The organism is Kitasatospora sp. NPDC002965, assembly GCF_040611255.1.
GTDB lineage: Bacteria > Actinomycetota > Actinomycetes > Streptomycetales > Streptomycetaceae > Kitasatospora.
Genome location: NZ_JBEXNT010000017.1, coordinates 55,077 through 99,944 on the forward strand (window position 1 = coordinate 55,077; position 44,868 = coordinate 99,944).

Consider the following 44,868-nt stretch of genomic DNA (forward strand, 5'->3'; position numbering starts at 1 on the left):
CGCCGGGGCGGTGGTGACCACGACGGAGGTCGCCGAGCCGGTCGAGCCGGGCGCGGAGTCGGGCTCCGCCACACCGGTCCCGCTCGTGACGGAAGGTCGGGGCCACGCACCAAGGCCCCGACCCTCCGGCGTAGTCATCGGCGCGTCGCCCGGAGGCGGCGCATTCCCAGGAGGCATGTGATGACAGTCTCTCGGCGTTCCCTGGCCCGGACCGCTGCGGTGGCGGCGGCCGCCACCAGTGTCCTCACCCTCGCGGTGACCCCGGCCAGTGCCTTCAGCCAGTCGTGGGGCAGCGGCTCCTACCACGCCAGCGGGGACTTCGTCCCGCCCTCCGGCACCATCACGATCGGTGGCCAGGGCTGCACCGACCCCCGTGGTATCGGCGTGAGCACCAACACCTCCTACTACTTGCGGTGGTACGGCAAGGACAACGGCGGGAACGACGCCTCCGCGCCCTGCGCCACCGCGCACACCGCCTGACACCCCTCGCACCGGTGGCCGGTCCCGGCACCGCACGGCCCGGGGCCGGCCACCGACACACCCGCCCGGAGGGAATCCCCGTGATCTCGAACCGCTACCTTGCCGCTCTGGCCTTCGCGGTGGCGCTCCTGGCCGCATGTGCTCCGACCAGTCCTGCGACGACGCCGGAGGCCGCACCGCGTCCGGCCGGTTCAGCGGCTCAGATCGCAGTGATCGGTGAAGGCACCCTGGGAGGTGTTCCCTGGCGCGTGGAACTCCTGTCCGCACAGGGGCAACTGTGTACGCAGGCCACCATCGACGGACACCGGGCGGGCGGCGGGTGCGAGCCGCCCGTGTCCGCGGAACTCCCGCTCAACGTGGCCCTCGACCACCTGGACCCACGGGTCCTACTGATCTACGGAGCGGCCGACCCGCGCGTGGCCCGCCTCACGGCCGGCTCGGTGTCCGGCCCGCCCCGACCCGTCGACCTCACCCCCGCACACGGCGGCAAGGTGTACTTCGCCTACGCGGTGAACCCCGGAACCGCCTCGGACCTCACAGCCTTCGACGGGGCCGACCAGCAGATCTACTCCGCAGCCGGCAAGATCCGGGACTTCGAGACACCCTGACCCCCGGTCAGGAGAGAAGCCCCACCGCGACGGACTGCGACGCACCGGCGCGCCCGGCGTGCCCGGCGTCCTCAAGGCCGCCACCGTCGACCGCCGACCGCTCGCAGCGCCTGCTGCGCCCCGGCGGTCTCGGGGTTGCCGGCGCGTTGACGTCGTGCCTCGCCGGAGAGCCGGCCGAGGGCTGACACCTACCGGAGGTCACCCGAGCCCAGCACAATCGCCCGTATGACGATTACCACGGGCGCCGCGCCGCCGCCCGCACAGAACAGGCCTGTCATGCTCGCTCGGGGGTTCCTCACGGGCGGTGTGACGGGGGTGTCCCTGGCGGCCGTCGTTGTCGGGATCGTCCTGGGGAGCGTGCCGCTGATCGTCGGGGGAGCGTGCCTGCTCGCGGTCTACGTCCTGATCCGCTACCTCGCCGGCATGCCGAGGCGGGCCAGGGACGCGGCGGTCCCGCCGTGCCTGGCCCTCGCGATGATCGAGAGCCGGGAGGCCGTCAGAGGTGAGGCGAGCGACATGCCGGTGAGGTTCGACCTCACCGTCGCACCGGACGACGCACCCGCGTACCGCGTCGAGTTCACCCAGGACATCAACGTCGCCTACCTGCCCGACTACCGGCCGCGCGGCATCCTGGTCGTCCAGTACCCGCCGGACCGGCCGCTGAAGGTGAGGATCGTCAAACGCCCGACCCCGGAGTGGGAGGAGCGGGTGGCCGCGGCCCGTCTCGATTCCGCGCCCGGACCGGCCCGGGCGAGCGACCCCGCAGAAGGCGCCGGCGCCACCGCGGTCGGATTCCTCGGTCTGCTGCTCGGCGCGGCCCTGGTCGTCCTGCTGTTCCGCGCGGACCTGTTCCGCGCGGACCTGTTCGGTGAGGACGGCACCGGCACCGCGCGGCCGCCGGTCGCGACCTCCGGCACCTCCTCGGCGTTCACGATCACCGTGTCGTCGGTGACCGGCACGGTGGCCCTCGGCTCCGGTCAGTCCTTCCTCGACGAGGGCAGGTTGGGCGGTTCCGTCGCCACGCTCGCCAGAGGCGAGGACCGGCAGCGGGCGCTCACCGTCACCGTCCAGGAGCGCCTGCTGACGGTCGTCTTCGCCCCGACCGGCACCCCGGCGGCCTCCCGAATCGACCTGGAGTCCCTGCCGTACGATCGTGTCCCCGCCCTGGTGCAGGAGGCCATGACCACGCTGGGCGTCGGCACCCTGAGCACCTGGCAGCTCACCGCCGACCGTCTGACCGGCACGGTCGTCCTCAGGGTCTCCGTGACCGGCTCCGAGGGCGCCGCCTACCTGGAGGCGGACGGGCAGGGCAAGGTTGTTCGGCGCGTCTCGGCGGGAGGCTGACCCATGGGCTGGCATGCGTATGCGGCGCTGTGGTGCGGGGTGTTCGGCGCGTTGGCGCTGGTCGGGTACGGGAGGTCGCTGGCCGGGATGACCCGGGCGCAGCGGACGGTCCGGGCGAAGGGGCGGATCGAGCGGGTGGGGGAGCCGCGGCACGGGAGTTCCCCGAACGACGGGATATCCGTGGTCGTCTCGTTCCAGGACCCGTCCACCGGGCAGGAGTTCACCGTCACCAACGACGGTGAGCGGGGCGAGAGGATCAGTGTGGCGTGGACGGGCCGGGAGATCGGCGTGTCCTACCCGCGCGGCAGACCCCACGCCGTCCGGTTCTCCCATCGGTTCTCCGAGGGCGGGCGCGGCCTCGGCCGGCCGAACTTCTCGCTCTTCCTCGTCTACGCCGGCCTGGTCGCCGTCGCCGTTGTCGACCGGGGATGGCCGTGGGCTCTGGTCGGCTTCTGCGGGCCCTGGGCCCTCTCAGGCCTGTTCCACCTGCCCGGGAACGTCCGTGACCGGAACCGTCGCATCGACGGACTCGCCGCGATGGCCGTCGTCCCCGGCCGGGTCGTGGCCGTCCTCAGGAGTGTCACCGTCGACTCCGACGACGGCCACACCTCGACCACCCTGATGCCGGTCGTCACCTTCACCACCCTGGACGGCAGGGAGGTCACGGCCTACTGCGGGTCCGGAATCCCCGACCCCGCCGGATCGCGGGGATCGGACCTCACGATCCACTACGCCCCCGCAGACCCGGCCGACTTCGTCCTGGACGTCGAGGCCGAACGCCGCTCCTGGAAGCGGGACATGGCCGTCAATGTGGTGGGTGTGCTGGTCGTGGCGGCGGCGGCCGCGGTGGGGGTGGTCGCGATGTGACCCGGGAGCCGGTTATCGTCCCGCCATGGAGCCGCTGACGTTCGACCACGAGAGCCTGCACCTGCGCGTGGACCGGGGAGTGTTCGAACTGTTCAGCAGGGGCAGATCCGAGCTTCGGGTGCCACTGCGGTGGCTCGGAGCGCTGGTGTACTACAAGAAGCCCGACCGGCCCGGCCAGTTGTTCATCGGCACCGTACGCGACCCGGACGCCGCACTCTACGGCACCGACCGGGCCGCCTTCTGGTACAGCACCTCGCCCGAGTTCCGGGTACCGCCCGGCGAGGAGCCTTTGTTTCGTGGGTACTTCACCGAGGTGGCCGCGCTCGTCGACCGGAGAGTGGTCTGACGCGGAAGCGGCGGAGCCGCGGGGTTCCGGCCCGGGCGTCTGCCCATCCAGGTCGACCGGGGGATCGTCGAGGTGTTCCGGCGCGGCAACGTCACCGGGCCGCACCGCTACCCGCCGGCCCGGGTGACGGTGCACGCCGAGGAGCCCCGAGGCGCGCTGCGCGGCGAGCAGCCGTGCCCGGGGTATCACCAACAGCGTTGCGCTCGCGTGGTGGGCGGGACGTCGAGACTTGCCGAACAGCACGGCGAGACCACCTGGTAGATCAGGGAAGATTAGGTCCGCCTGCCTCGGAGAGTTCGGCGAGGACGCTGATCGGCCTGTCATCGGAGTCCACGCCGTCCTCGTCGGTGTCGAGGAACGAACCGGTCGCCTCCTCGTCGCCGAGGTGCGGGTACTTCTCGATGAGGAAGCGGCGCCGGTAGGCCATGTCAGCGGTGTCGACGATCCGCTCCAGCATGGACCAGTTGAGGGTGCTGCCCACGAGGATCCCGACTCCGGGAACGACCTTGCCGAGGCCCTTCTTGGTGAGGCGTATGCCGAATGCTCTGGCGAACTGCACCGAGACCCTCGTGACCACAGACTCGCTCAGGACGTCCCACGCCTTGCCTCGCACGAGCGCCTGGGTGAGCCGGGATATGTCGCCCATCGCGGCGACTTTGGCGGAGGACGACACCGCCGTGCCGGCGTTGACCACGGACATCACGAACAGCTTCTCGGCGGGAGATTCGGGGTCGTAGCCGTAGAACAGCGACACATGGCCGACCACCCGGGACGCCAGTCCGAGGACGATCGCGGCGTCGCCGGCGAGGGCGCCCACGATCATGCCTCCCGAAGGAGCTGCCGCGGCCCCTGCGGAGGCGGCGACGACCAGCTCCCCGCCCGAGATCACCAACCCCGCCGTCGCTCCCGACAGCGCCGCGGCGGCCGGGTAGTACCAACTGGCCGCGCGCCCCCGCACCGCGTCGATCTGCTCCAGGTCGAGCCGGCGAAGGTCGGCCAGCGACGACACGTCGTGACCGCGCTTCTGATGGCGCTTCACCACCCGAGCGGGGGTCAGTCCCGCTCGCGACAGCCGCCCCACCGTCTGCCGGGTGGACTGGACGACCACGCCGCTCCAGTCGGGCATCGCGTCGGCGGCACTGCGCGCGGCGGTACCCGCCTTCCGGGCTCCCCCGGCGACGATCTCCTGCCCACGCGTCACTGCGGAGAGGGCCCGTGGGTGGCTCTCCAACCGCTTGGCCGCGCGCCTGCCGAGCTTCGCTGCACCGACGGCCAGCTGTTCGCCGGCCTCGCCCATTCTCCGGGACAGCGGGCGGCCTGTGAAACGCTGGATGTCGCGCCATGCTTCGAACTCGTAGTCCGAGGGTTCAGTCACACCGGGATCGTAGGCTCTGGCGCAGGAACCGCGCGGGGGGTTGGGAAGTTGTCCCGGGAATTCGCGGCGGCCGGGGATACCGCGCACGCCGCCCGGCTCGATCTGAACGGACTGACGGTGTCGGGGCCATCCCGGCGCCTGCTGGGATTGCGACGGGAGAGCCCTCACTCGTTCGGGCCGATGCGCTCCGGGACAGCAGGCGGGGACACGAGACCGTGGCCCGGCACACCACGTTCGCCGAGCAGTGTGCTGAGCGAGGAAGCGGGATTCGGGGCCGTGATCACGGAGCCGACCTCCGTATCGTTGATCCTGATGGTCGGCAGCCAGCCATGCTCGGCCGGCAGAAGATCCGCCGGCGTGTCCCGGAGGCGCGCTGGCGATGGCGGCCGCCGTCGCCGGGGAACTGCGGCGGCCTGGGCTTGGCGTACCCGCCGCCGGGTTCGCGCCCGGTCAGGCCCCGCGATCGGGCCGGCCACCGCGCGGCATCGAAGCCGAGCTCCACGGTCGACGGGTAGTGCTCCGAGGTCAGGGCGCGAGCGCTGGTGAAGTGCTGCTTCTCATCGACCTCCAGGATCTGCTGCTGGCCGTCCTCGTAGGTCAGCACAAGGTCCAGACGCCGTCACTCCCGAGCGGGAGCCTGTTTTGGTAGAACCAGTCCCGTCAGCGCCCTGTAGATGGTCGAGACTGCCTCCCATGCCCCGGCGCATTCAACGCGGCCGGGCCGCCACAGCCACGCCGGGCAGCTCTCGGGTCGGATCCCCGCCGCCACCACGGCAGGCAGCAGACCGGCTATGGCGTCTTGCAGTTCCTTCACACCGACCCCCTCGTAGTCCTCGGCTCATGACCATGAGCCGATCATCCGTTCTCTCGATCGAACGGGAGTCCCGATCGGGTGATCGCGGGTACTGCCCGGCAGGAGAGCAGGGCCTGGCGGTGTACGGGGAAAATCCAGAGGAGCGGACGGCCGCGCGCTGCTACGGTCGGGCGCTATGAGCTGGCTCCCCGATAACTTCGTCCATCCTGCCCTGGTACCGCTGCCGGGAGGGGGGCATCACCTGCGGCCGATCCGGGAGGCGGACACCCCGCTCGACTATCCGGCTGTGATGGGTTCGCGCGAGCGGCTGTGGACCATCTTCGGCCCAGCCTGGGGCTGGCCCGCAGCCACCATGACCTACGAGGCCGACCAGGCCGACCTGTTGCGGCACGAGAAGGAGATCGCCGCACACCAGTCCTTCAACTACGCGCTGTTCGACACAGCGGAGACAGCTCTCCTCGGCTGCGTCTACATCGACCCACCGGAGAGGGCCGGCGCGGACGGCGAGATCTCCTGGTGGGTGGTGGACGACCTGGTGTATAGCAAGGTCGAGCAGACCCTCGACACGCTCGTGCCGCAGTGGATCGCCGCCGACTGGCCCTTCGAACAGCCGCGGTTCCTCGGCCGAGAGATCTCCTGGTCGGACTGGCTCGCCCTGCCCGAGCACCCGACGCGTAAGTAGCTGTTGTCGTAGTGCTCTGGGGGTTTGGTGGTCGAACGGCCGTCTCGACCGGGTGGTCGTCGGGTGCTCGGCGCATGCGAGGAGGGGCTCCTGAGCAGCTCACTGGTGTCGAATCACCGGGCATCAGGAGAAAGGGCGGCCGGCGGGGTCGACCTCGCCCCGGGCAACTCGAAGGCCTGCTCGGTCCGCGTTCACAACAGGGGATACCAAGAGGCGCTGGAAACCTCGTCGATCGCGGCTTGATCCTCTGTCACGTCCCTTGCGATGAAAGCCGGGTTCCTGGTCTGAGGATCCGGACCGTGAAGGTACCAGGCGCGGTGAAACCTGCTGATCTCGCCAAGATGGTTGGCGGATACACTTCCGAGGTCCTTGTTCGGGACGTTGAGCCCCGGCTCCATGAAGATGTTCATGGAAACCTGCCCATGGGGAGTGAACCCAGTCCCCGTGAGGGTGAAGTCCGTGCTCTGCTGGGTCCGTTCCTTGGCGTGGGACAGGGTGAGGTCCAGCGGGTTCTTCGCTCGGACTTCGGGATGCACGTCGAACCCGCGCTGCGAGTCCCACACCACCTCGTACTCGCGCCCGGCATCGTCGAGAAAGACACCGCGTATCCTCGCCCCTTGGTCTGTCGGGGCGCCGGTCACCACCTGAATCTCCGGAGGGAGCTCAACACCTTGTTGCTCGAAGAACGAGCGGCCGATTTCACGTGATTTGCGTGCCAGGACTTCGTCGTCGCGCAGCTGATCGAGCAAGTTCAGAAGCTTCTTGTCTCGCCCGAGCGACAATAGAACATTGTGGATTCTCAGCTCGTTATTGAGGTTTCGGATCTCTTCATTGATGCGGTCAGCGCGATGTTCATGCTGGCGGAGATCCCTCTCCAGCTTTCGACGCTGTTCCTCTGGAGATGACATTGCCCAGCGACCCTTCTCTGTCGATGACCTCTGTGACGCGCCCCCATTTGGTGCGATTCGAGTGGTACTTATCGTCCTGTTGCAGCGATTGCAACAGGACGAGAGTCAGCGGCTTCGGCACTCGACCAGTTCCACGCTATGCCCGGTACGAGACGAGTGCCACTCGGTGATCCCTCTGTCGTGGAGCCCCAGTGACGGGGTATCGGAGATGAAGGCCCTGTTGGAAAGCTGTGCCGAGCGTTCACGTTCCGATGCATGTTAATTCACTGCGGAGCTTCGCCGCTGCCCAATTCGCGACGGGTTGGGATATGGACGACTGTCCGGCCATGATCTCTCGGAGGCGCCGGGCCTGTACCCTTCTGCGATGTCGGGTCGGGCGTCCTCGGCAGCCTCTGCGCGGATTCATCCCGACTCCTAGTATTCCAGCCGTAGATCGTGATTTTGCTGGCTGTGACTCGCAAGGTGGAGCGAGGGCTGGACAGTCGCTCCGGCTCCCTATCGCACCGGCGATCCTCCATCGGGACGCGCCAGACGGGCCACTGCGAACTGCAGCGCCTCCTCCAGCGAGGGCATCTCGCGCTTCGGCTCGATCAGCTCGGCGGACTCGACTCGGTAGACGCCGCCGGAAAGCGGGACGATCCGAATCCACGCGGAAGTGCCGTCACGGGGATCCCTGACGAGCATCAGCGACCCCATGCTGATGGCGGGAAACAGGGCGCACAACCCCGGTTCTGAGTGGGCAGCCCGCAGCATCGGGCGCTCACGCACGTACAGCTCATGCGAAAGGAGAAGGTCCCACTGGGCCGCGACAGGGTCGCCGTCCTCGAACGCCCGGGCCATTGCGGAGTGCCTCATGAAAGGAAATCGCTCCGCGAGGACCCGGAGTGTGGCGCCCCGGCGCCAGGCATCTGCCGCCTTGACGACCTGACGAAGGTCATCGGTTGCGCCTTCCGTCCATACTCGCGGCTGACCCCCGCGATTCCAGATGCTGACGAAAAACACCCTGCTGGCTGCTCCGAGCCCGACCGAGATCACTCCCCTGTCCGACTCCACCTCGGCCGACAGGAAGCGCCCATCCCCCCGCAGGCCGGGCTCGGCACGGATCTCGCCCAGGTCGATTTCCTCGGTCCGCGCGGCCTGACTCATCGCCGAAGCGAGTCCGCCCAACCGAACGAGGTCCGGATACAGAACAGCGTTGAGCACATCCTCAGGCTGACACACCGTTTCCTGACCATGTGCCGGCATGGAACACACCCTTCCTTGGGACGACTGAGGACATGGTTGCGGCCACCGCTGATCATCGGTGTGTGAAGACAGAAGATCATGCGGTGGCCGCACGTCACAGCGTAGACTCTGCCCGCTGGCAGGAGACGTTCGAGGGCCTGATGGGCCGGATCGCAGGACGGTTCACGCGGGTCGAGCCCCGCCGTCGGGTACGGCAATTGGTGCTCGGGCTGCTGTCGGACCTGCCGCGCAAGAACTGCTGGACAATCGCCGAGTGTGCCGGCGAGGCGGCTCCGGACGGGATGCAGCACCTGCTCGGGCGGGCCAAGTGGGATGCCGATCAGGTCCGTGACGATGTGCGTGGCTACGTGGTGGAACATCTGCACGACGAACAGGCGGTGCTGGTGGTCGACGAGACCGGGGACGTGAAGAAGGGCACCCACACGGTTGGCGTCCAGCGGCAGTACACCGGAACAGCGGGCAGGATCGAGAACTCACAGGTCGCCGTCTACCTCGTCTACGCGGGCCGGCGCGGTCACGCGGCGGTGGACCGGGAGTTGTACGTCCCGCACTCGTGGACCGACCTGCCCGACCGCTGCCGGGCCGCCGGGCTCGATGATCAGACCGCGTTCGCCACCAAGCCGGAGCTGGCCGCCCGTATGATCGGCCGGTTCCTGGACGCGGGCCACCGGGCCCCGTGGGTCGCCGGTGACGAGGTCTACGGCGGCAACCCGAAGCTGCGGGCCGCATTGGAGGAACGTGGCTGCGGCTACGTGCTCGCCGTCGCCCGCACTCACGAAGTCCCCACCCCGGCCGGGAAGTTCCGAGCTGACATCCTGGTCAAGAAGCTGCCGAAGCGGGCCTGGCAGAAGCTGTCAGCCGGGGCCGGCACGAAGGGGCACCGCTTCTACGACTGGGCTGTCATCGACCTCGCTCGCCCTGCCCCCGGCAGCCACCGGCTGCTTATCCGCCGCAATCGCAGCACGGGCGAACTCGCCTTCTACCGCTGCTACTCGTCCCGTCCGGTGCCGCTGACCACGCTGGTGAGAGTCGCGGGATCAAGGTGGCGGGTGGAGGAGTTCTTCCAGTCCGGCAAGGGCCTGGCCGGACTGGACGAGCACCAGGTCCGCCGGTTCGTGTCCTGGTCCCGCTGGGTCACCCTCGCTATGCTCGCGCACGCATTCCTCGCCGTCGTCCGAGCCGGCGAGCATGCCCGGCAACCCGGACCAACCGACCTGATCCCGCTCACCTGCAACGAGATCCAGCGCCTGTTCACCACACTCGTCATCCGGCCGGTCCACGACGCGACCCACCGGCTCGGCTGGTCCCACTGGTGCCGCCACCACCAAGCCCGCGCCCAGGCCAGTTATTACCGCAGACAAGCCGCGAATCAGGCATGATGATCACGATCTACGACTGGAGTACTAGCCGACTGTTCTATCGAGTTCTACCGGGAGATGGGCGAGGCAGGACCTCCTCGCCCATCCCGCGACGCCCGCCAGCGTGTTCTCCGCCGCCGTGGCCTTCCTCGTCGACCTGCGCGACAAACCCTTCCCCCACCTCAGCCTGCCCGTCCCGGGCCGACCCGGCATGCACTCGGCGCCGCGCTGCGCCGGGATGTGGGGCTGGTGGAGTACGCGGCGGATGAGGAAGCGGACCCTAGTCGGCCCGGGCGTGCGTAACGTCTGGGAGTCCGCGTTCCCGGCTGATCTACCGTTTCCGTATCCACCGGGGGCACAAGGGCAAGCCCAAGGGCTTCACGTGGCAGCACTACCGGGACCTGATCATCCGAGCCCGCACCCAGCTCGGCGGCCCCGTCGCGCTCCGCTGGGACAACCTGTCCACCTACCTGATGTCGCCGATGAAGGCGTTCATCGCCGCGAACGAGGACTGGCTGACGGTCTTCCAGCTCCTCTCCTATGCGCCCGACCTCAATCCCCAGCAGGGGATCTGGTCGCCGAGCGCGCGCACGGCGGCCTCGGCCTGGTTCCGTTCCCGCGGCCGGCGCCGCCCGGGATCGCCCCACCTCACACAGACGCTGGGGTGGTTCGCCGGTTGCGGTGCCGGTTCGGCCTCAGTGCCTTTTTCTGAACCCTCGGACTTTGCGGGGTCGGTAGCCGTGCAAGCTGGCCGGGATTGGACTATGCCTCCCTAAGCGAAGCCCCCGAGGATGGCCGGAAGTCTTCGAGCGGGGGGAACTGATGGGGCGTCCGACAACTGCTGTGGCCGCGGTCGGTCTGTTGCTGGCTCTGACGGCCTGCCAGTCGGGGGCGGCGTTCGGCAAGGTCCAGGGCACCGACGCCGAGTTGGCCTGTGCGGTGGTGAGTCGACTGCCGGAACGGATGCCGGGCACTGACGGTGGGCAGGCCTTCGACATCGAGGTGGCGCGCCTCGTCGGCGCCGAGGAACTGGCCAGGGCGGCTGCCCTGGCGGACGCCAAGTTCCAGCCGCTCGCCGACGCCCTGAAGGAGGCGCAGCAGCTGCTCAACGTGACCGCCGACCCCCAGCAGGTTGAACCCGCAGTCAAGAAGGCCCGGACGTACTGCTGAGTGCCTATTTCTGAGCCCTCGGACTCTGCGGGGTCGGTAGCCTGGGACCAGGTGAGTCGCGAGCCAAGTTGCTGCTGGTCAACTTGAGAACGATCAAGGCTGAGTCGGTCCACCGAGCGCGTTCGCCGACCTCCGGGTGAAGGCCTACCTGAAGACCGCCCCGCGCATCCCACACCCCAGCAGTTCCGTTCGCCGAACGGTCACGGTGACCGTTCGGCGAACGCTTCCGCAGACTTCGCATTCCGATCAATGGCTCGTTGACCTGCTGCTTTGGGGTTCGGAAACAGGCACTCGCCTTATCGTTTAACGTCCGGACTCGAACCGGCGAGCCTGGTGATCATCGATCCGGCGCTCCTGGGGTGCTGGCACGGCCATTGCGTTCAACTGACACCAGATCGTTGCCACGATCTGGCCCTCACCAGCAAAAACGCACTCGGGTTCTGCATACGATCACCTCCGTGAATGAAACGCACGGCATAGTTCAGTGGATGATCAACCTGCTCTGGGAAGACACGGTCAAGCAACTTGGGGTCGTTGCTCTCGCCGTCGTTGGCATCGGTTCCCTCGCTCGAATCGAGCGGTCACGACGGGCGGCAGGACGTTGATCGGCTGAGGTCCCGCCAGGCCTATCGTCCGGCTTCGAACACGTGGGCTCAGTGATCACTCTTCTGAGTGTTCCTGGGACACCATCACGGCCTTCGCGCGATCCTGAACTCGACCAAGAGGGAGAGGACTTGACGCGAAGGCCGTGATGGTGAGTCTAGTGGACAGGGCGGGCAGTGCGAGCCGTTCGCGGAACTGTCACGCTTCCGGGGAACCGAACAAGCTCACCCCCACCCGGGTCCGCCGCGGGATTGGACACCTACACGCCCGAACCTCAACGCCAGCCGCAGTGCCGAAACCCGCTCGGCCCGGCCCCGGTCACCCACCCGGCTCGAGGAACCGCCGCCCCGCGACCTGCTACGACGTGGGCCTGCTCCTGGCCGCCGGCGAGCCCTACCGTCGACCGACCCACCACAAGATCGGCACCAAACCACGCCGAGCGGGATGACCAGCCGCAACTCTTGTCGGAACCGCTGCGTATGCTGCCGCCCCATGACCATGAACGGCGAGTACCTGCGCGTCACACCCGGAGAGCTGGCCCGAGCACTGGAGGACCCCGAGTGGGCCCTGGACTTCGCCTCCGACGTTCAGGACCAGGAGGACGAGGAGACGGCACCAGCTGAAGCGCGGCACTTCACCACGCACCAGACCTGGAGTCTGCTGGGGTTCCTGCTGAAGCGGTCGGCCTTCCCGGTCGACATCGTCTTTGGCGAGGAACTCATCCCCGAGGCCGATGACTGGGGCTACGAACCGCCGCGGTACCTGACTGTCGACCGGGTACGGCTGGCCGCCGACAAGCTGAGCCGGATGACCTACGACGAGCTGATCCACGGCGTTGACCACAAGGAACTCGCCGCAGCCGAGGTCTATCCCCAGATCTGGGACTCGCCGACCTCCCTGGAATGGGCCCGCGACCTGTTTATCCCTCTGACCGAGTTCTTCCGGGCCGCAGCCTCCGCCGATCACGCCATGGTGATCTGGCTCGACTGAGTCCCAACGGCCAGGACGATAAATCACAAGCTCACGTGCGAGTTTGGCGTCCGGTTCGGGGGCGGGGAGCGTCGAGGCCAAGGCCCGGCTGGCCGAGCAGGCGGAGCGGGCCCGCGTCGAAGCACGCCGGACGGCGCCGCGGTACCCCCGCTCCGGCCCCGCCCGATCCCGGCCCGGTCGCTCCGGCGAGCTCCGCGCCGTCGCCGGGCGGCGGCGCGGTGCCTCAACACCGGATGCGCGAAGAAGGGGTGCACACACCTCGCAACCAGAACCAGAATATGAGTATCCGTCAACTCAAGTCGCCCAAAGGTGTCTTCGCTGTTAGATTCGTGAACATGTCGTGGCGTGGAGCCGCGGTAGGCTCCGGGAGGGGACGTTCAACGAGGCTTCGCATGCTCACGGCCGGAGTCGGCGCGGCTGTTGTGCTCCTGGGCTGGGCCGTGCCCGCCCAGGCGGCCGGACAGCCCAGTCCTGGAATCACCAGCGGGGTTGTGACGCCCGAGGAAGAAGCACGCAACAACGAGAACCTGGCCAGGTCCGAAGGAGAGGTCACCGTTCTCCACCGCGGCCAGAAGGTGAAGATCAGCACCGCCTGGGCACAGGGCGCCCAGACGTGCGTCGAGCTCGCCGCAGGCGACAACCGCTGTTTCGACTCCGACAAGGAGGCCGACTTGGCCACGGCCACGTTCGACTCCGCCCGACCGGCGTCCCAGGACGGCCAGGCGGTAGACGCGGCAGGCCAGGTGCCGGCCGTCGTGACCGGGACCGCGTCGTGCGCGTCTGGCTGGGTCTGCCTGTGGAACCACATCAACTACGACGGCCGCAAGCTGCAGTGGTCCGATGCCGGTTAGAAGAACCTTGCCGACTGGTCCTTCCGTGACCAGGCCAGCTCTGCCTGTAACGGCAAGAGCCAGGGCGGCTTCACGCTCGTCGACGCCCGCGACTTCGTACTCGACCAGGAGCTGATTCTCGGGGCCGGAGGCTGCAACAGCAACTTCACGAACATCGGTTACCCGTACGGCGGTTGCTGGAACGACTAGGCCGACTACATTCAGGACTGACCGTGACAGGGCCCCCGTGCCGCCCGGCGGCGTGGGGGCCACACCCTTTTCCAGGAGACTCGTTGAATCGCACGACCGCCACCATCGCCACGGCAACAGCCGCCGCTGCCCTGCTTCTCACCTCCTGCGGACCAGCCACCGAGGCCACAGCCACACATCAGCCGGTCTTCGCGCCTACAGTGATGCCTTCCGCGAGCGGCGCCGAGGTCGGGGCTGCGGAGTTCACCCGGTTCGTACAGGAAAGCGGGACCCCGGAACAGCGAGCGGCGGTGGTCGGGCACATCTCCAAGGTCGCCCGGTCCATCCCCCAAGGGGATCACCGGAACAGCTACATCGCCACCGACTTCCCGCAGTCCGACGACGCGACAACGCGCGCCATCATCAACGCGTACCTGACGTGGACCGGACCGGCCGACGACGCCGCCATGCTCGTTCTCTACACTGCGGCCGGCACGGTCATGGGCGCGGTGGAACTCGGCTCATGGCGCAGCCCCTCACCGGTACCGCCGGGCTAGTAGCGCGACAGACCCTCGGCTTTTCAGACCATAGAGAACCTCGACGGAATCCTGATCGACGGCCGTGTGGAGCAGATGAGCACACGAGCCGCCCCTCTCAAGGGATTGTCAGGTCCCGTATGTCCTGGCGGAATGTCATGGCCGAGGCGGTGGCCGGAGTTCTTCAGCGCCCCGCCCGGTCGGCCCTGACGGCGGGTGGCGCCGTTTTGGGAGTCGGCTCGCTGACCGCCACCCTCCCGGCGTTCACTCGGCCTCGCCAACGCTCTCGGTCGGGACCGCTTCACCCCGGGGCGATTCAGCGCGTCCTCGCTGAGGTCTTCGTCGACGGCAGCGACCTCGCCGTTTACAAGGCTGTGCTCCGACGGCGGCGGAACACCGACTGACCGGGGTGAGCGGAGACCGTCCGTTGCGTGGACGGGCTGCGGTCAGCGAGTGTGGATCAGGGTGGCGAGGGCGGTGATTGGGGGCCAGATCCACAGGCCGGTGCGGGCGATCAGGAAGTTGCGGCGGATGCCGGCGAGCGGGTCGAGGCGGCGGAAGGCGATGTCCGAGCGGTCGCGCTCGATGCCGGACTCGGCCAGCAACGTCATCCTCAGGCCTGCGCCGACCAGGCTGTTCACGAGGTGCAGGCTGTCCATCCGGTGCGGAACCCGGGAGGACGAATCCGGCCATCTCGCACACCCGGTGGACCAGCGGCCCTGGCAGCGGACCGTCCCGGACCCGGCGGGCCGACCGTGCCGTCAGGAGAGCGCGGCCGGACGGAGGCGGAGCCGGGCCGGTGATGCCAGGCCGATCGCGGTCCAGGCGGTGAGCACCGCCGCGCCGCCCAGCTTCGTCAGCTGGAAGGCGGCCCCACGCGCCGCGATCCGCCCGGCGGAGGCCATCGCGGTCGCGGCGAGCAGCAGGGCGCCGCCAGCCCAGCCGCCGCCGCGACCGCCGCTGAGAGCACCCTCACCGCTCCCCGTCCACCAGCGCGTGCGCGCGGACCGGGAAGGTGCCCATGCCCTCGACGGCCGGCGGCGCGGCGAAGAACCGGAAGCCGGACGGCGGCAGCTGCTCCAGGCCGCGCAGGTGCTCCACCACCGGGATGCCGGCCGCCAGCAGCGCGGTGTGCGCGGGGCGGGTGCCGTCGGCGGTGTCGTCGATGTTCACCGAGTCGATGCCGACCAGCGCCGGGCCCTGCTCGGCGAGCCAGGCGGCGGCGTCCGCCGTCACGAAGGGGTGCCCGCTGCCGTAGGCGTCCGTCCCCCAGTGCCGGTCCCAGCCGGTGTGGATCAGGACGGCCCGGCCGGTGACCTCGTGCGGGAGAAGCAGGCTGCGGTCGATCGCGCGCCCCGGCGCGCCGTCGAGCCGGACCACCAGGCCGGGCAGGTCGGTCAGCCGCTCCAGCGGCACAGCGGAGAGGTCCGGGCCCTCGCTGAAGCGGTGGAACGGGGTGTCCACGTAGGTGCCGGTGTTGGCCACCATCGAGATCCTGGCGATGTTGAACTCGGTGCCGGGGGAGTAGAGTTCGCGCGAGGCGTGCCGGGAGAGGTGGTCGCTGATCTCCGGGCCGGGCAGGCCGGGGTAGGTCACCATGCCCGGGCGGATCGGGTGGCTGAGGTCCACGATTCGGCGTTCGGTGGCGGCCCCGCCAGCGGCCGTGCCACGCGAGCCCTTGTGCGGCTCGCGCAGGACCTCCCGGTTCGTGATCCGTACCACCTCGACCATCAGCAGGCCGAGGTGGCGCACCAGCAGTTCGCCGAGCTCGCCGTCCTCGATCTCCGGCCCGGGGATGTCCAGCCGGAACCCCTGGGTCTGCAGGCCGCCGCCGTTGGCGAAGCCCACCTCGGCGTCGAACCGCACCCGCCACTGCTCACTCGTATCGGTCATGCCTCGATGGTCAGTGAAGGACAGCCTGCGGGCAAGCAAGAATTTCTGAAGTACCGCTACAGCTCTGCAGCATGATATTCGGCCCCTGGCGTCTGCGCGCCCTGCGCGCCCTGCGCGCCGTGGCCCTGCGCGGCGGCGTCGTGGACGCCGCACGGCTGCCGCACCTCACCACCTCCGCTGTCTCCCCGCAACTCGCCCAACTGGAGGGGGAGATCGACCAGCCGGTGGTGGACCGCTCGTGCTGGCGGGCCCCGCTCCCTCGTTCGAAGGAGCGGGGCCGGTGTCACGGCTACCGCGCGCCGGCCGCGCGGGCGGTGTGGACGGTGACGGCGGTGAGGTAGAAGGCGTCCGGGCGGGTCAGGATGCCGGTGGGGGCCTCGGGGTCGAGCAGGGCGTCGAGGACCGCCCGGTCGTCGGCGTCCAGCTGCTCGGCCGGCTGGTCCCGGCGGCGGGTGAGACTGACGTGCAGGTACTCGCGGGCCGGCCCGTCCAGCGGGGCCGGACGGTCGGCCAGGAACGTCGGCGTCCCGCTCGGGACGAGGCCCGCCGCGGCCAGCATGGCCGGCCAGTCCTCCACCGTGGCGACCGAGCCGGGCAGTTCGGCCCGCATGCCGCTGAAGGTGTCCTCGTGGGCGGCGTCCAGCCGGGCCTGGAGTCCCGGCGGCCGAGCCCGAGGTCGCGGGGGAGGAAGCGCGCGGGCAGACCGCGCCCTGCCGGTCAGCGCTGTGTGTCGCTGAACGGTGGTGTCGTGTCTGTACTGAAGGGCAGTGTCGCAGCCTGGCGAGGTTCCGAACCGTTGTGACCGCCACGGGCCTGCCGACCCGGGAGTCGTAGGCCTCCCACACGACACCGAATCCGCCCCGGCCGAGCTCGCGGACCAACCGGTACCGCCCGTCGAGCACATCCCCCGCTCGCACCCAACCCCCCGCCGGTCCACCCTGGCCCAGGGCCCGCGGCATACGGGCCGGCGGCGCCCCTCCGGGAGGGATTCGGGCGACCCGCGGCCGCCGACCTGTGTGAGACGGGCGGAGAGCTCGCGTCGCCGGGCACGAGTGGACTACCGCACGGCAGAACGACGACTTCCGACCGGGCGAGCGGCGGTGGAGTTCCAGGACATGGTGCCGGTTCGGTTCAGGCCGGGGGAGTCGGGGCGCTGGTTGCCACCTGGCGCAGAAGTTCGGTGTTGGTGGTGGTCTGCTTGAGGCGGTTCAGGAGCAGTTCCGCGGCCGGCTGGAGGTCGAGGTTTCCCAGGACACGGCGCAGGGTCCGGGCGGCGGGGGTGCGGGTGTGGCCGAGGAGGAGTTCCTCGCGGCGGGTGCCGGAGGCCCGGACGTCGACGGCGGGGAAGAGGCGCTTGTCGGCGAGGCGGCGGTCGAGGCGCAGCTCCATGTTGCCGGTGCTCTTGAACTCCTCGAAGATCAGGTCGTCCATGCGGGAGCCGGTGTCGACGAGGGCGGTGGCCAGGATGGTCAGCGAGCCGCCGTTCTCGACGTTGCGGGCCGCGCCGAAGAGTTTCTTCGGGCGCTGGATGGCGGTGGCGTCCAGGCCGCCGCTGAGGGTTCGTCCGTGGGCGGGTGCGGCGGCGTTGTGGGCGCGGGTGAGGCGGGTGACGGAGTCGAGCAGGACCACCACGTCGTGGCCGAGTTCGACGAGTCGCTTGGCGCGCTCGACGGCGAGTTCGGCGACGGCGATGTGCTCGCGGGCGGGCCGGTCGAAGGTGGAGGCGATGACTTCGCCCTTGACCGAGCGCCTCATGTCGGTGACCTCCTCCGGACGCTCGTCGACCAGGACGACCATCAGGTGCGTCTCGGGGTGGTTGTGGGCGATCGCCGCCGCGATCCTCTGCACGACCATCGTCTTGCCGGCCTTGGGCGGTGCCACGATCAGACCGCGCTGGCCCTTTCCGATCGGGGCCACCAGGTCGAGGACCCGGCCGATCAGCTCGCGCGGGCCGGTCTCCAGGCGCAGGTGCTGCTGCGGGTACAGCGGCGTCAGGTCGTTGAACGCGGGCCGGGGCGGGAGGTTGTCGGCGGGGCGGCCGTTGACCGTGTCGATGCGCTCCAGGAGCGGGCGGCGGTCGCCGCTGTGCGGGCGTGCGGCGCCGGTCAGGACGTCGCCGGAGCGCAGGCCGAGAGCGCGCAGCTGGCGGGCGGGCACGTGCAGGTCGGTGGGGCCGGGGAGGTAGCCGGAGGTCCGCAGGACGGCGTTCCCGTCGTGGACGTCCAGCACTCCGGAGGCCGGGACGAGGCCGCTCCCCGCGGTGGTGGCGGGCTGCGCCGGCCGGCCGGCGCGGTCGCGGGTTCGCTGAGGCGGCAGTGCGGGGCGGGCCCCCGGGCTTTCGGTGTCGGCGGGCCTGGGACCGGGACCGGTCGTGGGCGGGGTCGGCCGGCCGGCGAGGCGCTTGGCGGTGATTGCCTCGACGAGTTCGCCCTTGCGCAGGCGGGAGGCGCCCGGGACGCTCAGGGCGGAGGCGAGTCGATGGAGGTCGGCCTTCAGCAGGCTGTCCAGCGGCGTGGTGGTCGAGGGTTCGGTGGTGGTCGTCACGAGATTGGTACTCCTGTTGAGTCAGAGGGTGTCTGGCGGCACTGGGCGGGCCGGACGCGGCGTGGAGCGGCGCGGTTGGTGGCGCTGCCGGCTGGGTGCGGAGCTCGGGAACGAGTTCGGCCGGAGCGCCCGGACCCTGGCGGTTGTGTCCGCGGGTGGCGGTCCGGCGCTCCAGCGCCCCGGTGTGGGCGAGGGAGGTGAGCACGCGGGATTCACCGTCTGCCAGGAGCGCGGATCTTTCCCGGGAAGCGGCCACTGCGGGGCGGCGCTCATGTACTGCCGATGTGCCTGGCCGGGAGGGCGGGGAGCGTCGGTCTGCCTGCTATCCGGAGCGGCCGGCCGCGGACCGTGTCCGCTGTGCCATGGGGCCAGGTTCCCGCACCGTGAGGTGGGCGTCCAGTGGCTCCTGTGTGGATTGTAGCGTCTCGGGGCGCTGTGGGGCGAGGGGATATCGGCTTGGCCGCGCTCGGATCGATCCGAGCGGCGCTTCCGAACGGTGCCCCGGCCACGTGATCATGGACAGTCTCTCGACCCGCAACGACAGGAGGACCCGTCACTGGGCTCCGAACCACCCGGTTCAGGCCCGCGTGCTGCACGCCCACCGACGCTGGCACGACGCCGACGCCCGCCACCCCGACGTTCCGGCCGCCCAACGCCGCGAACGTGCGCGTATCTGTTCCCTTGATCACCCCACCCCCGCCTGAGAGCCTGAGCCGGCCCAGGCCGCCCCGCACCGCACCGCAGGGCCGAGGAGTCGGCCCACCGAGAACCGGAAGCCTCTCGGCGGCCCGCCGGTCAACCGGACTGGTGGTCCGGACCCGTCACCAAGGCCGGACCACTCCCCGATGGTGATCGCTGAGCCACCTCCGACAGGCCCACAGCAACTCGTGAACCCTTGTGGGTCGGTTCGTGGTCAGCGCCGGACGACCCCATCGCCGTCTACAACGAAACCGGGCCGGCGCCTGAGCCGCCGCTGTCGGAGCTGGAGAAGTCCCGGCTCAACCGACGCGCCAGGCCGTAGCTGCCGGCCGGAGGACGGTCACGTACGAAGCCGGATGACCAAGGCCGCTGCGGCCACGGCCCGGGGTGGGGATGGCCTGTTTCCGCGAGGGGGGCGGCCGGGACCGGGCCGGCCGGGAGGGTGGGCTGTCACCGTGGGTCGGCCGGCGGCGGGTGTTTCGAGTGCCGGCCGGCGGCGGGGCGGTTTCTCGGTCCCGGCGGTGATCGATCGGTGAGGAGTCCTCCCGTGACCGCCGCCCAGGCCTCGCCGGGGCCGACTGTCGTCATTGGGGCGGGAGTTGGCCGAGTGACGGGGACGGTTCCCGGATGACCGAAACCGTCTGTCCAGGTGGGTCATCTGGCGCGTCTACGCGTTGACCGCGTCGCTCCGGCGCTTTTTGATGGTCGGTGGTTCTCCGAACGGCGAGCCGAAGCGGAAGTTGCGTGGGGGGATACATGCGAGGACGTACGAACCGGGTCACAACGGTCAGACATGGACGGGTCGCCCTGAGCGCGGCGGCCGTGGTCTGTGCGATCGCGGCGGCCCTGCCCGGAGCGGCCTGGGCCGGGCCTGCCGGGGGCGTGGGCGGTGCCGGCGTCCGCTCGGCCGGTATCGAGAGGGTCAGCGTCGCGGCCGACGGCACCCAGGCCAACGATGATTCCGCCCGGGTGTCGATCACGCCGGCCGGCGACCGCGCCGTGTTCACCTCGTACGCGAACAACCTCACCCCCGGCAATACGGGGAGGAACGACCGGGTGTTCGTCCGCGATCTCGCGACGGGGCAGAACCGGCAGTTCGACGGGTACGCGTCGGCGGCGCCCATGCTCAGTGGCGACGGGCAGGTCCTCGCCTACCTGGCACCCAGGTTCGCCAACACGGCCCTCTACCAGGAGCATCTGAGCCGGGGATGGACGTCCGCCTACACCTGCTCGCTCTTCACCTGCGAGGCGTCCATGGGCGCGAACGAAAACCACCAGGCGTTCAGTGTCAGGTTCAGGCCGCCGGAGCCCAATCAGCGCGTCGAGGTCCGCAGGCCGGACACCGGGGCCCTGCAGACCGTCGACATCATCCACAACACCGCGGCGGTCCGGCCGTCCATCAGCGGCGACGGGACCCGTCTCGCCTACCAGGACGGCGGTGAGCACGACGTCTTCCTGTGGGACTGGGCCGACAACACCGCCGCCGGCCCGATCGAGGGTCCGGGCAGGGCGGCCGAGCTCGTCCAGCTCAGTGACGACGGCAACAAGGTCGTCTACCTCTCGGGCCCCGACACGTACGTCCACGACGTCGCGTCCGGCACCGCCCTGGTGGTACCCGGCGTGAAGGGCGTCGCCGTCGACCCCACCGGCCGCTACCTCCTGCACACCCCGTCGGGTACGACCGGGCCGGCGCCGCTCACGCTGCGCGACCTGGAGACGGGCACCGACGAGACCGTGACCGACCGCCCCGCCACGGCCGGGATCGACACGGTCAGCGCCGGCGGGCGCCACGTGGTCTTCCAGTCCGCGGCCGAGGACCTCGTCCCCGGCGACACCAACGGCAAGGCGGACATCTTCCTGCGCACCCTGCGCTGACCCGTTCACAGGCCGACGCCGGCCCGGGATTCGCGTCGAAGGTGATCCCCGGCGCCGGGACGACCGCCGCGTTCCGCTCCGAAGCCCTCCGCCATGATCACTGCCCATGGCGGAGGGCTTCGGAACGCAACGGCAGGACGCCGCCGTACCGAGGAACCCGCTGCCCTGGCACGCTGCCGCTTCCCGGGAAGGCGAGCAGACCGGGCGCGCTGCGGGCGCTCGCGTTGCCGGGGGCGGTGAGCGCTGAGGCTCTGGACGTCGAACGTGCCGTCGAACCCGTCGCCCGTGACTTCATCAGGCCGGCGTTCGAGGAGGTTTCCCCGACCGGGCGGGCGTCCGTCACCTAGGCTGACGGGAAGTCAAATCGCCTGGGCTGGGAGTGGAATGGAATCGCGTATCACCATCGCGGGGGCGGACCCGGCGGCGGCCGCCTCGGATCTCCGGTCGCTGCGTGCCTGGCTGCGTCACGAGGATGAGCTGCGGGGGCGGGTGCAGTTGCTGGACGGCGAGGTCGGTCCGGAGGAGATGGGCGGGCTCGCCGAGGTCCTGGTGGTGGCCCTGTCCGCCGGAGGCGCGGCGACCGTCCTCGCCCAGGCGGTGGTCGAATGGGTACGGCAGCGCACCCTCGATGTCACCGTCAGGGTGACCAGGCCGGACGGTGGTTCCATGGAGGTCCAGCTCAGCGGAGTGAAGGCCGGGGACGAGACGGTCGCGGCGCTGCGCCGCTTCATCGCCGAGGAGCAACCGGACGCTCTGCCCGATGCGACTCCCTGACGGCGACCGCTCCCGGATCATCCTGATCGGCACGGCGAACTACCCGGCGGACCCGGACCTGCTCGACCTTCCGGCGGTGCTCAACAACCTGACCGACGTCGCGGACGCCTTCGGCCTGCCGCTGCACGGCTGGTCGACTTCGCAGACCTGTGTGACCATCGCGAACCCGGGCAGTAACGAGGAGTTGGTGGACAGGCTCACCGAGCTGACCGCGCAGGCGGAAGACCTCTTGCTGATCTACTTCGCGGGCCACGGACTGCTGGACAGCGCGGGGAACCTGCACCTTGGCTTGTCCCGCACCCGTCGCGGCAGACAACTGCGCCACACCGCGCTGCCCTTCGACGAGCTCCGGGAGTTCGTCATCGACAGCCCCGCGCGCAAGCGGGTGGTCATCCTCGACTGCTGCTTCTCCGGGCGCGCCATCGACATCATGGCCCCCGGCGATTCGCTCGCGCTGGACCAGATCGAGATCGCCGGGACTTTCGTGCTCACCTCCACCTCCGCCGGTACGGCCGCGCGCGCACCACACGGCGAACGGAACACCGCGTTCACTGCCGAGCTGGTGCGGCTGCTCACCGAGGGGGACGAGAACGCGCCGTTGGACCTGACTCTCGGGCAGCTCTACCAGCTCCTCCACCAGCGGCTGGTGAGAAGGGGCCTGCCGAAGCCCCGCAGGCAGGGCACCGACACCGTCGCAGACCTGGTGATCGCCCGCAACAGGAGCTACCGGCCCGCGACCGAGGGTGAGCGCTGGGCTCGGGCGGAGGGCCGCGGCCAGGAGACACCGCGCATGCTGCTCGACGACGAGGAGTTCCTCGGCCACAACGGGGACCCGGCCGGGGCCGCCCGGAAGTACGGGAAGATCGCGGGCTTGCTGGCCAGGCTGTACGGAACGGAGTTCGTCGATGTGAAGGCGGCGGAGGCGAGCCGGGCCGTGTGGGCCGAGTTCGGCACCGCGCGGGCGGCCTCCCTGTCTGCGCCCGTTCCGCCGAGCGTCCGCCGGATCCGTGCGGTCGGCATTGACCTTGGTACGACGAATTCCTTCGTCAGCGTCCTCGTGGACGGTGAGCCCAGGTTTGTCACCAACGCCGAGGGTACCCGGAGCACGCCGTCCGTCGTCGCCTTCACGAAGGACGGCGAGGTGCTCGTCGGCGAGGCCGCCAAGCGCCAGGCGGTCGCCAACGTCGACCGCACCATCCGTTCGGTCAGGCGCCACATGGGCACTGGCTGGAGGATCGGCATCGACGGCAACGACTTCACGCCGCAGCAGATCTCCGCCTTCGTCCTTCGGAAACTCAAGCGGGATGCCGAGGCATACCTGGGCGAGCCGGTCACCGAAGCCGTCATCAGTGTCCCGGCGTACGCCTCGGACGCCGAGCGCGTGGCAGTCAGGGAGGCCGGCGAGATCGCGGGCCTGGATGTACGGCGCATCGTCGACGGGCCGGCCGTTGCCGGTACGGCCTACAGCCTGGGCGATGGGAGCGATCAGACCATCCTGCTTCTCGACCTGGGCGGTGGCACCCTCGATGTCGCCGTTCTTGAGACTGGCGACGGCGTGGTCGAGGTCAAGGCCCTCGGCGGCGACAACCACCTCGGCGGTGACGACTGGGACCAGAAGGTCGTCGACCACCTGGTGAAGGCCTTCCAGGCCGACCACGGTCTCGACCTGTCCGAGGACGAGACGGCGCTGCAGCGTCTGCGCGAGGCGTCCGAGAAGGCCAAGATCGAGCTGTCCTCCTCCTGCGAGACCTCGATCAAGGTGCCCTACATCACGGCCTCCGCCGAGGGGCCGCTGCACCTGGACGAGAAGCTCACCCGGGCCCGGTTCCAGCAGCTGACCTCGGACCTGCTGGAGCGCTGCAAGGTTCCGCTCCACAACGTGATCAAGGACGCGGGCATCGCCCTCTCCGAGATCGACCACGTGGTCCTCGTCGGCGGCTCGACCCGCATGCCGGCCGTTGCCGAGCTCGTCCGCGAGCTGACCGGTGGCAAGGAGCCCGTCAGTGCCGCGGACCCCGACGGGGCCGCCGCGATCGGCAGTGTCTTGGAGGCCGGTGTGCTGAAGGGCGAGGTCAAGGACATCCTGTTGCTTCGGGTCACCCCGCACTCCTTGGGTATCAGGATCGCGGACGGCACCATGAACACCTTGATCGAACGCAACACCACGATCCCGACCAAGCGCTCCGAGATCTTCACCACCGCCGAGGACAACCAGCACGCCCTGCGGCTCAAGGTCTACCGGGGTGAGCACCAGAGCGCAGCGGACAACGAACTGCTCGGTGTGTTCGAGCTGACCGGCCTGCCGCCGGCCCCGCGCGGTCTGCCCCAGATCGAGATCACCTTCGACATCGACGCCAACGGCATCATGCACGCGTCCGCGAAGGACCTCGGCACCGGCAAGGAGCGGAGGATGACAGTCACCGGTTCTTCCGCACTTTCGAAGGACGAAATCACCCGCATGCGCGAGGAGTTCGAACGCTACCTCTCCCCGCCCCCGACACCGTTGCCGCAGCAGCTTTCGTCCTCCGGCTCCGCACACGATCGACCGGACAATTCCTGAGCCTGTCGTTCTACCTTCAGTGATCAACATGAGGTTGTTCGAGTTCGTCACCCGCATGGGGATCTGCCGGACAAGGCGACGACCTCCGTCTCGTGCTGTGTGATGTCGAGTCGCACAACGGAGCCGGAGGTCGTCGGTGTCGATCGTGTTCCTTGAAGCCGCCGGCCGGCAGACAATCTCGGAACTGTCCTCCTCGTGGAGATCCAGCGCCGGGCGTGGGTGGGGTGGGGGTTGGTGGTGTGTTGGGCCGGCTGTTGTCGCGCATGCGTGCGAGCGGGGGTCGGCCCGTGCGCCGGCAGGGTCCGGGCCCCAGAAGCCGCGCGTGTCAGGCCGCGGGCTTCCAGAGGCCGCGGGCGGCCAGCAGGGGCAGCACGTTCTCGCCGACCCAGTACGCCTCCTCCAGGTGGGGCGTCCCGGACAGCACGAACTCGTCGATGCCCAGGCGGTGGTACTCCTCGATCCGGTCGGCGACCTCGCGGTGGCTGCCGACCAGCGCCGTGCCCGCACCGCCGCGCACCAGGCCGATCCCGGCCCAGAGACCCGGCGACACCTCCAGCCGCTCCGTCGATCCGCCGTGCAGCAGCCGCATCCGCCGCTGGCCCTCCGACTCGCTGCGCGCCAGCGCCTCCTGGGTGGCGGCGATCCGCGCCGGATCCATCCCGGCCAGCAGACGTCCGGCCTGCGCCCAGGCGTCCTCGGAGGTGTCCCGGGTGATCACGTGCAGCCGGATGCCGAAGCGCGGGGTGCGCCCGTACCGCGCCGCCAGATCGCGGATGGCCCCGATCTTCTCGGCGACCATCTCCGGGGGTTCGCCCCAGGTGAGGTAGACGTCGGCGTGGCGGGCGGCGACCTCGGCGGCCTCCGGGGAGGACCCGCCGAAGTACACCTCCGGGAGCGGCTCCGGCAGCCGGGTCAACTGCGCGCCCTCGACGCGCAGATGGGCGCCGTGGTGGTCCACCCGCTCGCCGCGCCAGAGCCGCCCGGTGATGTCCAGGAACTCCGCGGTGCGGGCGTAGCGGCCCGTCTTGTCGAGGAAGTCCCCGTACGCGCGCTGCTCGGCGGACTCGCCGCCCGTGACGATGTTGAGCAGCAGCCGGCCGCCCGACTGGTTCTGGTAGCCGGTCGCCATCTGGGCGGCGAGGGTGGGGCTGAGCTGGCCGGGGCGGAAGGCGACCAGGTACTTGAGCCGCTCGGTCACCTGGGTGAGCATCGCGGTGGTCAGCCAGGCGTCCTCGCACCAGGCCCCGGTCGGGGTCAGCGCGCCCGTGAATCCCAACTGCTCTGCCGTACGGGCGATCTGGCCCAGGTAGGCGATGCTCGGCGGGCGATCCGAACCGGCCGTGCCGGGCACCGAGCCGTGGCCGCCGCCGACGACGTACCGGCTGTCCCCGGTGGTGGGCAGGAACCAGTGGGCGGTCAGCGGCATGGTCCTCAGCCCTCCAGGTCGGCGGCGAACCGGCCGTACCCGCCGTTGTGGTGCACCAGCGGCGGGCCTCCGTCGGTGTCCGCGCCCACCACCTCGCCGACGACCAGCAGGTGGTCGCCGACCGGGGTCACCTGGGTCGTCCTGGCGGTCAGCCGGGCGGCGGCGCCGGGCAGCAGCGGCGTGCCGTGTGGGCCGGTGTGCCACGGGGTGCCGGCGAAGCGGTCGATCCCGCTGCGGGCGAAACGGTTCGCCAGCTCCTGCTGGCCGTGGCGCAGGATGTGCACCGTGAACGCCTCGCAGGCCCGGACGGCGGGGGCGGAGGAGGCCGTGGCCGTCAGGTAGAAGGAGACCAGCGCGGGCTCCAGGCTCACCGAGGTGAACGAGGTCGCGGTGAACCCGGCCCGTCCGCCGGGGCCCGCCACGGTGATGACGGTGACGCCGGAGGCGTGCCGGCGCAGCGCGCCGCGCAGCAGGTCGGCGGCGGGGGCGGCATCCGGTACGGGGGCGGGGGCGGGGGGCGCCTCACCCGCCGGTACGGCGAAGGCGGGGCGTTCGTCGAGCCTGGTCATGCCGGGACTCCTTCCGGGAGGTGGGCCACCGGGTCGCCCGGTGCTTGTGGTGCATCCGGTACGGGTGCGGGGCCGGCGACCGGGATCAGCTGGACGGGAAGGTGCGGACCGCCGCGCAGCCGCTCCAGCCACTGCACGACGGCGGCGGCCACGCTGCGGTGCGGGGCGTCGTTGAGCGCGTCGTGCCGGCCGTCGACGACCAGCAGCAGTTCGGCCGCCAGCCGGGCGGCGTGCCTGCGGGCGGTCGCGGGCGGCGAGACCGGATCGGCCCCGCCGTGCACCAGCAGGGCGGGCGTGCCGGGGGCGGACCGCTCGGCCGCCTCGGCGAGCGCGGCGGGCACGCGCTCCTCCAACGCGCCCGGCCGGTAGCCGGGGTCGCTGCCGAGCAGGTCCCGGTGTACCGGGCAGGCGGTCCTGGCGGTCAGCTCGTCCGTCCAGGCGCCCTCCGCGGCGGTGCCGGTCCGCTGCGCGCCGTCCGGCCGGGGACCGGCCGTGGGGAGGCCGACGAGCAGCAGGCCGTCGGGTGCGGCGGGCCCGGCGGCGGCCAGGGCGAGCAGAGCCCCCGTGTCGGAGCCGGCCAGGACGACGGGCGCGCCGGCCGGGAGCGCGGCGCGCTCCTCGGCGACGCGCTCCGCGAGGGCGTCGGGCTCGGCCGCCTCGCCGCCGTGCGCCGTCGCCACCACCCGGTAGCCGTCGAAGGCGAGCCGGCGTCCGAACCGGCCGTACAGGCCCGGGTGTTCGCCCCGGCCGGGGAGCAGCAGGACGGTGCCGCGGACGACCACGCCGTCGGCCGGGTCCCAGGACGCCGAGGCCGTCGCCGTCGCCGTCGCCGTCGCCGAGGTCGAGGTCGAGGCCGGGGCCGGGGCGGGCGCCGGGCCCGCCCCCGGCGCGGTGCCTGCGCCGGGGACGGCCACCGCGGGTGCGGGGGTGCTCATCGGGCGGCGCCCGCGGGCTCGGCGTCCGGCAGCGCCGTCCGGGCCGCCTCGGCCCGGGCCGTGGCCTCGGCCCCGGCCGCCGCCTCGCGCGCCGCCCGCTCGTCGCGGCGGGCGACCTCCTGGCGTACCAGCGGCAGCAGCTCCCGGCCGTAGTCGATCGCGTCGTCCAGCGGGTCGTAGCCGCGGATCAGCAGCGTGGTGACGCCGAGGTCGACGTAGTCCAGCAGCGCCTGGGCGACCGTCTCCGGGGTGCCGACCAGCGCGGTCGAGTTCCCGGCCGCCCCGGTCGCGGCGGCGGGGGCGGTCCACAGCGCGCGGTCGTGCCGGTCGGCCTTGGCAGCGGCGGCCAGCAGCCGCTGGGAGCCGACGTTCTGCGGGGCGGCGCCCGGACCGACCGGGAGCACCTGGCGCCGCCCGCCGAAGGCGTCCGCCCGTTCCTTGATGGTGGCCAGGATTCCGTGCGCGCGCTCCCAGGCCTCGTCCTCGGTGCGGCCCAGGATCGGACGGAAGGAGACGCTGATGCCGTGGACGTCGGTGCGCCCGGCGGCCTCGGCGGCGGCGCGCACCGAGGCGATCTGCTGCGCGGTCTCCGCCAGCGGCTCGCCCCACAGGGCGAAGGTGTCGGCGTGCTTGCCTCCGACCCGGTAGGCGGCCTCCGAGGAGCCCCCGAAGAAGAGCGGGATCCGCGGCCGGGTGACCGGGCGGACCTCGGAGTGGAAGTCGGCGAAGCGGTAGTACGGGCCCTCGTGGTCGAACGGGCCCTCCTCCGTCCACGCCTTGGTGAGCACGGTCAGGTAGTCGTCCGTCCTGGCGTAGCGCTCGTCCTTGGTGAGGTAGTCGCCGTCGCGGCGCTGCTCGGCGTCGTGCCCGCCGGTGATGATGTGCACGGCGACCCGGCCGCCGGAGAACTGGTCCAGGGTGGCGAAGGTGCGGGCGGCCACGGTCGGGGCGATGAAGCCCGGACGGTGGGCGATCAGCAGGCCCAGCCGCTCGGTGTTGGCCGCGGCGAACGCCGCCACCTGGTTGGGGTCGGGGCTGGCCGAGGAGTGCGCGACCAGGATGCGGTCGAAGCCGGCGTCCTCGTGCGCCCGGGCGAAGCGACGGGTGTAGTCCACGTCGACCACCGGGCCGTGGGCCGGGCGGGTCTCCGAGACGTCGTGGGTGGAGATCATGCCGATGAACTCGACGGGCATGGCGAAAAGCCTTTCATGGCAGTGGTGTTGGGGAGAGGAAGGGCAGGGAGGAGTGGGCGCGGTCAGAGGGTCAGAGAGTCAGAGAGCGGTGCAGGGCGGCCCGGCCCCGGGTGAGCAGGACGGTGTCGTCCTGCGGGGTGTGCACCCGGCTGCACAGCACGTCCCGCAGGTGGCGCTGGAGCGGGTGGTGGCGGGTCAGGCCGTGGTTGCCGGTGAGGGCGACGGCGCGCTGGACGGCCTCCACGGCGGCCCGGGTGGCGATCAGCTTGGCGCCCGGACTCTCCTCGGCGGCCGACTCGTCGCTCGCGTCGACCGCCCCGGCGAGACCGGCGACCAGCCGTTCGGCGCCGGTCAGGTCGACGTCGATGCCGCCCAGCTCGCTCTGGAACCGGGGCAGGGTGGCCAGCGGTGCGCCCAGCGAGGTCGGGGTCCGCTCGTGCAGGAACCCGGTCAGCCAGGACTGCGCGGCGCGGGCCACCCCCAGGTAGAGGGCGGAGAGGCCGAGCGAGTTCCACGCACCGCCGAGCGCGTCCCGGCCGCCGTCCGGCTCCGGGAGGGCCAGTCCGGTGGTGTGGTCGAGCGGGATCCGTACGGCGTCGAGCAGCACGTCGTCGCTGCGGCTGGCCCGCAGGCCCAGGTGGTCCCAGGTCGGTTCGACGGTGATCCCGGGCCGGTCGCCGCGCACCAGGAAGGAGCCGACCCGGGGATCGTCCTCCTCGGTCCTGGCCCAGACCAGCAGCCAGCGCAGCGCGGGGGCGCCGGTGGAGTAGATCTTGCGGCCGGTCAGCTCCCAGGAGTCGCCGCTGCGCCGGGCGACGGTCGCGGGCAGCCCGCCGCGGACGGGAGTGCCGAGATCGGGCTCCACCCGGACGTGGTTGACCAGCGTAGGGCGGACGGCGGACTCGGCCAGCAGGTCGGCGAGCGGTCCGGCCGGCCAGTGCGGGCGGCGGGCCTCGGCGGCGTGCACGAACAGGGTCATCGCGGTGACCAGCGCGACGGCCGGGTCACCGGCACCGAGCGCGCGCAGGATCCGGACGGTGTCGGCCAGACCGCCGCCCGGGCCGCCGTGGCGCCGGGCCACGGTGGCGGTCAACAGACCTGCGCCGTGGACGAGTTCGATGCCCTCGGCGGGGAAGGAGGCGTCCCGGTCGTGCTCGGCGGCGCGGGCCGCCAGGGCGGCGGTGATCGCGGGCAGGCCGTCGGTCGCGGGCGTCGGCAGCGGCGCGGGGAGCGCCCGGGCGGGGGGTGCGGCAGGCATGGGCGTACTCCGGTACGGGAGGAGACGGTCGGTGGGGTCAGCGGGGCAGCCGCGCCCGCCAGCCGGGGGAGTGGTGGCAGGCCACGGTGTGCCCGGTGGGGGCGCCGACCGGCAGGACGACCGGGAGCGGGGCCGGGGTGCCGGGCGGTGGGGACGCGGCGCAGGCGGTGGCCCCCGCAGGGGTGGTGGCCGGGAGCGGGTCGGGACGAACGGCGCAGGCCTGGTCGGCGAACGGGCAGCGGTGGGCGAACGCGCAGGCGCTCCGGTCGGCGCCGCCGGGGTCGGAGCCGTCCTGGCCGCCGATCGACGGGGCCCCGGGTGCCGGGGTGCGCAGCAGTTCCAGGGCGGCCCGCCTGGCCGGGTCCAGGCTCGGTGCGGCGGCGCCCAGCAGCGCGCTGTACGGGTGCAGCGGGTGCTCCAGCACCGTACGGGCCGGGCCCTGTTCGACGATCCGGCCCCGGTAGAGGACGGCGATCCGGTCGGCGATCCCGGAGAGCGAGTCGAGGTCGTGCGAGATCACCACGACGGCCAGGTCCAGCTCGCGGCGCAGCCGGTCGAGCAGCCGCAGCACGTGGTTGCGGTTGGAGGCGTCGAGTGCGCTGACCGGCTCGTCGGCGAGCAGCAGCCGGGGCCGTCCGACGACGGCCCTGGCCAGGGCGACCCGCTGACGCTGGCCGCCGGAGAGCCGGGCGGGGGTACGGGTGGTGAGCGCGGGGTCCAGGCCGACCCGGTCCAGCGCCTCCCTGACCCGCTCCTCCCGTTCGGCCCGGGGCACGCCCGCCACGGCCAGTGGCTCGCCGACCAGGCGGGCGACCGTCAGGTCCGGGTCGAGGGAGCGCAGCGGGTCCTGGAACATGTACTGCACCGTCCCGGCGCGGCGGGCGGCGCGCAGGGCCCGGCCGCGCAGGGCGCCGTGGTCGGTGCCGTCGACGGTGATCCGGCCGGCGGTGACCGGGGCGAGCCCGGCCACGGCGCGGGCCAGCGTGGTCTTGCCGGAGCCGGTCTCGCCGATCAGCCCGAGGATCTCGCCGGAGTGCGCCTCCAGGTCGACGCCACCGAGGACCGGGGTGCGGCCGAAGGCGACCGAGAGCCCCTCGATCCGCAGGGTGGCGGGGCGGGCGGCCGGTTCGGACCCGTCGGTGCGGGCGAGCGGCGCCGCCGGGGCGGTGGTGGTGCTCATACGGGGGCCTCCGTCCGGTGGTGCGGGGCGGTCGGGGTGGTCACGGTGGTTCCCGGGGCTTCGGGGGTCCCGGCTCCCCAGGCTCCGGTGAGCGCGAGGTCCTCGGCGCGGACGCAGCGCACCCGGCGGGTGCCGTCCCCGCCGGAGCCGCCCACCGGGGTGAGCGAGATGCCGCTCCCGGTGCAGTCCGGGGTGGCGTAGGCGCAGCGGTCGGCGAAGCGGCAGCCTGGCCCCGCGGTGCCGGGCTCGGGCGGCCGGCCGGGGATCACGGCCGGCTCGCGGCGGTGGCGCCGGCCGAGGGAGGCGACCTGGAGCAGCGCCTCGGTGTACGGGTGCGCGGGGCGGGCGATCACCTCGGCGGTGGGGCCCTCCTCGACGATCTCCCCGGCGTAGAACACCAGGATCCGGTCGCAGACGTCGGCCACCACGGCGAGGTCGTGGCTGACCAGCAGCAGCGCCAGACCGCGCCGCTTGCGCAGCCCGTCGAGCAGGTCCAGCACCTCCGCCTGGACGACGGTGTCCAGCGCGGTGGTCGCCTCGTCGGCGACCAGCAGCCCGGGGTCGCCGGAGACCGCGACGGCGATCAGGACGCGCTGGAGCATGCCGCCGGAGAGCTCGTGCGGGTAGCTGTCGTGGACGGTCTGCGGGTCGCGCAGACCGACCGCCTCGAACAGCTCCACCGCGCGCCGGCGGGCCTCGTCCCGGCTCAGACCGAGGCGCAGGCGCAGCGGCTCGCCGAGCTGGCGGCCGACGGTGAGCGAGGGGTTGAGGTAGGAGCCGGGGTCCTGGAAGACCGCGCCCAGGCGGTCGCCGCGGACCTGCTGCCAAGCTCGGTCGGTGAGCCCGGTCAGTTCGGCCGGTCCGGTGGGTCCGGCGGGCTCCGCAGCGCCGGGGGATCCGCTCGCGGCGTCCGGTGCGGCGGCGCCGAGGGTGATCCGTCCGGCCGACACGGCGACGCCGGGGGCGAGCAGGCCGAGCACCGAGCGGCAGGTGAGCGTCTTGCCGCTGCCGGACTCGCCGACCAACCCGAGGGCCTCGCCGGGGCGGACGGTGAACGAGACGTCCCGGACGGCCTCGGTGCGGCCGCCCCCGACGGTGACGTGCAGGCCCTCGACCCGCAGTGCGGCGTCGTCCGCGGGCGGGTGCGGCCCGCCGGACGGCTCGGTGCCGGCGGTCCGGGCCCCGGCCGTCGTCGTCGGGAGCGCGCCCTTCTTGCCGGAGGTCTTCCCGGCCGGCTCACCGGCGGGTGCTCCGAGCGCCGCGGTGTCCGTCCGGTCGGCGTCGGCGAGGACGTCGGCGAGCAGATTGAGCGCCCCGATGGTGACCATGATCAGGAAGGTGGGCACGGCGGGCGCCCACGGCTGCTGGGCGAGGAACCCGAGGTCGCTGGCCAGCATGCCGCCCCAGGTGGGGGCCGGAGGCTGGACGCCGATGCCGAGGAAGGTCAGCGAGGAGACCGTCAGCAGGCTGGTGGCCAGGGCGTGCGCGGTGGTGACGGCCACCGTCGGAAGCACCTTGCGCCAGGTGTGAACCCGCAGGATCCAGGCCCGGGACGCGCCCATCAGCTCGGCAGCCTCCACGTACTGGGCGCGGTCGAGCCCCAGCGCGGCGGCCCGGACGACCCGGAAGAACAGCGGCGACAGCAGCACCCCCAGGGCGATCATCGCCTGGTGCAGCCCGTTGCCGAGCAGACCGACGGCGGCGATGGCGAACAGCGTGAACGGCAGCGTCATCAGCGCGTCCACCGACCGCAGGGCGAGCCAGGAACCGGTGGAGCCGAACCGGACCGAGAGCAGGCCGGGGACGACCCCGAGCAGGGCGGCCACCGCGACCGCCTCGGCGGCGGCCAGGACGGAGAGACCGGTGCCCGCGAGCAGCCGGCTGAGCACGTCGCGGCCGAGGTAGTCGGTGCCCAGCAGGTGGCCGCCGCCGGGGTTGTGCAGGATGGCGGACGGGTCCTGGGCGAGCGGGTCCATCGGGGCGAGCCGGTCACCGAAGAGGGCCAGCAGCAGGACGACGCCGAGGGCCGCCAGCGCGACGCGGGCGAGCGGCACCCGCAGGGTGGTGCGCAGCGCGTTCACCGGGCACCTCCCGAGGCGGCGGTCGCCGACGGGACGGGGCCTGCGGCGTGGACGGCCTTCGCACCGGTGGTGGCGCCAGGGGTGGTGGCAGCGGCCGTGCCCGTGGCCGCGCCCGTCGGGCGGGCGCGGCGCCGGGCCGCCGGGTTGAGCGTGAACAGCAGCGCGTCCACGGCGAGGTTGGCGGCCAGGACGACCGCGACGGTCACCAGCAGGGTGCCCTGGATCACCGGGACGTCGTGCTGCTCCGCCGCGCGCAGCGACAGTTGGGCGATCCCCGGCAGGTTGAAGATCCGTTCGGTGACGACGGCGCCGCCGATCAGCACCGGCACGCTCATCCCCAGCACGGTGACGGCGGGCCCGGCGGCGTTGCGCAGCGCGTGCCCGAACAGCACCCGCCGCCAGGACAGCCCGCGCATCAGCGCGCCGGTGGCGTAGTTCTCGCGCAGCTCCGCGACCAGCGAGGTCCGCAGCTGGCGGGCGATCCCGGCGGCGGCGTCCAGGCTGAGCGCCAGGGCGGGCAGCAGGGCGAAGCGCAGCCACTCGCCGGGATTCTGCGAGAACGGCACGTACCCGCCGGAGGGCAGCAGCCGGAACTGGACGGCGACCAGGGTGATCAGTCCGATGGCGATCACGAAGGCCGGCAGCGTGCCGAGCAGGGTGCAGACGGCGGTGACCGCCCGGTCGAGCCGCCCGCCGTTGCTGAGCGCCGCCGAGACCCCGGCGGCGCCGCCGAGCAGCACCGCCAGCAGCAGTGCGAGTCCGGCGATCGAGAGGTCCACCGGCAGGGCGGCGGCGATCGAGTCGGCCACCGGGACGGTGGTGAACCAGGAGACCCCGAGGTCGCCGCCGAGCGCGTGCAACAGCCAGCTGCCGTACTGCACGGGCAGCGGCCGGTCCAGGCCGAACTGGTGGTCCAGCCGGGCGATGTCGGCCGGGGTGGCGGTCTCGCCGAGCACCGCCGCGGCGGGGTTGGCGTCGGAGACGGCGCCCAGGCCGAAGGTGAGCAGGGAGGAGAGCAGGAACACGGTGGCGGCGCCGGCCAGCACCCGCCCCAGCGGGCGCGGTGCGCGCGCCGCCCGGCGTGCGAGCAGGCCCGCCCGCCGGGCGCGAGGGGGCGAGAGGACGGCGCTCACGACGCAGTCACTCCCTCGAACCGCTGGACGACCGTGAACGAGGGGATCGGGGAGACCGACTTACGCCGGGCCAGCAGGCGCGGGACGCTGTACAGGAAGGTGTTGGGCATCGTGCGCACGGCGAGCGCGGTGGCGGCCTGAAGCACCTTCGGGTACTCGGGGGAGTCCAGCGGGGTGCGCGAGATCAGGTCGACGGCGGCCTTGAGCTCGGGCGGGGTGCGCCGGCCGGGGTTCATCAGCCCCTGCTCGCCGAAGAGCACCTGGAAGGCCTGCGCGGCGGAGTCGCGGCCCGCGAACTGGTCGGAGGCGAGCGCCCTGGAGTGCTGGATGTACATGATCTGGGTGGCCTGCGCCGCCGGGATCACGTCGATCGTGGCCCGGATACCGACCTCCTTCAGCTGCGCCTGGAGCTGCTCGGGCAGGCCCTGCGCGGCCGTGGTGGTCAGCGTGAGGTCGACCCCGTTCGGGAAGCCTGCCTCGGCCAGCAGGGTGCGCGCCCGCGCGGGGTCGTACCGGAAGAGGTCGCCGAGGGCGGGGTCGAAGCCGACGTAACCCTTCGGGAAAGGCTGGTAGTTGACCTCTCCGTGGCCGAAGAGCTGGGTCTTCACCAGGGCCTCGCGGTCGATCGCGAACTTCAGCGCCTCGACCACCTTGGGGTTGTCGAACGGCGCCTTCTCGATGTTGACGTCGAGCACCGCGACCACCAGCGAGGGGATCTCCTGGACCTCCAGCCCGGCGGCCTTGGCGGCGGCGACCTGGCTGCCGGGGATCTGCGCCACGTCGAACTGCCCGGACTGGAGGCCGCCGACCACGGTGGCGGCGTCGGGCAGCGGGTGCAGCTCGAAGTTCTCCAGCTTGATCGAGGCGGCGTCCCAGTAGGTCGGATTGCGCTTGAGGACGGCCTTCGCGTTCTGGGTGTACGAGACGAGGGTGAAGGGGCCCGATCCCGCCGGACGGGTGGCCAGCGCGGCGGCGTCCGCCTCGAAGGCCTTGGGGTTGACGATCATCCCGGTCTTGCCGGCCAGCAGGTTGGGGATCTGGTAGTCGGGCCTGGACAGCTTGATCACCACGGTCTGCGCGTCCGGGGCGATCACCTCGCTGACGCTGGTCAGCTGCGGGGCCACCAGGGACTTGGGATCGCTGCGGCCGCGGTCCAGGCTCTTCTTGACGGCGGTGGCGTCCAGCGGCGCGCCGTCGGAGAAGGTCGCCCCGGGGCGCAGGGTGAAGGTCACCGAGCCGCCGTCCGGGCTGTAGCTCCAGGACGTGGCCAGGGCGGGAACGGCGTTGCCCTTCTCGTCCAGTTTGGTGAGGCCCGCGTAGACCAGGGAGAGGCCGTGCACGTCCCAGCCGGCCGAGGAGAACACCGGGTCCCAGGAGGTGGGCAGCGCCCAGCCCCACTTGAGGGTGCCGCCGGGGGCGCCGCCGCCCGTCCCGGCCTGGCCGGCGCCGGTGTCGCCGCACGCGGCGAGGGCGAGGGAGGCGCCGAGGCCGAGGCCCAGGCCGAGCAGCGAACGTCTGCCGAGCAGGGTGCGGTGGGCGGGGGTGCTGGTCATGGCGGTTCGTCACCTTTCGGGCTTCACGCGGACGGTGGCGCGGCGCGACAGGGCGCGGCGGGATACCGGAGGCGGGGGTGTGGGTGCGGCGCCACCGCCCGCTGCCCGGCACGCGGGTCCGGCGTGCGGGTCGGGGGTGGGGCTCGCGGCAGATGGGGACGGCCGGGCGCGGCGGGGTGGCCGGGCCGACGGTGGGCGTGCGGTGGCTCGATGGGGTGCGGCTGCGGTGGGTGTTGCCGCGGTGGGGTGCGATGCGTCGCTCGCCGGATCGCGCGGCTACCGGCGGCCGGTGGCCCGGCGGCGGGGTGCCGGCTGCGCGCGGCGGTGAACCGCGGTGCGCCGGTACGGGACCGGGCCCGGCGCGGCCGGGGGCTTCGGTGGTACGGCGCTACCGGCCGATACGGCCTGGGCGGGACTCGGCGGCGGGGGCGCCGCCGGGCCGGGACGCGGTCAACAACAGAGGTCGCTGCCGGCGCGTCGGTGGCTCATGTAGCGGCGCACCGTGACGCGGTGCGTGGGGTTCATGGGGCACATCCTGGCCAGGTCGGCGGCCTGCTGTCAATGGACACCAAAAGGTGTCTGTTTGTGGCGGCGGTGCTGCAACACCCCCTCAACGCGCCGTTCACGGCGCGCCGCCGCATCGCCCGCGAACGGCCGGTGCCCCGCCGGTACGGAGCGCCGCACCCGCCGCCCGCTGTGACAACGCGCCGACGTCTCGCGGACCGGACGCCGGGCGGGCCGCCCGTCTCGAACCGTGGATGGCCCGCCCGACGCGCCGACCCGTCCCGGAAACACGCAGCCCTCTCCGCAGCCGCCCGGGCGGCGCTCAGCCCGCTCCGCCGGCCCGCCGGACGGACTCCCAGGCCGGACCCGAACGCTCGTCGGGGTGCAGCACCAGCACCCCGTGCCCGGTCGCCACCCGCCGCGCGCCCCGGGGGAGCGGCCCCGCGGCCCCGGCCAACTCCGCCTCGACCAGGCTGCGGTAGCGCTCCAACAGCTCCGCCGCCGTCGGCTCGGGCACGGCACCGGGCCACAGCCCCGGTGCCACGGCGACCACCGCCGCCAGATACTCCTCCACCGTCCGCCACCCCGGCACCACCCGGCACCCGGCCGGACCGCTGAAGACCAGCGTCGGCAGCGCGTAGCGGTAGCCCTCCCCGGTCTCCTTGGCCGCCCCCGGGTGCGGCCCCGGCCCGTGCAGCCCGACCACCTCCGGCCGGGGCCGGCGCGCCTCGGCGCGGTCGCGCCGCACCCGCTCGCGTACCGCCGGATCGGCCAGCGCGGTCCGCAGCCGGGCCTCGTCGAGACCCGGCACCCCGGCGAGCGCAGCCAGGACCCGCTCAGGCGTGTCCGCGGGTTCGCCGAGCACGAAGGCGCTCTCCCGCAGCCGGCGCAGCACCCGCTCGCCGACCAGCGGCCCCTGTGCCTCGGCGGCCGCCGCCGCCAGCGAGGAGGGCCAGCTGCTGGCCGCCACCCAGCGCAGCCGCTCCGCGCGCGGAGCGCCGGTGTGCGTCGCGATCTCCGCGACGTACCGGGCGTACCAGGCGGTCTCGGCCGCCGGATCCGGCGCCGGGTCGTCGTCCTCGTCGAACAGGACGCCGAACACCCGCCGGTGCCTGGCCCCCTCGCCCAGCACCCGCAGCAGCCGCCGCAACCGCGGCTCGGCGCCCCAGGACCACGGGCACATCGGATCGGTGAACTCGGCGATCTCCACAACGGCGTCCGCCGCGTCCGGTACCGTCGCCGCGCCTTCCGCGCCCGTCGTACCGCCACCGCCCGCCGGCCGCGTCATGCGGGTGCCACCTGCCGGGCCGTGCCCACGAGGTGCGCCACGGTGGTCTCCGTCAGGATTGCCACGGCGCGGTCCTCCACGCTGCGCCACACGGCGGGCAGCCCCCGGGCCGGCCCCGGGTAGTCCAGCCCGGCCAGCGGTTCGCCGCGCAGCGTAATCACCTCGCCGTCGACCGCTCGGACCACGTCCAGCAGGGTGATCTCTGCGGCGGCCCTGCCCAGCCAGTAACCGCCCTCGCAGCCGCGCTGGCTGCGGACCAGCCCGGCCCGCCGTAGCTCGCCCACCACGGACTTCAGGAATCGGAACGGGATGCCCTGGGAGGCGGCGATGGTCTCGCAGGTCAGCGGGCGGGACGTGTCGCAGGCGAGCTCGACCAGAGCCCGAGCGGCGTAGTCCGCCTTGGCGGAGATATGCATGGGCCGAGTATCCCCCGGCTGCGGCCGTGCTCAAGTCCCTTGTCCGGTCGGTTGTCCGGTCCGTGGTCCGGCATGGCGCGGAGCGTGCGGCGGGAAAGGACACCTCTTGACATCCTTTCGCCGCCGGGCCTAGCGTCCGAACCCGGCCGGTACGTCGCACCGGACTCCGGGCCACCGCCGTGCCCAGGCACTTGGCCGTCCCGCGGCCACCGCCGGTGCGGGCTCGCCGCCGCCCCGCCCGCGCCCCTCGTCGCGTCCGCAACCCGCCACCACGTCCCCATCCCCATCCCCGACCCCGACCCAGGAGCCGCCATGTCCACCGCCCACCCGCCGCACCACCACCCGGCCGCCCCGGCCGAGTGCTCCGAGGAGGCCTCGGCGCAGGCGCCCGTGGTGACCCAGGCGGGCACCGGCTTCCACCCGCACCTGCACGACGGCGGGACCGCCGCTCCCGGTACCGGCCTGCGGGCCCGGCTGCACCACATCCGGGCGGGCGAGCTCGACGGCGACACCGCTCAGACCGGCGGCATGCGGCGCTTCGCGGCCATCAGCGGACGGACCGTGGGCTCGGAGAAGCTGTGGATGGGGCAGACCCACGTCGCGCCCTCGACCGCGTCCTCGGACCACCACCACGGCGAGTCCGAGACCGCCATCCACATCGTCAGCGGGCACCCCGAGTTCGTGTTCGTCGACGACTCCTCCGGCACGCCCGAGGAGATCCGGCTGCGTACCGGCCCGGGCGACTACATCTTCGTGCCGCCGTTCGTCCCGCACCGCGAGGAGAACCCGGACCCCGAGGTGGAGGCCGTGGTGGTGATCGCCCGCAGTACCCAGGAGGCCATCGTGGTCAACCTCCCGAGCCTGTACGCACCGTGACGCCGCCGCGTCCGGTCCGAGCCTGACGCTGCCTCCACCCGTGCCCCGTCGCCCCCCGTCGCCCCCGCCGCGCGCCGGTCGGGGCGCGCGGCACGGGCGGGTGCGGTGACGTGCCCCGATGCGTGCGCGGAATCGCTGCGTTGCGACGGGTGCGCGCCGGGCTGCCGGGACGGCCTGTGGGCCGTCCCGGCAGATCGGGGCTGTTCGGCGGCTGCCGGTGCCTGCGGTCCTACTTGCAGATGGGCGGGTTCGGGGACGACTGGACGGTGTAGAGGGTGGGCCGACCGTCGTCGGAAGTCGTCACGGGCATGGCGATCGTGTCCCTGGCCGTCCAGGGGAGATGACTGCGGCTGAACGTCCAGGTCCCGGTGATCTTGGTGGCGGCCCTGGAGAGCGTGACCCAGCCGTATTCCCCGGGACGTATCTTGCCGGTGACCTGGTTCCCCACGGCTTCCGAGCCGGACCAGGTCTTCTTGAAGGTGAATTTCACCTTGACGGTGACCTTGGCAATCAGTGATGACAGTGCGCCGGTCTCCAGTCCAAGCTCAACTTCACTGCCCAGTTCGTGGGACCATCCGTTCGTCCTGAGTACCGAAAACGTATGGGTAACGCCATCCGGGTAGCCGTTTTCGTTGAACCAGGCGTCCGACGCGCAGGAGTCCGGCAGCATTTCCGCGGGGGATTCCGATTCCATGTCCCATGAGCATTCATTCTTGTACTTCTGGCACATCTTGGTCGCGTATGTCAGGGCAAGTTCCCGCGGTCCGCGCACGGGAGACTGCTCGTCACCGAAGGGGACCTTCCACGACTGCTCCTCCTTTCCGTCGCAGCCGGTCAGTCAGGTCGGTGTCCCGGGGGAAACCTTCGACTTGTAGGGAGCGAGGCACATCGATGTGCCCACGTTCTTGAACATGAACCCGGTGGGCGTGGGATGGGCAATCCAGTCCTGCCAGGTGCTGGTGGAACCGCACGACAGCAACGACACCGGCGCCTGGTTCCAGAAGCCTCCGGCCGTCAGGCACGTGCCCAGCGACACGTTCTGGATCCGGAAAGTTCCGTCCTGCCAGTTCGGAGTCAGGCGCCAGGCCGTGTTCGAGCTGCCGTAGACCCGGGCCAACCTGACTTGGTTCAACGCGCTTCGCTGGGTATCCACACTCAGCGTGAAGCCCTCCTTCAAGTACAGCCGCGTGCAGTACATGCTCTCCGACGCCGGGCAGGGGTTGCCCAGGAACTCCGTGGCGTGTGCCGTGCCGCTTGCCATGGGAGTGACGGACACACCGACGGCAAGGAGAGCTGTCGCCAGGGACATGAGCAGCAGTCTTAAGACACTGGATCTAGCGCTCGGGGAAGGCGGATTCATGATGTTCCCAGTCCTTGAGTAAACGGTTCCGGATCGCCCCCGTCGGGGACTTCCGGACTGTCGGTGTGGTGGGTTCTTGCGGCGGCCGCGTGGGCACCGGGCCGAGGAGAACGGCTGATCCGGGTAGGGAGCCGAGGCGGATTCGCCGGGGCCTCGTACGCGGTCCCCGTGTGTTGGGCGTATCCGATTCTTGGCCCCGCCGGGACCTCGGGGCAGCGTAGAATCACCTGCCTGGATACCTGTTCCGATCCGTCCGGGGGAGCTCCCCGCGGGCGGTGGCACACCGCGGCACTTGAGCCCTGTCCTCCTCCCGCGCCTCGAACTCCCGGCGTTCCCGGCCCGGTGCCCGCTGGGCTGCCCAGGCGGCCGTGCCGGCGCTGCGCAGGGTCGCGGCCCTGCCGTCCGGCGAGTCCGTGGCGGCGTCGAACGCCGCCGCGCGGCCTCCCGCCTCGGTGACCGGGGAAGAGCGCCGCACTGTTCGGTGGGTGCGCTCCGCATGGTGGTACTCACGGGCGGTCACGGCCCCGCACCGGGCGAAGGTGTTCGGTGTGTGGACGGGCGACGGCCATGGCGGCCTGCCTCCGAGTGGTCCCGAGGGTGGTGTGCGGTGCCGCCGCCGCCCCGCCGAGTCGACGGAACGCCCCGAATCCTCGGTGCGACGGCAGCACTGCGGCGCTCCTGTCCCGGGAGCGTGGGATCCGATGGTCGGCCGGTGGGGGAGCGGCGACAAGACCCGAAATACTGATGGGGCGGATAACGGATTCGTATGGGCGACACACCGTGCCCGCGCCCTCATGGACGGCCATGAGAAATCCCGGATGTGACCCGTGGATTTCGGTTGCGTGACACCTGTGTCAAGTCGACCGGCGCCTGTCTGACGGTCACTCAGAAATTGAGACGCGAACGCTGCCGAGACGTCGCGACACCGCAGGAGCGTGGAGGTGGAATGCCGGCCGGGCCGAGGCTGCGATGGAACCCAACACCTGTGACTGCCTGGGAAGTTGGCTGCACTCGGCTCCTCATGGGCCGACCGCTTCGAGCGGCGGCTCGTAGCTCCTCGCCCACCCGGGCGATCCGTCACGAATTCCTCGGGGAACGCCCCGCCCCCGGAGGAATCGCCGCTGACCGGATCAAGAACCGGCACGACAGCCCACCCCGTTCACCCGGCCCGTATATCACCCCTCCGCACGATTCCACCCACGGTTATTCGGTGCGGGAGTATTGACACCGCCGTTGCGCTGCCGCTGTAGTTCCACTCATTAACCCCGCCCCGCTTCACCGGTTCCGGCCTACTTCTGTACCGGCCCACCGAAGCGGCTGCAGACTCCGGTCCGGCCGACCTACGACGCCCCCACCCAGGCGCAGGGAGCCGCCCCGCGTGCCGCGCACGGTCCGACCCCCACCAGTCGGGTTGCCCGTACCCACCCCACCCCAGCTCGACCACGCCCTTTCCAGGGCCGTGGTTTCTCCGGCATCGCTCGAGACCTCTCACGTCAGGAGAAGACGATGGACGACTCGTCCCCCGCCCCGTCCGATCACATCCGCTCCGAGATCAGCCGCCGGAAGGCGGTGCAGTTGCTGGGCGTCGGCGCGGCGACGGTCGCCGCCGGCAGCGCCATGACCGGCACCATCGGCGCCTCCCCGGCGGCCGCAGCGACGCCGTTGCGCGCGGCGGTGCTGGAGTACGTCGACCCGTTTACGCACGCCAAGGGGCTGCGCATCCTGCTGGAGAACGCCGGCTTCACCGTGATCGATCTGGACCCGGCCGTGGCGGCGGACGCGCAGGGGGTGGACCTGATCGCCTTCGGCAGCTTCGCCAGCGAGGGCCCCCACTACCGCAACTACGTGCAGGCTCAGGCCGGGTCGTTGCAGACGTTCGTCCAAAACGGCGGGGTGGTGCTCGACCTCGCCCAGCCCGACGTGCCCGGCAAGGGCGTCCCCTATCTGCCGAACGTCAATTGGCGGTGGGGCACGAGCGGGCCGTACGCGGTGCGCACCGACGCCGACTTCAGCACGATCTACCCGGTGGACACCGCCCACCCGCTGGTGTCCGCGCTACCGGTGACCTCCGGCCAGGTGCTCACCGGACGCAACAGCACGCACCCCAGGACACCGACCCCCGAGGATCCGAGAACCCAGGTTTCCGTCTTTACCAGCTGGGAGTCGCTCGGTGCCTGGAAGGAGATGCGCGTGCTCCTCGCCTGCGCGCCGGGGGCAGCGGGCTTCCCGGCGGCCCTGTTGGAGGGCAGGAACTCGTACATCGACGTGCCCAGCGACACGGAGGTCGTGGGCAAGGGCAGGTACCTGATCTCCAGCCTCATCATCGACAAGTGCTACGACGCGGCCGGGCAGCCGATCCAGTCCACGGTCGCCATCGACGACAGCCGCAAGTTCTTCAACGCCTTGACCGGATACGTGCAGAAGGCGAAGGGCGGCACCGCGGCTGTCGTGAAATTCACGCTGTCGTCCCAGGCCGGCCCGCTCGTGGGCCACGTGAGCGAGACCACCGCCAGACTCTGGGCACGGCCGGGCGTGGACCCGGCGCTCTACCCGACCTGGAAGTGCGAGGTGAAGGCCAACGGGGTCGTGGTGAAGACCGTCACCGCGGATATCTCGACCGCCAACGACAACACCCTCCTGGTGGACGTGACGGGCCTGCAGGCGAACGCATCGCACACCTACGAAATCACCTCTACGGCGCCCAACCCCCCGTCCGTCCCGATGAAGGGATCGTTCAGGACCGCACCGGTGGCGGGCACGGCTGCCAAGGTCACCCTGGGCATGGGCTCCTGCGCGCACACCATGCCGAACAGCCTGTGGAAGCGGGTCACGACCGAGGGCTGCGACGGCTTCGTGATGCTCGGTGACACCCCGTACGCCGACGGCGGACACAGGGCCATTCCCGGCGCCGCCGTGGGGAGTCTGAGCGTGGTGCGCGGGCACCACCGGGAATTCCTGGCCTCGCCCGAGCTCGCGGAGATGGCCAGGTCGATACCGGTCTGGGCAACATGGGACGACCACGACTTCGGCGCCAACAACGGCTTCGGCAACACCGTGCCGAGCAAGGGCAACTACCGTCAGGCGTTCGTCGACTACCGCGCCAACGCCACCTTCGGCCACGCCACCAACGGCACCTCATTGACCAGCCGGACCGCCGGCGAGGGCGTCTACACCTCCTTCCGGCGCGGCCCGATCGAGGTGTTCCTCATCGACCCGAGGTGGTTCTCCAACTACGTCAACGGCGACCTCACCAACAGGGTCTGCATGGGACAGGTCCAGAAGGAATGGCTGTTCAACGCGCTGAGCGCCAGCACCGCCACCTTCAAGGTCCTCGCCTCGGGAATGACCTGGTACAAGAAGGTGGGCGGTGAGAACGACCACTGGGGCACCTTCCAGGTCGACAAGGACGCGATCTTCAACTACATCAAGCAGAACAGGATCAGCGGCTGCGTCCTGGTCAGTGGCGACATCCACGTCTCCCGCGCCCTGAACAACGGGAACATCCAGGTCGGCTACGACCTGTGGGAGTACGTCACCAGCCCCATACACCGCATCACAGCCGGCAGCACCCACACCGACACTCCCCCAGAGTTGAAGTGGAACAAGGCCGAGCCGTACACCTTCCTCAAGCTGGAGGCCGATACCACCGGGCCCACAGCCACGCTCACCGCCAAGTGGATCAACCGGGACGGTGTGGTGCAGCACACCCAGACGCGCACCCTCACCGAGCTCACCCGCCCCTGACACCCCGGTCGGCGCGGGAGCCCGGGGCGACCGCCTCCCGCGCCGACCACCCCACCCCTTCCGGTCCGACAGTCAAGGAGAGACGCCCATGCTCCGCAACGGCCTGGAACCCTGGCACCTCATCGTCGTGCTCGCCGTGATCGTGCTGCTCTTCGGCTCCAAGAAGCTCCCCGAGGCCGCGCGCGGGCTCGGCAAGTCCCTGCGCATCCTCAAGGCGGAAACACGGGCCCTGCACGAGGACACCCCGCCCGACACCCCCGCCGAAGCCGCCCAGGCCGCGCAGCCCGCCCAGGCCACCGCCGCTTCTGCCATCGCCCAGCCCGGAACCGAGACACCCCCCACCGGCCACACCACACCCAGCACCCCCCACCCGAACATCCCCTGACCACAGCGCCCCGGTCCGCCCGTCCGAACCCGAGGCGGACCGCTGCCGCAGGTGGACACGGCCCTGCGGCAGACGATCGACTCCGCTCGCCGCCGGGCCTGCGGACCCGGCCCACGACCGGACGTGGTCGAGGGGCTCGTAAGCGGCCGAGCGGCCTGCTGGGCGCCGCCATGATCGCCCGGCCGCCGTCACCACCGGGTTCACCCCTCGTTCACGGGCCTGCCGGGGCCCCGTCGGCACGCCTGTTCGCAGGCATGGCGAAGCCCCCGGCCCGAGG

The 44,868-nt window shown here is 71.6% G+C and carries 39 protein-coding genes and 2 pseudogenes; 19 read left to right on the forward strand and 22 right to left on the reverse strand.

The window, feature by feature from the left end:
* The first annotated feature begins 180 nt into the window (after positions 1-180).
* From ABZY91_RS10310 to ABZY91_RS10330, 5 genes are all read left to right on the forward strand, one after another.
* Entirely contained in the window at positions 181-480 is a 300-nt protein-coding gene (locus tag ABZY91_RS10310) for a hypothetical protein (RefSeq protein WP_355401328.1), read from the forward strand.
* Between the two features lie 332 nt (positions 481-812).
* Positions 813-1,088, forward strand: a complete 276-nt coding sequence (locus ABZY91_RS10315; RefSeq protein ID WP_355401330.1) for a hypothetical protein — start codon at positions 813-815, stop codon at positions 1,086-1,088.
* 225 nt (positions 1,089-1,313) lie between these two features.
* The gene (locus ABZY91_RS10320) at positions 1,314-2,432 is read left to right on the forward strand and encodes a hypothetical protein (protein ID WP_355401332.1); all 1,119 of its coding nucleotides are present in this window, start codon (positions 1,314-1,316) and stop codon (positions 2,430-2,432) included.
* Positions 2,433-2,435: 3 nt separating this feature from the next.
* Entirely contained in the window at positions 2,436-3,299 is an 864-nt protein-coding gene (locus tag ABZY91_RS10325) for a DUF3592 domain-containing protein (protein ID WP_355401334.1), read from the forward strand.
* Between the two features lie 25 nt (positions 3,300-3,324).
* A complete protein-coding gene (locus ABZY91_RS10330; RefSeq protein ID WP_355401336.1) occupies positions 3,325-3,645 on the forward strand; it encodes a hypothetical protein in 321 nt (106 codons plus the stop codon).
* 262 nt (positions 3,646-3,907) lie between these two features.
* Here ABZY91_RS10330 and ABZY91_RS10335 read toward each other — a convergent pair whose 3' ends face one another.
* A complete protein-coding gene (locus ABZY91_RS10335) occupies positions 3,908-5,020 on the reverse strand; it encodes an EcsC family protein (RefSeq protein ID WP_355401338.1) in 1,113 nt (370 codons plus the stop codon).
* Between the two features lie 280 nt (positions 5,021-5,300).
* Positions 5,301-5,624, reverse strand: coding sequence for a hypothetical protein (locus tag ABZY91_RS10340; protein WP_355401340.1), 324 nt, complete (start codon positions 5,622-5,624; stop codon positions 5,301-5,303).
* Between the two features lie 385 nt (positions 5,625-6,009).
* Here ABZY91_RS10340 and ABZY91_RS10345 point away from each other — a divergent pair, with 385 nt between their 5' ends.
* Positions 6,010-6,516: an N-acetyltransferase gene (locus ABZY91_RS10345; RefSeq protein ID WP_355401342.1), complete on the forward strand. Its 507-nt coding sequence runs from the start codon at positions 6,010-6,012 to the stop codon at positions 6,514-6,516.
* A gap of 191 nt (positions 6,517-6,707) precedes the next feature.
* Here ABZY91_RS10345 and ABZY91_RS10350 read toward each other — a convergent pair whose 3' ends face one another.
* Positions 6,708-7,424 carry a hypothetical protein gene (locus ABZY91_RS10350; RefSeq protein ID WP_355401344.1) on the reverse strand — a complete coding sequence of 239 codons (717 nt, stop codon included), beginning with the start codon at positions 7,422-7,424 and terminating at the stop codon, positions 6,708-6,710.
* A gap of 495 nt (positions 7,425-7,919) precedes the next feature.
* Positions 7,920-8,669, reverse strand: coding sequence for a DUF6193 family natural product biosynthesis protein (locus ABZY91_RS10355; protein ID WP_355401346.1), 750 nt, complete (start codon positions 8,667-8,669; stop codon positions 7,920-7,922).
* Between the two features lie 140 nt (positions 8,670-8,809).
* Here ABZY91_RS10355 and ABZY91_RS10360 point away from each other — a divergent pair, with 140 nt between their 5' ends.
* The 5 genes from ABZY91_RS10360 (at position 8,810) to ABZY91_RS10380 (ending at position 14,366) form a co-directional block, all read left to right on the forward strand.
* On the forward strand, positions 8,810-10,048 hold the full coding sequence (locus ABZY91_RS10360; RefSeq protein WP_355401401.1) for an IS701 family transposase: 1,239 nt from the start codon (positions 8,810-8,812) through the stop codon (positions 10,046-10,048).
* Between the two features lie 840 nt (positions 10,049-10,888).
* Positions 10,889-11,197, forward strand: a complete 309-nt coding sequence (locus ABZY91_RS10365; RefSeq protein ID WP_355401348.1) for a hypothetical protein — start codon at positions 10,889-10,891, stop codon at positions 11,195-11,197.
* A gap of 1,095 nt (positions 11,198-12,292) precedes the next feature.
* Positions 12,293-12,790 (forward strand): YfbM family protein, encoded by a 498-nt coding sequence (locus ABZY91_RS10370; protein ID WP_355401350.1) that lies wholly within the window; start codon positions 12,293-12,295, stop codon positions 12,788-12,790.
* Between the two features lie 392 nt (positions 12,791-13,182).
* Positions 13,183-13,641: a peptidase inhibitor family I36 protein gene (locus ABZY91_RS10375; RefSeq protein WP_355401352.1), complete on the forward strand. Its 459-nt coding sequence runs from the start codon at positions 13,183-13,185 to the stop codon at positions 13,639-13,641.
* A 272-nt stretch (positions 13,642-13,913) separates the two neighbouring features.
* Entirely contained in the window at positions 13,914-14,366 is a 453-nt protein-coding gene (locus tag ABZY91_RS10380) for a hypothetical protein (RefSeq protein WP_355401354.1), read from the forward strand.
* 425 nt (positions 14,367-14,791) lie between these two features.
* Here ABZY91_RS10380 and ABZY91_RS10385 read toward each other — a convergent pair whose 3' ends face one another.
* The 3 genes from ABZY91_RS10385 to ABZY91_RS10395 form a co-directional block, all read right to left on the reverse strand.
* Entirely contained in the window at positions 14,792-15,004 is a 213-nt protein-coding gene (locus ABZY91_RS10385) for a hypothetical protein (RefSeq protein WP_355401355.1), read from the reverse strand.
* A 102-nt stretch (positions 15,005-15,106) separates the two neighbouring features.
* Positions 15,107-15,250 carry a hypothetical protein gene (locus tag ABZY91_RS10390; RefSeq protein WP_355401357.1) on the reverse strand — a complete coding sequence of 48 codons (144 nt, stop codon included), beginning with the start codon at positions 15,248-15,250 and terminating at the stop codon, positions 15,107-15,109.
* 67 nt (positions 15,251-15,317) lie between these two features.
* Positions 15,318-16,238 carry a cyclase family protein gene (locus ABZY91_RS10395; protein WP_355401359.1) on the reverse strand — a complete coding sequence of 307 codons (921 nt, stop codon included), beginning with the start codon at positions 16,236-16,238 and terminating at the stop codon, positions 15,318-15,320.
* Positions 16,239-16,309: 71 nt separating this feature from the next.
* Between ABZY91_RS10395 and ABZY91_RS10400 the strand changes: the two genes are divergently transcribed.
* Complete coding sequence (locus tag ABZY91_RS10400; RefSeq protein WP_355401361.1) at positions 16,310-16,579, forward strand: LysR family transcriptional regulator; 270 nt, start codon at positions 16,310-16,312, stop codon at positions 16,577-16,579.
* Here the strand turns inward: ABZY91_RS10400 and ABZY91_RS10405 are convergent.
* Both ABZY91_RS10405 and rho read right to left on the reverse strand, forming a co-directional pair.
* Entirely contained in the window at positions 16,528-16,848 is a 321-nt protein-coding gene (locus ABZY91_RS10405; RefSeq protein WP_355401363.1) for a hypothetical protein, read from the reverse strand. The genes ABZY91_RS10400 and ABZY91_RS10405 overlap by 52 nt on opposite strands.
* Positions 16,849-17,369: 521 nt before the next feature.
* A complete protein-coding gene (gene rho, locus ABZY91_RS10410; RefSeq protein ID WP_355401365.1) occupies positions 17,370-18,782 on the reverse strand; it encodes a transcription termination factor Rho in 1,413 nt (470 codons plus the stop codon).
* Positions 18,783-20,237: 1,455 nt separating this feature from the next.
* On the opposite strand from rho, the gene ABZY91_RS10415 reads away from it, so the two are divergent.
* The 4 genes and pseudogenes from ABZY91_RS10415 to dnaK form a co-directional block, all read left to right on the forward strand.
* The gene (locus ABZY91_RS10415) at positions 20,238-21,356 is read left to right on the forward strand and encodes a hypothetical protein (RefSeq protein ID WP_355401366.1); all 1,119 of its coding nucleotides are present in this window, start codon (positions 20,238-20,240) and stop codon (positions 21,354-21,356) included.
* Positions 21,357-21,740: 384 nt separating this feature from the next.
* Positions 21,741-22,130, forward strand: a complete 390-nt coding sequence (locus ABZY91_RS10420) for a hypothetical protein (protein ID WP_355401368.1) — start codon at positions 21,741-21,743, stop codon at positions 22,128-22,130.
* A pseudogene (locus ABZY91_RS10425) lies at positions 22,117-22,764 on the forward strand (caspase family protein); the annotation flags it as partial. The gene ABZY91_RS10420 and the pseudogene ABZY91_RS10425, both read left to right, overlap by 14 nt.
* 369 nt (positions 22,765-23,133) lie before the next feature.
* Positions 23,134-24,612: pseudogene (gene dnaK, locus ABZY91_RS10430) on the forward strand (molecular chaperone DnaK); the annotation flags it as partial.
* 403 nt (positions 24,613-25,015) lie between these two features.
* Here dnaK and ABZY91_RS10435 read toward each other — a convergent pair.
* The 11 genes from ABZY91_RS10435 to ABZY91_RS10485 form a co-directional block, all read right to left on the reverse strand.
* Complete coding sequence (locus tag ABZY91_RS10435; RefSeq protein ID WP_355401370.1) at positions 25,016-26,116, reverse strand: LLM class flavin-dependent oxidoreductase; 1,101 nt, start codon at positions 26,114-26,116, stop codon at positions 25,016-25,018.
* A gap of 5 nt (positions 26,117-26,121) precedes the next feature.
* The gene (locus ABZY91_RS10440; protein ID WP_355401372.1) at positions 26,122-26,685 is read right to left on the reverse strand and encodes a flavin reductase family protein; all 564 of its coding nucleotides are present in this window, start codon (positions 26,683-26,685) and stop codon (positions 26,122-26,124) included.
* Positions 26,682-27,620 (reverse strand): alpha/beta hydrolase, encoded by a 939-nt coding sequence (locus ABZY91_RS10445; RefSeq protein ID WP_355401374.1) that lies wholly within the window; start codon positions 27,618-27,620, stop codon positions 26,682-26,684. The genes ABZY91_RS10440 and ABZY91_RS10445 overlap by 4 nt, the downstream gene beginning before the upstream one ends.
* Positions 27,617-28,813: an LLM class flavin-dependent oxidoreductase gene (locus ABZY91_RS10450; RefSeq protein WP_355401376.1), complete on the reverse strand. Its 1,197-nt coding sequence runs from the start codon at positions 28,811-28,813 to the stop codon at positions 27,617-27,619. The genes ABZY91_RS10445 and ABZY91_RS10450 overlap by 4 nt, the downstream gene beginning before the upstream one ends.
* 70 nt (positions 28,814-28,883) lie before the next feature.
* A complete protein-coding gene (locus tag ABZY91_RS10455; protein ID WP_355401378.1) occupies positions 28,884-30,071 on the reverse strand; it encodes an acyl-CoA dehydrogenase family protein in 1,188 nt (395 codons plus the stop codon).
* A gap of 37 nt (positions 30,072-30,108) precedes the next feature.
* A complete protein-coding gene (locus tag ABZY91_RS10460; RefSeq protein ID WP_355401380.1) occupies positions 30,109-31,251 on the reverse strand; it encodes an oligopeptide/dipeptide ABC transporter ATP-binding protein in 1,143 nt (380 codons plus the stop codon).
* Positions 31,248-33,332, reverse strand: coding sequence for a dipeptide/oligopeptide/nickel ABC transporter permease/ATP-binding protein (locus ABZY91_RS10465; protein ID WP_355401382.1), 2,085 nt, complete (start codon positions 33,330-33,332; stop codon positions 31,248-31,250). The genes ABZY91_RS10460 and ABZY91_RS10465 overlap by 4 nt, the downstream gene beginning before the upstream one ends.
* Positions 33,329-34,465, reverse strand: coding sequence for an ABC transporter permease (locus ABZY91_RS10470; protein WP_355401384.1), 1,137 nt, complete (start codon positions 34,463-34,465; stop codon positions 33,329-33,331). Before ABZY91_RS10470 ends, ABZY91_RS10465 begins: the two co-directional genes overlap by 4 nt.
* Complete coding sequence (locus ABZY91_RS10475; RefSeq protein WP_355401386.1) at positions 34,462-36,018, reverse strand: ABC transporter substrate-binding protein; 1,557 nt, start codon at positions 36,016-36,018, stop codon at positions 34,462-34,464. Before ABZY91_RS10475 ends, ABZY91_RS10470 begins: the two co-directional genes overlap by 4 nt.
* Before the next feature lie 826 nt (positions 36,019-36,844).
* Positions 36,845-37,810, reverse strand: coding sequence for a DsbA family protein (locus tag ABZY91_RS10480; protein ID WP_355401388.1), 966 nt, complete (start codon positions 37,808-37,810; stop codon positions 36,845-36,847).
* Complete coding sequence (locus ABZY91_RS10485) at positions 37,807-38,226, reverse strand: Rrf2 family transcriptional regulator (RefSeq protein WP_355401390.1); 420 nt, start codon at positions 38,224-38,226, stop codon at positions 37,807-37,809. The genes ABZY91_RS10480 and ABZY91_RS10485 overlap by 4 nt, the downstream gene beginning before the upstream one ends.
* Before the next feature lie 312 nt (positions 38,227-38,538).
* On the opposite strand from ABZY91_RS10485, the gene ABZY91_RS10490 reads away from it, so the two are divergent.
* Complete coding sequence (locus ABZY91_RS10490) at positions 38,539-39,102, forward strand: cupin domain-containing protein (protein ID WP_355401392.1); 564 nt, start codon at positions 38,539-38,541, stop codon at positions 39,100-39,102.
* A 229-nt stretch (positions 39,103-39,331) separates the two neighbouring features.
* Here ABZY91_RS10490 and ABZY91_RS10495 read toward each other — a convergent pair whose 3' ends face one another.
* On the reverse strand, positions 39,332-39,796 hold the full coding sequence (locus ABZY91_RS10495; protein ID WP_355401394.1) for a hypothetical protein: 465 nt from the start codon (positions 39,794-39,796) through the stop codon (positions 39,332-39,334).
* Between the two features lie 144 nt (positions 39,797-39,940).
* Positions 39,941-40,411: a ricin-type beta-trefoil lectin domain protein gene (locus ABZY91_RS10500; RefSeq protein ID WP_355401395.1), complete on the reverse strand. Its 471-nt coding sequence runs from the start codon at positions 40,409-40,411 to the stop codon at positions 39,941-39,943.
* A 1,557-nt stretch (positions 40,412-41,968) separates the two neighbouring features.
* Here ABZY91_RS10500 and ABZY91_RS10505 point away from each other — a divergent pair.
* Positions 41,969-44,206 (forward strand): alkaline phosphatase D family protein, encoded by a 2,238-nt coding sequence (locus ABZY91_RS10505; RefSeq protein WP_355401397.1) that lies wholly within the window; start codon positions 41,969-41,971, stop codon positions 44,204-44,206.
* An 88-nt stretch (positions 44,207-44,294) separates the two neighbouring features.
* Positions 44,295-44,591: a Sec-independent protein translocase subunit TatA gene (gene tatA, locus ABZY91_RS10510; protein ID WP_355401399.1), complete on the forward strand. Its 297-nt coding sequence runs from the start codon at positions 44,295-44,297 to the stop codon at positions 44,589-44,591.
* Positions 44,592-44,868 lie beyond the last annotated feature (277 nt).

Excerpts from the sequence above, each read along its gene's own strand:
- ABZY91_RS10325 (WP_355401334.1), top strand. The coding sequence starts at position 2,436 with ATGGGCTGGCATGCGTATGCGGCGCTGTGGTGCGGGGTGTTCGGCGCG.
- ABZY91_RS10395 (WP_355401359.1), bottom strand. The coding sequence starts at position 16,238 with ATGACCGATACGAGTGAGCAGTGGCGGGTGCGGTTCGACGCCGAGGTG.
- tatA (WP_355401399.1), top strand. The coding sequence starts at position 44,295 with ATGCTCCGCAACGGCCTGGAACCCTGGCACCTCATCGTCGTGCTCGCC.
- ABZY91_RS10405 (WP_355401363.1), bottom strand. The coding sequence starts at position 16,848 with ATGCGGGCCGAACTGCCCGGCTCGGTCGCCACGGTGGAGGACTGGCCG.
- ABZY91_RS10475 (WP_355401386.1), bottom strand. The coding sequence starts at position 36,018 with ATGACCAGCACCCCCGCCCACCGCACCCTGCTCGGCAGACGTTCGCTG.
- ABZY91_RS10355 (WP_355401346.1), bottom strand. The coding sequence starts at position 8,669 with ATGCCGGCACATGGTCAGGAAACGGTGTGTCAGCCTGAGGATGTGCTC.
- ABZY91_RS10435 (WP_355401370.1), bottom strand. The coding sequence starts at position 26,116 with ATGCCGCTGACCGCCCACTGGTTCCTGCCCACCACCGGGGACAGCCGG.
- ABZY91_RS10370 (WP_355401350.1), top strand. The coding sequence starts at position 12,293 with ATGACCATGAACGGCGAGTACCTGCGCGTCACACCCGGAGAGCTGGCC.
- ABZY91_RS10490 (WP_355401392.1), top strand. The coding sequence starts at position 38,539 with ATGTCCACCGCCCACCCGCCGCACCACCACCCGGCCGCCCCGGCCGAG.
- ABZY91_RS10400 (WP_355401361.1), top strand. The coding sequence starts at position 16,310 with ATGATATTCGGCCCCTGGCGTCTGCGCGCCCTGCGCGCCCTGCGCGCC.
- ABZY91_RS10360 (WP_355401401.1), top strand. The coding sequence starts at position 8,810 with ATGGGCCGGATCGCAGGACGGTTCACGCGGGTCGAGCCCCGCCGTCGG.
- ABZY91_RS10345 (WP_355401342.1), top strand. The coding sequence starts at position 6,010 with ATGAGCTGGCTCCCCGATAACTTCGTCCATCCTGCCCTGGTACCGCTG.
- ABZY91_RS10460 (WP_355401380.1), bottom strand. The coding sequence starts at position 31,251 with ATGAGCACCACCACCGCCCCGGCGGCGCCGCTCGCCCGCACCGACGGG.
- ABZY91_RS10420 (WP_355401368.1), top strand. The coding sequence starts at position 21,741 with ATGGAATCGCGTATCACCATCGCGGGGGCGGACCCGGCGGCGGCCGCC.
- ABZY91_RS10390 (WP_355401357.1), bottom strand. The coding sequence starts at position 15,250 with ATGGCCTCCGCCGGGCGGATCGCGGCGCGTGGGGCCGCCTTCCAGCTG.
- ABZY91_RS10350 (WP_355401344.1), bottom strand. The coding sequence starts at position 7,424 with ATGTCATCTCCAGAGGAACAGCGTCGAAAGCTGGAGAGGGATCTCCGC.
- ABZY91_RS10500 (WP_355401395.1), bottom strand. The coding sequence starts at position 40,411 with ATGTCCCTGGCGACAGCTCTCCTTGCCGTCGGTGTGTCCGTCACTCCC.
- ABZY91_RS10440 (WP_355401372.1), bottom strand. The coding sequence starts at position 26,685 with ATGACCAGGCTCGACGAACGCCCCGCCTTCGCCGTACCGGCGGGTGAG.
- ABZY91_RS10495 (WP_355401394.1), bottom strand. The coding sequence starts at position 39,796 with ATGGAATCGGAATCCCCCGCGGAAATGCTGCCGGACTCCTGCGCGTCG.
- ABZY91_RS10330 (WP_355401336.1), top strand. The coding sequence starts at position 3,325 with ATGGAGCCGCTGACGTTCGACCACGAGAGCCTGCACCTGCGCGTGGAC.
- ABZY91_RS10310 (WP_355401328.1), top strand. The coding sequence starts at position 181 with ATGACAGTCTCTCGGCGTTCCCTGGCCCGGACCGCTGCGGTGGCGGCG.
- ABZY91_RS10505 (WP_355401397.1), top strand. The coding sequence starts at position 41,969 with ATGGACGACTCGTCCCCCGCCCCGTCCGATCACATCCGCTCCGAGATC.
- ABZY91_RS10450 (WP_355401376.1), bottom strand. The coding sequence starts at position 28,813 with ATGCCCGTCGAGTTCATCGGCATGATCTCCACCCACGACGTCTCGGAG.
- ABZY91_RS10415 (WP_355401366.1), top strand. The coding sequence starts at position 20,238 with ATGCGAGGACGTACGAACCGGGTCACAACGGTCAGACATGGACGGGTC.
- ABZY91_RS10480 (WP_355401388.1), bottom strand. The coding sequence starts at position 37,810 with ATGACGCGGCCGGCGGGCGGTGGCGGTACGACGGGCGCGGAAGGCGCG.
- ABZY91_RS10320 (WP_355401332.1), top strand. The coding sequence starts at position 1,314 with ATGACGATTACCACGGGCGCCGCGCCGCCGCCCGCACAGAACAGGCCT.
- ABZY91_RS10455 (WP_355401378.1), bottom strand. The coding sequence starts at position 30,071 with ATGCCTGCCGCACCCCCCGCCCGGGCGCTCCCCGCGCCGCTGCCGACG.
- ABZY91_RS10485 (WP_355401390.1), bottom strand. The coding sequence starts at position 38,226 with ATGCATATCTCCGCCAAGGCGGACTACGCCGCTCGGGCTCTGGTCGAG.
- ABZY91_RS10375 (WP_355401352.1), top strand. The coding sequence starts at position 13,183 with ATGCTCACGGCCGGAGTCGGCGCGGCTGTTGTGCTCCTGGGCTGGGCC.
- ABZY91_RS10445 (WP_355401374.1), bottom strand. The coding sequence starts at position 27,620 with ATGAGCACCCCCGCACCCGCGGTGGCCGTCCCCGGCGCAGGCACCGCG.
- ABZY91_RS10385 (WP_355401355.1), bottom strand. The coding sequence starts at position 15,004 with ATGGACAGCCTGCACCTCGTGAACAGCCTGGTCGGCGCAGGCCTGAGG.